We start from the raw sequence: 57,388 nt of genomic DNA on the forward strand, positions 1-57,388 counted from the left end.
CCCGACCCACCCGCCCCGCCCCGCTCCCGCCCGCCCCAGCCCGCCCCGCTCCCGCCGCCCCAGCCCGGTTGATCATGAAGTTGACGGCACTTCCCGTCCGGTTTGTCCAGGCCAACTTCATGATCGAGCCCGTCAACCTCATGATCGTGCGGGGAGGGCGGGAGGGGCGGGGAGGGGTCGTCGCGCCTCCCTCGCCGGCGTGCCTGTGACGGCCCGGTTGGCCCGGCGCGGTGATCAAGGGGTTTGCGTCACCGGAGGGGCCGTGGGGTGACGTCAACTCCTTGATCGTGTGGGCAGGTGGCGGGCGGCGTCGATGGGGGAGGCGGCCTGAGCAGGTCGGGAGCGGCGAGCAGTGGCGCTGAGGGGCGGGGTTTGTCCTGGCCTGTCCGGCATCCGATAACCAGTGAGTGACGCCGTAACTTCTCTCCGTCCGGGTGGTTTGATCATGACTCCTTGACCGAACGGCCCCTCGCGACCTAGCCTCGCCATACAGGCTCACTTTGCCCGACCAGCGCAGGCTAAGCGCACAACATAGATCTCGTAACAGAACAGCATCACTTTGGCCAGCTACACCGGCCCTTGACGGAAGCTCCGGAACCTTTCGGAGCCTCCGACAACTGCAACCGGCCGCCAGCGGTGCCCCACGCGGGACACCGCCGACGGAAAGCTGCCCACAGCCAGCCGCTCCGGTCGGGCGTCCAGAGCCGCAGGCGCGTGTCCTTCGCGCGTGTCCTGCGGCGCCGACGTTCAGGGGGAGGCGGCCATGGCAGGGCGGCACAGGTTCACCGGCGGTCTGCCACACGGCCCCGACCCCGCATCGGCGGGCGACAGCCCGGCCACCGGGTATCGACGAGCCGGCGACGCCGGCCGGGCCGGCGGAGCGACTCGATGAGCGCCTTCGACGTCGTCCTCCTCCTGGTCGTGCTGCTGCTGGTCGTGGTGGTGGTCGGCGCCGTGCTGTTCGGCGTGCGTACCCTCAAGCGGCTCAGCCTGGCACCCGCGCCGGAGGATCCGGCCTTCATCGCGGAGAAGGACCGGCAGGAACAGTCCCTCGCGGCGTTGCGGACGGCCGCCGACGAGGTGAACAGCACCATCGACGTGGCCAAGTCCGCGGCGGCGGCGGCGCGCGCCGAGGCGGCCGCCGCCAAGGCGGAGGCGAAGGCGGCCCGGGCCGAGGCGCGGCGGGTGCTCGACGACGCCCGCGCCGAGGCCGACACGGTGCTGGAGCGGGCGCACAAGCAGGCCGAGGCGGACGCCGAGCAGTTGCGCGCCACCGCACGGCGCAGCGGCGAGCGGGAGGTGGCGGTGCTGGCCGCGACCACCCGGGAACAGGCGGCCGAGGTGGAACGCCGCGCCGCCCGGATGGACGAGCGGGAGCGGCTGCACACCGAGGAGGTGGAGCGGCTGGCCGAGCGGGAACGGCAGCTCACCGCCGCCACCGCGGCGCTCGCCGCCCGGGAGGCCGCCCTGACCGAACGCGAGCGGACGCTGACCGAGGTGGAGGAGCAGCGCCGCCGGGAGCTGGAGCGGGTGGCCGGCCTGACCGCCGACGCGGCCCGCGCCGAGCTTGTCGAGTCGATCGAGGGGCAGGCGAAGCGGGAGGCCGCGCTGCTGGTCCGGGAGATCGAGGCGGACGCCCGGGGCAGCGCCGAGCAGCGCGCCCGCAACATCGTCGTGGACGCCATCCAGCGGGTCGCCAGCGAGCAGACCGCGGAGAGCGTGGTCAGCGTGCTGCACCTGCCCGGCGACGAGATGAAGGGGCGCATCATCGGCCGGGAGGGCCGCAACATCCGCGCCTTCGAGTCGGTCACCGGCGTCAACCTGATCATCGACGACACGCCCGAGGCGGTGCTGCTGTCCTGCTTCGACCCGGTACGCCGCGAGGTCGGCCGGGTCACGCTGGAGAAGCTGGTCCTCGACGGCCGGATCCACCCGCACCGGATCGAGGAGGTCTACGACCTGGCCCGGCAGGAGGTCGAGGAGCTGTGCCTCCGGGCCGCCGAGGACGCGCTGGTCGAGGTCGGCATCACCGAGATCCACCCGGAGCTGGTCACCCTGCTGGGCCGGTTGCGCTACCGGACCTCGTACGGGCAGAACGTGCTCAAGCACCTGGTGGAGACCGCGCACATCGCCGGCGTCATGGCCGCGGAGCTGCGGCTGGACGTGCCGACGATCAAGCGGTGCGCGTTCCTGCACGACATCGGCAAGGCGCTCACCCACGAGGTGGAGGGCAGCCACGCGATCATCGGCGCGGACGTGGCCCGCAAGTACGGCGAGAGCGAGGACGTGGTGCACGCCATCGAGGCGCACCACAACGAGGTGCCGCCGCAGACCATCGAGGCGGTGCTGACCCAGGCGTCTGATGCCTGCTCGGGCGGGCGGCCGGGCGCGCGGCGGGAGAGCCTCGAGGCGTACGTCAAGCGGCTGGAGCGGATCGAGGAGATCGCGGCCGGGAAGCTGGGCGTGGAGAAGGTCTTCGCCATGCAGGCGGGCCGGGAGATCCGGGTGATGGTCAAGCCGGACGACGTGGACGACATCGGCGCGGCGGTGCTGGCCCGGGACGTGGCCAAGCAGATCGAGGAGGAGCTGACCTATCCGGGTCAGATCCGGGTGACAGTGGTGCGCGAGTCCCGGGTCACCGAGATCGCCCGCTAGACCGGCAAGACCGAGAACGGGCGGGTGGGGGAGAACCCCACCCGCCCGTTCCGTGTCCGTCGGACGACGTCAGCTCACAGCGGCGTGGCGCCGGTGCCACCGTCGGTCTGCGTGGCCGCCACCGGCTTGGCCGCGGTGCGCGGCAGCCGGGTCAGCCGCTTCTGCAGCCACCAGGCCAGCACCGACAGCAGGCCGCAGATGCTGATGTAGATGGCCGCGACGATCAGGTACGTCGGCACGTACGGCAGGCCGAACGCCAGCCGGCCGCCGATCTGCTTGCCCACGAAGAGCAACTCCGGGTACGTGATGATGAAGCCGAGCGCGGTGTCCTTGAGCAGGACGACGAGCTGGCTCACGATCGCCGGGAGCATCGACCGGAACGCCTGCGGCAGCAGGATCAGCCGCAGCACCTGGTTCTTGCGCATGCCGATCGCGTACGCGCCCTCGGACTGCCCGTACGGCACGGCGTTGATGCCGGCGCGGAAGATCTCCGCCAGCACCGAGCCGTTGTAGAGCGTCAACCCGATGACCAGCGCCCAGAACTTGTCGATCGGCCAGCCGTACTGGAGCGGCACGTAGTAGCCGAAGAAGATCAGGATCAGCAGCGGGATGGCCCGGAACAGCTCCACCACGAACGTGGCGGGAGCGCGGAACAACACCTTGTCGCTGAGCCGGGCACTGGCGAAGAACGCGCCGAACAGCAGTGCCAGCACGGTGGCGACGGCGGCGACCTTCAGCGTGGCCCAGAGGCCGTTCAGCAGCTCCCGCTGCACGGCCGTGTACTGGAACTGCTCCCACTTGCGGGCCTCGAACTGGCCGGTCTGGTTGAACTTGTAGACCACGAACGCGATCAGCGCGACGATCGCCGCGATCGAGACGATGCCGAGGATCCGGTTGCGCCTGCGGGCCTTCGGGCCGGGGATGTCGTAGAGGACGCTGCTGCTGCTCACCGGGCCACCGCCCACTTGCGCTCGAGGATCCGCTGGAGCACCACCAGCGGGATGATCAGGATCAGGAAGCCGATCACGATCCAGGTGAGCACGATGAACTGCGGCTCACCCCGTTCCGACATGTACGCCGGGATGGCGCCCGCTTCCAGCACGGAGAAGCCGGCGGCGATCGTGGTGTTCTTCAGCATGGCGATGAGCACGCTCATCATGGGCGGGACCATGGCCCGCAGCGCCTGTGGCAGCACGATCAGCGTCAGCACCTGGGCGAACGTCATGCCCAGCGCGCGGGCCGCCTCGGCCTGGCCGGTGGCGACCGTGTTCACGCCGGAGCGGACCACCTCGCAGATGAACGCCGAGGTGTAGGCGATCAGCGCGATGCAGGCGCTGTTGAAGTAGTCGATGTTGACGTCCAGCTTCGGCACCGCGAAGACGAGGAACGCGAACACCAGCGTCAGGGGAGTGTTGCGGACCAGGTTGACGTAGGTGGCGCCGAACGCCCGCAACGCGGGGACCGGTGACACCCGCATCGCGCCGAGCAGCATGCCGAGGACGAGACTGCCGACGCCGGCGATCAGGAACAGCTTGACGGTGTTGTAGAACCCCTCGCGGAACAGGCTCGCGTTGTCCGTCAGGACGCGGAAGAACTCGCCCATACCTCGCTCTCACTCTCTCCAGACGGGACCGGGCGGGGAGGAGGACCTCCCCGCCCGGTCCGACGTCGGTGCGGACCGTCAGTACCGCTCGAGCTGCGGCGGGGTGGCCGGCGAGCCGGACTTGCCGAGCGTGCCGTCGTAGATCTTCTTCCAGGTGCCGTCGGTGAACGCCGCCTCGATCTGGTCGTTCACGTAGTCACGCAGCGCCTTGTCGTCCTTGGGCAGGCCGATGCCGTACTTCTCGGTGCTGAACGGCTGGCCGACGACCTTGAGCTCGTCCGGGTTCTGCGCGGCGTAGCCCTTGAGGATGGCGTCGTCGGTGGTGACCGCGTCGACCTTCTTGTCGAGCAGCTGCGAGACGCACTCGGAGTAGGTCTTGAACTCGACGATGTTCTCGCCCTCGGTCAGGCCCTCGTCGCGGATCTTCTGGATCGGCGTGGAGCCGGTGGCCGAGCAGACCTTCTTGCCCTTGAGCGTGTCCTTGCCGGTGATCGACGACTCGTCCTTGCGGACCAGCAGGTCCTGGCCGGCGACGAAGTACGGGCCGGCGAAGGAGACGTCGTTCTTGCGCTTGTCGGTGATCGAGTAGGTGCCGACGTAGTAGTCGATCTCGCCGCCCTTGATCGCGGTCTCCCGGTTGGCGGACGCGATCTCCTTGTACTCGATCTTCGCCGGGTCGACGCCGAGCGTGCTGGCGACGTACTGGGCGATCTCGATGTCGAAGCCGCAGCGCTTGCCCTGGGCGTCCTTGTAGCCGAGGTTCGGCTGGTCGAACTTGACGCCGATGACGACCTTGCCGGCCGACTTGATCTTCTCGAAGGCCGGGCTGCCGGCGACGTTGGCGTCCGTCTTGGGGGTGAAGGTGACGCCCGAGCTGCTGCAGTTGTCGCCCTGCGCACCACCGCTGGCGTTGCCGCCGCCGCTGGGAGCGGGGTTCCCCTCCTTGCCGCAGGCGGCCGCGGACAGGGCGAGCGAGGCCATCATGGCCACCGCCGCCACGCGCTTGTAACGCATACTCATCTCCTTCTTCGACGGAGTCGACGGGACGACTCCACTACGGACGCTCAGTGGGTGAGGATCTTGGAGAGGAAGTCCTTGGCCCGCTCGCTGCGCGGGTTCGCGAAGAACTCGGCCGGCGGCGCGTCCTCGACCAGCTTGCCGTCGGCCATGAAGATGACCCGGTTGGCCGCGTGCCGGGCGAAGCCCATCTCGTGGGTCACCACGACCATGGTCATGCCCTCGCTCGCCAGCGACGTCATCACGTCCAGCACCTCGCCGACCATCTCCGGGTCCAGCGCGCTCGTCGGCTCGTCGAACAGCATCGCCTTGGGCTGCATGGCCAGCGCGCGGGCGATCGCCGCCCGCTGCTGCTGACCGCCGGAGAGCTGCGCCGGGTACTTGTCCGCCTGGTTGGCGATGCCGACGCGGTCCAGCAGGGCCAGGCCGCGCTCACGGGCCGCGGCCGGCTTCTCCTTGCGGACCTTGACCGGCCCCAGCGTGACGTTCTCCAGGATGGTCTTGTGCGCGAAGAGGTTGAACGACTGGAACACCATGCCGACCTCGCTGCGCAGCTTGGCCAGGGGCTTGCCCTCGGCCGGCAGCGCCTGCCCGTCGAACGTGATGGTGCCGTTGTCGATCGGCTCCAGCCGGTTGATGGTGCGGCAGAGCGTCGACTTGCCGGAGCCGGACGGGCCGATGACCACGACCACCTCGCCCCGGCCGACGGACAGGGACACGTCGTCGAGCACGTGCAGCGGCCCGAACCACTTGTTCACCCCGTCGAGCACGATCAGCGGGTCGCCCGTCGTCACGTCGTCCACCGTCCCTGTCGTCCATGGCGGAATTCGGGGGTCGGTCGACCCCCGGTTGGGCAACTGTAGGCGGGGTGATGTGGCAGATCGCAACTCAGATGGTCACGGAGCGGTAACACCGGTCACCGGCGTACCGGCCCGTCCGAATTTCGTCACCCGCCGGTGGGGCCGGGTGGCGCCGCCGGGGCAGGCCGGAGATCATAAGGCGGTGACCGACGCGATCCGGCTGACCGACTACGCACGTGGTGGCGGTTGCGCCTGCAAGATCCCACCCGGCGAGCTGGAGGCGATGGTCGCCGGTCTCGGTGCCACCGGCGGCTCGGCCGACCTGCTGGTCGGCCTGGAGAACGGCGACGACGCCGCGGTGGTCCGGCTGGACGAGCGTACGGGCCTGGTCAGCACCGCCGACTTCTTCACCCCGGTGGTCGACGACGCCTACGACTGGGGGCGGATCGCCGCCGCCAACGCGCTCTCCGACGTGTACGCGATGGGCGGCACCCCGCTCGTCGCGCTCAACCTGCTCTGCTGGCCGCGCGGCGTGCTGCCGCCGGAGATGGCCCGCGAGGTGCTGCGCGGCGGTCTGGACGTGGCCCGGGAGGCGAACTGCCACCTGGCCGGCGGGCACAGCGTGGACGACGACGGCCCGAAGTACGGCCTGGCGGTCACCGGCGTGGTCCGGCCGGAGGAGCTGATCACGCTCGACGCCGGGCGGGCCGGGCTGCCGCTGTCGCTGACCAAGCCGCTCGGCGTGGGCGTGCTCAACACCCGGCACAAGCAGACCGGGCAGCGCTTCCCGGAGGCGGTCGAGTCGATGGCCCGGCTCAACCGGGACGCCGCCCGCGCGGCGATCGCCGCGGGCATCCGCTGCGGCACCGACGTGACCGGCTTCGGCCTGCTCGGGCACGCCTCGAAGCTGGCCCGCGCGAGCCGCCTGACGGTGGCGATCGACGCGGCGGCGGTGCCGTACCTGCCCGGTGCGCGGGAGGCGCTGCGCGACGGGTACGTCAGCGGCGGCACCCGGCGCAACCTGGAATGGGTCACCCCGTGGACCGACTTCGGCGGCGCGGACGAGGGGGAGCAGCTGCTGCTGGCCGACGCGCAGACCTCCGGTGGCCTGCTGGTCGCCGGTGAGGTGCCGGGCGGCACTGTGATCGGCGAGCTGCTGCCGGCTTCGGAGCACCTGATCCGGGTGCGCTGAACCGCCGGATCCACGGCGCGGCTGGACCGTCGCCGCGGCACCGTACCCGATAAACTGTCATCTTCCAGCTACTCCGGGCAACGTCGCCCGAGGGAATTTTGCCCGGAATGGTCACAGACCGGTAACTTGCGCCCGGCTGAGGTCAAATGCACCCCACCATCGTCATTAAGGCCCGATCCGGAGGCCGGTGGAACGAGCGCAGCGAGGAGGCGGCATGACCGAGCTGTGGAACTGGAGAATCGACGGCGGCGAGCCGGTGGAGGTCTACCCGGCACTGGCCGAGGCGCTCGGCCGGGTGGTGATGCCCATGGCCGTCGCCGACCCGATGCGGCTCCCCGCGTACGCGGTGGTCTGCGACGTGTGGGAGGCGCCCGGGCTGTACGGCACCGTGGTCGACTGTTACGGGGTGCCCGAGAGCCTGTCCGAGCTGCCCGCGATCGCGGCGCTGGCCCGGCTGCTGGGCCGCAACTGCCTGATGCGCGACGACACGCTCGACGCCGGCCGGCACCTGCTGGTCGCGCCGGACGGCACCATCCGGCCGGTGCACTTCGACGTGGCCGACACCGACGACGGCGAGGTGCTCAGCCACCACCGGCTCTGCACCGTCGCCGACGCGCGCTGCCGGGGCTGGTCGCAGTGCCACCGCTCCCGCTGGGCCCCCGACACGGTCGCCCCGGCGCTCGCCGCCGCCTGAGCGCGGACGCCGGTCGGCACCCGTGACAGGTGCTCGCCGCCGTGTCCCCTCCGGCGGCGAGCGGTGGCGGCCGCGGGCTCAGCCCCGGGCCGCCGGCTGCTGCCCCCGCACCACGAGCTGGTCGAGCAGCGTCGCGGTGGCGGCGGCCACGGCGTCCACAGCGGCGTCGAACGCGGCCGCGTTGTGCGCGGCCGGGGTACGGAATCCGGAGATCTTCCGGACGTACTGCAACGCGGCGGCGCGGATGTCCTCCTCGGTCACCACCGGGACGTACGGCTCACGCAGGGTCTTGATGCTCCGGCACACGGCTACTCCTCGTTCGATCCGATCGGCTCCACCCGGATACGCTGTCCGGGTCATGACTACCGCAGCCGCGGGCAGCCCGCGCACCTACCAGGTGCGTACGTACGGCTGCCAGATGAACGTGCACGACTCCGAGCGCATCTCCGGCCTCCTCGAGGACGCCGGGTACGTGCGCGCCGCGGAGGCCGACGAGCAGCCCGACGTGGTGGTGTTCAACACCTGCGCGGTCCGGGAGAACGCCGACAACCGGCTCTACGGCAACCTGGGTCATCTGCGCCCCGTGAAGGCGAAACATCCCGGGATGCAGATCGCTGTCGGCGGCTGCCTGGCCCAGAAGGACCGCGGTGACATCGTCCGCAAGGCGCCCTGGGTGGACGTCGTCTTCGGTACGCACAACATCGGCTCGCTGCCGGCGCTGCTGGACCGGGCGCGGCACAACGCCGCGGCCGAGGTCGAGATCCTGGAGTCGCTGGAGGTCTTCCCCTCCACGCTGCCGACCCGGCGCGAGTCGACGTACGCCGGGTGGGTCTCGATCTCCGTCGGCTGCAACAACACGTGCACGTTCTGCATCGTGCCCTCCCTGCGCGGCAAGGAGAAGGACCGCCGCCCCGGCGACATCCTCTCCGAGGTCCGCGCGCTGGCCGACTCCGGCGTGCTGGAGGTGACGCTGCTCGGGCAGAACGTCAACTCGTACGGCGTCGAGTTCGGCGACCGGTACGCGTTCGGCAAGCTGCTGCGCGCCTGCGGCGACATCGACGGGCTGGAGCGGGTGCGGTTCACCAGCCCGCACCCGAAGGACTTCACCGACGACGTGATCGCCGCGATGGCCGAGACGCCCAACGTCTGCCACTCGCTGCACATGCCGTTGCAGTCCGGCTCGGACGACGTGCTGCGCGCGATGCGCCGCTCGTACCGGTCGGAGCGTTACCTGGGGATCATCTCCAAGGTCCGGGCGGCGATGCCGGACGCGGCGATCACCACCGACATCATCGTCGGCTTCCCCGGCGAGACCGAGGCCGACTTCGCCCGCACGCTCGACGTGGTACGGGAGGCGCGGTTCTCCTCGGCGTTCACGTTCCAGTACTCCAAGCGTCCCGGCACCCCGGCCGCCACGATGGACGGGCAGCTGCCCAAGCAGGTCGTGCAGGAGCGCTACGAGCGGCTGATCGCCTGCGTCGAGGAGATCACCTGGGCGGAGAACAAGAAGCTCGTCGGCGAGACCGTCGAGGTGCTGGTGGCGGTCGGCGAGGGCCGCAAGGACGAGCGCACCGGCCGGATGTCCGGCCGGGCCCGCGACGGCCGGCTCGTGCACTTCGCCACCGGTGAGCTGGCCGGGCGGATCCGCCCCGGCGACATCGTGCACACAGTCGTCACGTACGCCGCCCCGCACCACCTCAACGCCGACGGCGCGCCGCTGGCGCACCGGCGCACCCGGGCCGGGGACGCGGCCGAGGCGGGACAGGTTCCGCGTACCCCAGGGGTGCTGCTCGGCCTGCCGACGATCGGCGCACCGGCCGTCCCGCCCGCCCCGGTAGGCGGCTGCGCCGCCCACTGACCCGATGTAAGGAAGGGCCCCCTTTTAACACTCGGTGGGCGGTTTCAAGGGGTCGTTGCAACACGTTGGCTAGTCGGTGACGGCTAGGAGCTTAGCGAGGCGCTCGGCTGGGGTGTCCCAGCCGAGCGTTTTGCGTGGGCGGCCGTTGAGTTCGGCGGCGACGGTGGCGAGGTGGTCGGGGCTGTGGACGGCCCGGTGCGCGCCGCGGACACCGTGCCCCGACGACCCCCTACCGGCGGCGTGACCAGCGGCGCGATCAACGCCCATTGCGCATCGGTCAGATCACCGGGATACCGCCGCCGCGCCGCCCGTTCCCGCTCCCGCCGAACCCGCTGCGGCGGATAACGGCGGGGCGAAGCGGACTGCGCATCGACGATCGGGTACAACGACATCAGAAGGCCCTCGGCACGGAAACGGTTGGCTCGACACCACCGGACCTACCGAGGGCCTTCCCTCACCTCCAACACGACACGCCGCCCAACCCCACCACTTCTCAAACGCTCACTTAACAGACGTCTGTTAAGAAGGGGCCCTTCCTTGCATCTCAGGCGGGCTGGACCAGCTCGATCAGCACGCCGCCGGCGTCCTTGGGGTGCACGAAGTTGACCCGGGAGTCCGACGTGCCACGCCGGGGTGCGTCGTAGAGCAGCCGGACGCCGCGCTCACGCAGCGCCGCGCAGGCCACGTCGATGTCCGCCACCGTGTACGCCACCTGCTGGATGCCGGGACCGCGCTTGTCCAGGAACTTGCCGATCGTGGTGTCCGGGGACAGCGGCGCGAGCAGCTGCACCATGCCGCCGGAGGCGTCCGGGCCGACCGTGAGCATCGCCTCACGTACGCCCTGCTCGTCGTTTGTCTCGGTGTGCACGCAGCGCATCCCGAACGTGCGCTGGTAGAAGTCGATCGCGGCGTCCAGGTCGGCCACGGCGATCCCGACGTGGTCGATGCGGCGCAGGCCGATGTCTGTGACAAACTCGGCAGCGGGCTCGATGGGGGAGTTCTCAGCCATGACGCTAGTCTGACCGAACAATCGTTAAGGCGTACAGGTCGGCACCCCCTCGGAGGCAGGCAATGGCTTCGGTGATCGTCAGCGGCGCGCGGACCCCCATGGGGCGCCTGCTGGGCAACCTCAAGGACCTCCCCGCGACCAGGCTCGGTGGCATCGCGATCAAGGCGGCCCTGGAGCGCGCCGGCGTCGCGCCCGAGCAGGTCCAGTACGTGATCATGGGTCAGGTGCTCCAGGCCGGCGCCGGGCAGATCCCGGCCCGGCAGGCGGCCGTCGAGGCCGGCATCCCGATGTCCACCCCGGCGCTGACCATCAACAAGGTCTGCCTCTCCGGGCTGGACGCGATCGCGCTCGCCGACCAGCTCATCCGGGCCGGTGAGTTCGACGTCGTGGTGGCCGGCGGCATGGAGTCCATGACCAACGCCCCGCATCTGCTGCTCGGGCAGCGCTCCGGCTACAAGTACGGCGACGTGACGGTCAAGGACCACATGGCCCTCGACGGCCTCACCGACGCCTGGGACTGCTGCTCGATGGGCGAGTCCACCGAGCGGCACGGCGCGAAGCACGGCATCACCCGCGAGGAGCAGGACGCGTTCTCCGCGGCCAGCCACCAGCGCGCCGCCGCCGCGCAGAAGAACGGCCACTTCGGCGACGAGATCACCCCGGTGGTCATCCCGCAGCGCAAGGGCGACCCGCTGGTGATCAGCGAGGACGAGGGCATCCGCCCGGACACCACCGCCGAGTCGCTCGGCAAGCTGCGTCCCGCCTTCACCAAGGACGGCACCATCACCGCCGGCAGCTCCTCGCCGATCTCCGACGGCGCGGCCGCCGTGGTCGTGATGAGCAAGGCCAAGGCCAAGGAGCTGGGCCTGACCTGGCTGGCCGAGATCGGCGCCCACGGCAACGTGGCCGGCCCGGACAACTCCCTGCACTCGCAGCCCTCTAACGCGATCAACCATGCCCTGAAGAAGGGCGGCCTGAGCATCGAGGACCTCGACCTCATCGAGATCAACGAGGCGTTCGCCGCAGTGGGCATCCAGTCCACCCGTGACCTGGGCATCAGCCCCGACAAGGTCAACGTCAACGGCGGCGCGATCGCGCTCGGCCACCCGATCGGCATGTCCGGCGCCCGCCTCGTACTCACGCTCGCGATGGAGCTGAAGCGGCGCGGCGGCGGCACCGGCGCGGCGGCGCTCTGCGGCGGTGGCGGGCAGGGCGACGCGCTGATCATCCACGTGCCGAACGGCGCCGAGAGCTGATTGCTGATACCTGTGAACGATGCACAGAACGCCCCGGCGGCGGCCACCGGCCCGGTGCGCCGCAGCCGGGACGTACCCATGCTGGTGGAGCGGGCCCGCGCGGGTGACCCCCGCGCGGTGGCCCGCCTGATCACCCTGGTCGAGTCCGGCGACGAGGTGCTGCCGCAGGTGGCGGCGGCGCTCGCGCCGTACGCCGGGCACGCCCAGGTGGTCGGCCTGACCGGCTCGCCCGGCGTGGGCAAGTCGACCACCACGAACGAGCTGGTCCGGGCACTGCGGGCGCGCGGGCACCGGGTCGGCGTGCTGGCGATCGACCCGTCCAGCCCGTTCACCGGTGGTGCGATCCTCGGTGACCGGGTCCGGATGCAGGACCACGCGACCGACCCGGGCGTCTACATCCGCTCGATGTCCAGCCGGGGCCACCTGGGCGGGCTCTCGGCGGCGACGCCGCAGGCGGTGCGGGTGCTGGAGGGTGCCGGCTGCGACGTGGTGCTGGTCGAGACCGTCGGCGTCGGGCAGGCCGAGGTGGAGGTGGCCTCGCTGGCCGACACCACGCTCGTGCTGCTCGCGCCGGGCATGGGCGACGCGATCCAGGCCGTGAAGGCCGGCATCCTGGAGATCGCCGACGTCTTCGTGGTCAACAAGGCCGACCGGGACGGCGCGGACGCCACCGTCCGCGACATCCAGGGCATGATCGCGCTGGGCGAGCGCGGGCCGGGGGAGTGGCGTCCGCAGGTGGTGCGCTCGATCGCCGCCCGTGCCGAGGGCATCGACGACATCGCCGCCGCGATCGACAAGCACCGCGACTGGCTGGAGCGCCACGGCGAGCTGCGCCGCCGCCGGGAGGCGCGGGCCGCCGCCGAGATAGAGGCCATCGCGCTGGGCGTGCTGCGCGCCCGGATCGGCTCACTGCGCGACGGTACGCAGCTCCCGACGCTCGCCGCGAAGGTGGCCGAGGGCGCGATCGACCCGTACGCCGCGGCGGAGGAGCTGCTCTCCCAGCTGGGCTCCTGACCCACCCTCCGCCCCCGCCTCCACCGCTCCCCGCGATCTTGCAGTTGCGGCCCCGGGCACGCCTGCTTCGCGGCTTCTGCCGGGGCCGTAACTCCATGATCGACGGTCGATGTACGCTCCCTCGGACGAGGGAGGGTGGGGCGCGTGGAGCACGACGCTACTCAGGAGCTGCCGGCGATGCCTGGGACCGTGGCGGGCGGGAGCACTTCGGTCTCGGACGAGGTGGTCGAGAAGATCGCGGTGGCCGCCGCGAAGTCGGTGCCCGGGGTTGCCGAGCTGGGTGGCGACATCGCCCGCTTCTTCAACGCCGTGCTGGACCGGGTCGGGCTGGAGCAGGTCGGGGACGCGCGGCGCGGCTGCTCGGCGCACGTCAGCGACGGGTCGGCAGTGGTCAACCTCGTCCTCGTGATCGACGCCGGGTACCCGGTGCCGCAGGTGACGGGCGAGGTCCGGGCCGCGGTGGCGTCCGCGATCGAGGCGTACGGGCTGCGAGCCGCCGAGATCAACATCAAGGTCGACGACGTGGCGATGGGTACGCCCACCGTCTGACGAGCGCCGCCCGGCTCAGTCGTGTGCCGGGCGGGTCAGCTCCACCTCATCGCCCGGCAGCAACTCCACGTCGCCCTCCGGGCCGTGGATCTCGAGCACCGGTACGCCCTCGTCCAGCAGCATGTTCCGGCGCTCGGCGCCGGTAGGCATCCGCGCGACGACTCTCGCGCCCGCGGCCAGCTCCACCTGCCTGCGCTGCGGCGTCTCCCGGACCCGCGTGCCGAGCGGACGGCTTGTGGTGACGAGCCCTTCCGATCGCAGCAGCGAAATCGCCATCCGGACCGCGTCGCGGCCGATCTGGTGCTCCTGGCTGAGCCGCGACTCGCTACCGACGCTCGCCCCGGGCGGCAGCGCGCCCGATTCGATCTGCTCTCGGATCAGGTCGGCGAGCTGGACGTAGACCGGCGTGTGCGAGCGCGGATCGATGGTCATGACGTAAGCCTTGTGCCCCGGTAGATCTGATCCATCAAGGCCTTATGGCAATGATGGATTGTAGCCATGTTGGATTCTTGCTATGGTCGGAGCGTGTTCGCGCGGTAACCGGCGGACATGACTCCTTCGAGTGCGCTCAATCTCGACTGCCCCGGTGCCGTACCGCGAAGTGACGCTGCGGTGGCGGGGCGGGCGGGTCCGCCCGCGCGCGGCGGGCGGGTGGTCCCGCCCTTCCAGTCCCTTCGACCACGAGAGGCAGGTGTTCGTGCGGTGGAACCTCCGGTGGCCCGGTCGGCGCGCGCGAGCCGGTCGCGGAACCACCCCGCCGGGTTGCTACCGGGCGGCCAACTACACGCCGTTGCGCCCCTGGCAGGTGCGGGAACGGCGGTTCCGGACGACTCGGCTGGGCCGGCGCGGGCTCGACCCGGCCGAGGTGCACGAGTTCCTCGACCGGGTGGCGCTCGACCTGGCCGACGTCTACCGGGCGCTCGGCGTCAGCCGGGAGGAGACCGCGCGGGTCCGGGACGCGCTGCGGTGCTGGCAGTCCGAGCAGGCGCAGAGGCGGATGAACGCGGGAGCGTACCGTCGATGAGTTCCCGCGAGCGGTTCGTCATCCACCTGCCGGTCGTCGCCGGTGACCTGGCCGGCGCCGTGCGCCTGGCCCGGGTCGTCGCCCGCTGGTCCGGTGTGCTCGCCCAGGCAGACCCGGGCGAGACCACCGTCTCGGCCGAGGACGAGCAGGGCGTACGCCATCGGGTCTTCTGCGATCTGCGGATGGGCGACGGCCGGCGCTGCCTGCTGCGGGCCGACCACGACGGCCCGTGCGCCCGCCGGCTGCTCCGGTGACCCGCCGCGCGGCCTGCGCACTCGTCGTGGCGGGCAGGGGCTGACCACCGCGCGGGTCGATGCACCGTACCGTTGTTCCCAGCGGCGCGAGGCCGCCGTGCGTCGGGAGGTTCGCCATGCCGAAGGGTGTCTCGTTCGCGCCAGTGCGCACCGTGAGGGCGTACGAGGGGATCGTCCGGCAGGTCGAGGAACGGATCGCCGCCGGGGATCTGCGGCCGGGGGACCGCCTGCCGAGCGAGCGCGAGCTGACCACGCAGTTCGACGTCAGCAGGTCCACGGTGCGTGAGGCGCTGCGTGTGCTGGAGAGCAGCGGCCTGGTCCGCTCGCGCCCCGGTGACCCGCTCGGGCCGCAGGTGATCGCCTCGACCGCCTCGGCGATGCGCAAGCTGTTCGCCCGGGTCGTGGACAGCCGGCGGCTCGGCGTGGCGGAGCTGCTCCAGTTCCGGATGATCATCGAGTCGGCGGCGGGATCGGTCGCCGCCCGGCTGGTGTCACCGTCCGAGTTGGACGAGCTGGAGCAGGCGCTGACGGGCATGCGCGACGCGGTCGCCGAGGGATACGAGGCGTTCAGCGCGGCGGACCTCCGCTTCCACGAGCACGTCGCCCGGCTGTCCGGGAACGAGCTGCTCGTGCTCTGCCTCGACGCGGTCCGGAGCATGGTGCTGGACCTGATCTCGACCAAGCTCGCCCAGGCTCCGGACCCGGAGGCCCTGATGGAGCGCACGCTCGCGCACCATCGGCGCGTCATCGACGCGATGCGGGCGGGCGAGGCCGACGAGGTGGCCCGGTTGACCCGCAAGGAGCTGCACCACTACTACGCCGAGTACGTGCCGGAGGCGCGGCGCTCGATGGTGGACGTATTGCTCTGAATCCGCCTGATGTGGCCTGACCTCGGATTATCCGAGGCGGTCATCAGCTGAGCTGGCTCTTCCCTTCAACTGGTCTGACCAGTAGCCTCCCCCACATCTCGTCGTGTACCACGGGGGACCACCAGTTGCCCAATGCATCGACCGCCCCGGATCGGGGCGGAGGTCGCACCGCTTCACATGGGAGAAGCTGCATGAAGTCGTCCAGATTCGCCGCGTTCGCCGCGGCAGCCCTGGTCTGTCCGGGACTCGTGCTCGTCGGGTCGCCCGCGTCGGCCAACCCCGCCGCCGGTGCCCCGGGCGCCCACAACGCCATCACCGACGTCCCCGGCATCCAGGTCGGCCAGGTCCAGTCCGACACCGCTCCGTACCTGACCGGCACCTCGGTCGTCTACATGCCGCAGATGTCCGTGGCGAGTGTGGACCAGCGTGGTGGCGCCCCCGCCACCAAGGAGACCGACCTGCTCAGCCCGCTGAACTCGAACCCGGGCGTCAACGCGATCCAGCTCGGCGGCAGCAGCATGTACGGGCTGTCGGCCACCAACGGCATCATCCGCTGGCTGGAGGACCGCGGTGAGGGCGTACGCGTCGGCGCCGGCGGCGTCGCCCCGATCGTGCCGGCCGCGGACATCTTCGACCTCGGCCGGGGCGGTGACCCGAAGGCCCGCACCTCCGCCGAGTGGGGTTACCTCGCGGCACAGGCCACCTCGGACGGTCCCGTTCGCCAGGGCGGCGTCGGCGGTGGCACCGGTGCCCGTGGCGGCGGCATGCGCGGCGGCGTCGGCACCGCGAGCGTCCACCTCGGCGACGGCATCTACGTCGGCGCGATGGTGATCGTCAACCCGGCCGGCTCCCCGGTCGACCCGGCCGACTGCACCCTGTACGGCGTCAAGTACGGCATCGGCAACGAGTTCGCCGGGTACAAGGCTCCCAAGAAGAAGGAGTGCAACCCGCCGACCCCGCCGGCCGCCGCCGCCGAGCAGCCGGCGAACACCACTATCGCCGTGGTCGCCACCAACGCCCCGCTGGAGAAGGCCGCCGCGCAGCGCATGTCCGGCAACGCGCACGACGGCATGGCCCGCGCGATCAGCCCGATCCACACGCTCGGCGACGGTGACACCGTGTTCGCGGTGTCCACCGGCAAGGGCGAGGCGCTCCAGATCAACGACCCGGCCGACAGCCGCCAGCTCAACGCCATCTTCAACGCCGGCGCCAGCACACTCGCCCGTGCCATCGCCAAGGCGGTCCTGTCGTCCGAGAGCATCGGCAACACCACCAGCTACTGCGACCGCTACCCCTCGGCCTGCAAGGGCATGAAGCAGCTCAAGCAGTGGCGTACGCAGGGCAACGCCCCGGACGTGACGCCGGAGACCTTCGCCGCGGCGACCCAGGCGCTGGCCCAGACCCCGGTCCCCGCGCCGGCCGGTGCCGACAACGGCAAGGGCAAGGACAAGCCCAAGCCCAAGGCCGCCCCGGCGGGCAACACCACTGAGCAGGAGTCGCAGAACGGCATGGTTCTCGCCTCCGGTAACACCGGTGGCCCCACGCTCTCCACGGGTGTGACCACGGGCCTGCTGGCCGCCGCCATCCTCGGTGTCGGCCTGCTGGGGATGCACCTGCGGGGACGCCGCCGGACGCCCTCCACCCGGCTCAGCTGACACGCACGCTGTCTCACCTCGCGCCGGCACCGTAGGCGCGTGACGATCGAGGCGGGTTCCGTCCACCCGGACGGAGCCCGCCTCGCGTCGTTCCAGCCCGCCGGCCGGTGGCTCGTCCGCGCTCGGTGCAGCCCCGCCGATCTTGGACTTGTGGCACCTCACACAGCTCGCTTACAGGACATCCCAGGCGCCACAACTCCAAGATCGACGCACCGGGGCGTTCAAGGCCGACCCACTTGGCAGCACGTCAGCCCTTCGGCTTGCCGAGGGGAGCCGGAATGAGCTGCCCTCGGCGGCTCGCTGCGTCGCGCCGGGGCGAACGCAGAGGCCGCACTCTGGGCCTGGACGTGGTCGTCGGCGGGGCGGTAGGCGTCCGCCCGCAGGTCAGCCCTCGCTCGGCAGTGCGTTGTGTCGACGCCCCGCGGTCTCGGCCACGCAGGCAGCTCGCCTCGACTGTGTCCGTCCCCTGTGTGCAGATCAGGACTCCCGGGCATCCCCGGCTCTCCTAACCCGGCGATCTTGCACTTGGTGCCCCGGCGAAAGGTGTCAAATTCCCCGCGCCAGGGGCCGCAAGTGCAAGATCGCGGGAGCGGGGAGCGGGGAGCGGGGAGCGGGGAGCGGGGAGCGGGGAGCGGGGAGCGGGGAGCGGGGGGATGAGCAGAAGGACCTGGAGGGCGGAAGCCCACCAGGTCCTTCTGTGTTCGTGGAGCTGATTACTTCTTGGACACCTTGGTGACGTCGAAGGACTGGGTCACCGCGTCCTTCGGGTAGCCCTCGACGCCGTCGCGGATCACCGCGAGGTTCGGCAGCAGGAACAGCCAGTCGCTGGCGGCCTCCTGCGAGATGACCTTCGCGGCCTCGGCGAACTTCTTGTCCCGGGTCGCCGCGTCCAGAGCCGTGTCGGCCTCGTTCATGAGCTGCGTGACGGCCGGGTTCTTGTAGCGGTAGTAGTAGTCCGGCTGGCCGTAGCGGACCAGGTCACGCGGCTCGACGTGGGCGATGATCGACAGGTCGTAGTTGGCCTTGCCGAGCACCTTGTCGAGCCACTGCGGCATCTCGACGTTGTTCTGGGTCACCTTGATGCCGACCTCCGCGAGCTGCGAGGCGACGAACTGCGCGGAGGCGCGGGCGTAGCCGGGCGGCGGGACGTCCATGGTCAGGGTGAGCCCGCCCGCGTGACCGGCCTCGGCGAGCAGCTGCTTGGCCTTGGCGGGGTCGTGCGGGAAGTCGCCGGTGCGGTCCTCGTACCACGGGTCGCTCGGCGGCACCATGCTGCCGATCTTCGTGCCGTAGCCGGACCAGACGGTCTTGATGAGCGCGTCGTGGTCGATCGCGTGGCGGATGGCCTGGCGCACCCGGGCGTCGGCCAGCGGGCCCTTGGCGTTGTTCATCGCCAGGACGACCTCACCGGTCGTCTTGCCCTCGACCACCTCGAACTGCTTGTTGCCCTTGAACACCTCGAGCAGCTGCGGCGCCTGGATGTTCGCCACGATGTCGAGCTGACCGGAGAGCATCGCGTTGTTCAGCGCGTTGGCGTCGGTGATGTACCGGAAGACGGCGGTGCCGACCTTGGCCTTCTCACCCCAGTAGCCGTCGTTGCGCACCAGCGTGATGCTGTCGCCGCGGTTCCACTTGTCGAACTTGAACGGGCCGGTGCCGTTCGGCTTCGTGCCCAGGTCGGTGGCGTTCTCCTTGAGGACCACGCCGACGCGGCCGGCGACGTCGAACAGCCAGCTCTGGCTGGGCCGGGACAGCGTCACGTCCACGGTGGAGGCATCCGGCGCCTCGACGGTCTTCACGACTGTCATCTGCGACTTGAACGGATTCGTCGAGCCCTCGGCGGTGACCCGCTTGAAGCTCCACACCACGTCCTGCGCGGTGAGCTTCTGGCCGTCGTGGAAGGTCACGCCGTCGCGCAGCTTGAACGAGTACTTGGTGCCGTCGTCGGACACCTTCCACTCGCTGGCCAGTAGCGGCTCCACCTCGCCGGTGCCGGCGTTCTGGCGCACCAGGCCCTCGTACACGTTGTAGAGCAGGACCTGCGGGATCGCGGCGCCGGCCTCGGCGGTCAGGTCGAGGCTCACCGGCTCGAGGTAGGCACCGAGGGTGACCGTACCGTTGCCGGAACCACCGCCGGTGGCGGTCTCCGAGTCGCCGTCGCTACTGCACGCGGTCAGAGCCAGCGCCGTGGCGAGCAGCACGGCGGGCAGCGTTATCTTCAGCCGATTCATTCGTGTGTCCCATCGCGAAGAACGCCAAGGGCGCTCGTAGCCTGTGAGGCGGGACACTATGAGCGTGGTACCCGATGCAAAAGGGCCAGTTCAGCGGGGTCGGCAGGTACCAATCAGCGTCCGGCTACCGGGCCACCCGGAACCCGGTGTTGCCGGTCGACGAGTCGACGGTGGTCCGACTCCGTGCTGCCACGCGGTATCGGTTGCAGTAGGAGTCGTGGCACAGGTACGAACCACCCCTGATGACGCTCTCACCTGATGAGATGCGGCCGCGGTGGTCGCGCCAGGGTTCGGCCGTGAGTTCCCAAACGTTGCCCGCGACGTCGTAGAGGCCGTAGCCGTTCGGCGGAAACGTGGTCACCGGAGAGGTGCCGGCGAACCCGTCCTCAGCGGTGTTGACAGCGGGGAAGGCGCCCTGCCAGATGTTGCAGCGGTGCCGCCCGTCCGGGGTCAGTTCGTCGCCCCAGGCGTAGCGGGCCTGGGACAGGCCGCCGCGCGCCGCGTACTCCCACTCGGCCTCGGTCGCCAGCCGGGTGCCGGACCAGCGGCAGTACGCCTCGGCGTCCCGGTGCGAGACGTGCACGACGGGATGCTGCTCGCGCCCGCGTACGTCCGACCCGGGTCCGTCCGGAGCGGCCCAGTACGCCCCCTCGACGGCCAGCCACCACGGCGCCTGCGGCACCGACGCGTCGAGCACGTACGGGTGCGCGGACGGCACCAGGAGCAGGTGGAAGACGAACGACCAGCCGTACCGTTCCGCATCCGTGCGGTAGCCGGTGGCGTCGACGAAGCGGGCGAACTGCCGGTTCGTCACCGGCGTCGCGGCGATCTCGAACGGGCCCACCGTCACCGGGCGGACCGGTCCCTCCAGATCCTCCGGGAAGCCCTCCGGGTCGTCGGTGCCCATGAGGAAGGTGCCGCCGGGCAGCGCGATCAGGTCGTCCGTACCCCCGTGTGGTGAGCGGACGGTGCTCGCCCCCGCCGCGGCGCCGGTGCCGGCGGCGGGCGGGCGTCTCGGCGCGCAACACGGCGACGGCGGGGGAGTGCCCCCGCCGTCGTCCGGATCGACCGGTCCGGTGCTCACATCCGTGTCACGCCGGCAGGGCGTCCGCCTGGTACGCGCCCTCGCCGATGACGGCGGCGACGGCGTCGCCGAAGTCCTCGGTCGACATGCCCATCTCCGGCCCGCGCATGGCGCCCAGGCGCGGCAGCACCGCCTTCACCCCGTCCTCCAGGCTGCGGGCCGCCTCCGGGTGACCCAGGTGCTCCAGCATCAGCGCGGCGCTGAGGATCGACCCGGCGGGGTTCGCCCAGCCGCGGCCCGCGATGTCCGGTGCGGAACCGTGCACCGGCTCGAACATGCTCGGCGCCGACCCGGTCGGGTTGAGGTTGCCGCTGGCGGCCAGGCCGAGACCGCCCTGCACGGCGGCGCCCAGGTCGGTGATGATGTCGCCGAACAGGTTGTCGGTGACCACCACGTCGAACCGCTCCGGCTGCGTCACCAGGTAGAGGCACATCGCGTCGACGTGTACGTAGTCCACAGCGATGTCCGGATACTCCGCCGAGACCTCCTCGAAGGTCCGCTGCCACAGGTCGCCGGCATAGGTGAGGATGTTCGCCTTGTGCACCAGCGTGACGTGCTTACGGCGGCCCAGGGCCAGCCGGAAACCGTGCCGGATGAGGCGCTCGACGCCCTTGCGGGTGTTCACCGACTCCTGGGTGGCGATCTCGTCCGGCCCGCCGCGGTGGATGAAGCCTCCGGCGCCGACGTACGCGCCCTCGGTGTTCTCCCGCAGGATCACCAGGTCGCACTGCTCGGGGCGCAGCCCGCCGATGGGCGTGGGCACGCCTGGCAGCAGCTTGACCGGCCGCAGGTTCACGTACTGGTCGAACGCGGTCCGCAGGTGGATGACCAGGCCGCGTTCCAGCACGCCGGGCGGCACCGACGGGTCGCCGACGGCGCCGAAGAGAATGGCGTCCGCCTTCGCCAGTTCCTGTTCCACGTCCGGCGGCACGACCTGGCCGGTTATCCGCCAGTAGTCCGCGCCGAGTTCGTAGTCCTCCCAGACCAGGTCGATCCCGAACCGTCGGGCGGCGGCGTCGCACGCCTTGACCGCCTGCGCGGTGACCTCCGGTCCGATGCCGTCGCCGGGCACCAGCGCGATTCGCTGGGCGCTCATGAGTCCACCCCTGTCCGCGTGCAGGAGACCGTCACCTGCCATCGCCCGGCCAAGCGTGGCGGGAACGGGCCCTCCGCAACAGGTCCAGGTCTCCGGCTAGGCTAGTACCAGCGGGACGCACAGGGCGTGTGCAGGGCGTACGACGACGGGACGAGGCGAGACCCCCGCGGGGTGGGAGGTCGAGGTGGCGGATTTCCTGCTGCCGGTCAACCCGCAGAGCACGGTTCCGCTCTACGAGCAGATCATCACCGGGCTCGAGGACGCCATCCTCGCGGGGCAGTACGACGACGGCCCGCTGCCGAGCACGCGCCGCCTGGCCGAGGCGCTCGGCGTCTCCCGGAACACCGTGCTGACCGCGTACGACCGGCTCATGGAGCAGGGTCTGATCGTGACCGTCCCGCGGCGCGGTCTCTACGTCTCCCCCGACGCGGTGGTGCGGATGCGGGCCGCGCGGCGGACCGCCCGCTCGCCGATGCAGCCGATCGACTGGGCGGCGCGGCTGCCGGAACCGCCGCCGACGCCGGTGCACCGGGATCCGGCCTGGGCGCGGGCACCGTTCCCGTTCGTGGTCGGCCAGCCCGACCCGTCCATGTTCCCGATCGGCGCGTGGGAACGGGCGCAGCGTGAGGCGCTGCGGCAGGACGGGCTGTCCCGGGTCATCGGCGACGCCGGCCAGGCCGACGACCCGGAGCTGGTGCGTCAGCTCTGCGAGCACGTGCTGCCCGCGCGCGGCATCTCCGCCCACCCGGACCAGGTGATGATCACGCTGGGTTCGACGCACGCGTTGCACCTGCTGGCGAGCGTCCTCGTCCGGCCGGGCAGCGTGGTGCTCGTCGAGGATCCCGGCTACCCGGACGCGCGGACGATCATGCAGATGGCCGGCGCCGACGTGGTGCCCGGCCGGGTCGACGAGGACGGCCTCGTCGTCGAGGATCTGCCGGCCGACCTGCACGGCGCCCAGCTCGTGTACGTCACGCCGAGCCACCAGTACCCGACCGGCGCGACCATGTCGGCGTCCCGCCGTGAGGAGCTGCTGCGCCGGGCCGGCGCGGCGGACGCGGTCGTGATCGAGGACGACTACGACCCGGAGATGACGTTCCGGGGGATGCCCGCGGTGGCGGTGCGGGCGCTCGACGACGAGGACCGCGTGGTCTACCTCGGCAGCTTCAGCAAGCTGCTGGCGCCGGGCCTGCGGCTCGGTTACGTGGTGGCGTCCCCGGCGCTCGTGGACGCCATGCGGGCCCGCTCCCGCTACGTGCTGCGCCACCCGCCCGGCCCGATGCAGCGTGCCCTCGCCCAGATGATCGCCAGCCGCGACCTGGCCCGCCACGTGCGCCGCGTCCGCGCCCACTACCTGGGGCTGTACGAGGAGATGGTGCGGGCGGTCGAGCGGCACGTGCGCTGGGGGCCGCAGCCGGTGCCGCGCGGCGGGCTGGCCCGGTGGATCACCGGCCCGCCGGGGCTGGACGCCGGCGAACTCGCCCGCGAGCTGCGCCGGCAGGGTGTCCTGCTGGACCCGGGCGCGCCGTACTGGGCCACCCGGCCGGCACCGCGTCACCACCTGCGCCTGGGGTACCAGGTGATGCCGCTGGACCGCATCGAGGAGGGCGTGCGGCGGGTCGTCGAGGCCGTAGAAGACCAGGTCCGGCCAGGGCTGGTACCCCCACCGGCCCGGAAACTGGACGTTCCCCTCCGGGGGCGGAGTTCGTAACCTCCGACGCCATGACGTCGGACACCCACGCCTCCCTCCGCGCCGGCCATCTCGTGGACGAACAAGCCGTCGTGTCGCTCACCCAGGACCTGGTCCGCATCCCCTCGACCTGGGACGCGGGCCGAGGGCGTAGCGAGCAGCCAGTGGCGGAACTCGTCGCGCAGGTCATGCGGGGATTCGGCTGGCGGCCGGAGGTCACCAAGGTCGTCCCCGGGCGCCCCAACGTCGTCGCGGTGGTGGACGGCGGCCTGCCCGGCCCGACGCTGATGTTCGAGGGGCACACCGACGTCGTCACCGAGGGCGCTCCCGAGGAGTGGACCGTCGACCCGTTCGGCGGCGACATCGTCGACGGGCGGCTGTACGGTCGCGGCTCCGCCGACATGAAGGCCGGTGTCGCCGCGATGATCCACGCGACCCGGGCGGTCGAGCTGGCCGGGCCGTTCCCGGGCCGGATCGTGGTGGCGGCCCTGGTGGACGAGGAGGGCCAGATGCTCGGGGCGAAGCACTTCACCACCACCGCGCTGGCCCGCGAGGTGGACGCCGCGATCATCTGCGAGCCGGAGGCGGAGGAGATCTGCGCGGTCGCCAAGGGCGCGGTCCGGCTGCTTGTCACCTGCACCGGCAAGATGGCGCACGGCGCGATGCCGCAGCACGGCCGCAACCCCGTACCGGCGGTGGCCGAGCTGGTCGCCGCGCTCGGCCGGTACCAGAGGGAGCTGCAGGCCGCCCCGGGTGAGCACGAGCACCTCGGCCTGACGTACCTGACCCCCACGGTCCTGGACGCCGGCTCCGCCGACCAGCTCAACGTCATCCCCGGCCGCGCCGTCCTCGGCGTGGACTGCCGGACCGTACCCGCTGTCGACCACGCCGCGCTCGCCGCGCGGGTCCGCGCCGACGCCGACGCCATCGGCGCCCGGCACGGTGTCATCTTCGCCGTCGAGGTCGTCGACGACCGGCCGTGCGCGGTGACCCCGGAGGACCACCCGATCTCGCTCGCCGTGGCCGACGCGCACCGCACCGTCACCGGCGCCGAGCCCGTCTTCGGCGGCGTGCCCGGCGCGACCGACGGCACCATCCTGTGGCGCGACAGCGGCATCCCCAACGTGGTGTACGGCCCCGGCCCGAAGTGGATCGCCCACCAGCCCGACGAGTACGTCGAGGTCGACGACATCGTCCGCAAGACGAAGGTCTACGCCGAGGCGGCGCTGGCCTTCCTCACCGGTGCCACCGGCGCCCGGACGGGTGCGGCGTCGTGACCGCGCAGGAGCTGCTGACCGCGCTGCCCGCCGGCCTGCCGATCGGCGCGGGCTGGACCAGCACCGCACAGACCGCGCCGGTCCGCTTCCCGTACGACGGCAGCACCGTCACCCAGGCGCCGTGGGGGGACCCCGGTGACGCGGAGGCCGCTGTCGAGGCCGCGCAGGGGGTCGCCGCGGAGATGGCCGGGCTGCCCGGCCACCGGCGGCGCGCGATCCTGACGGCAGTCGCCGCCGAGGTGCGCGCCCGCGCCGGCGCGCTGGCCGAGCTGCTGGTACTGGAGACCGGCAAGCCGCTCGTGGACTGCCGGGTCGAGGTCGCCCGCACGCAGGTCACGCTGGAGACGGCCGCCGAGGAGGTCGGGCACCTGACCGGCGAGACGGTGGCGCTGGACATGCAGCCGGCCGGCGAGGGCATGCTCGGTTTCTGGGTACGCCGCCCGGTCGGTGTCGTCGTCGGCATCACCGGGTTCAACTACCCGCTGCTCCTGGCCGCCCACAAGGTCGCGCCGTCGGTCGCGGCGGGCTGCCCGGTCATCGTCAAGCCGGCGCCGAACACGCCGCTGGCCACGCTGGTGCTGGTCGACCTGTTCCGCAGGGCGGGCTGCCCGGCCGCCGGGGTCCAGCTCGTCACCGGCGGCGTCGAGGTCGGCAAGCTCCTGACCACGCACCCCGGCGTCGCCGCCGTGTCGTTCACCGGGTCCGCGCACGTCGGCCACCAGATCGCCCGCGCCGCGGCCCCGCGCAAGGTGCTGCTCGAACTCGGGTCCAACGCGGCGCTCGTCGTCGGCCGCGACGCCGACCTGGACCGGGCCGCCGAAGCAGTGGTACGCGGCGGGTTCTACGCCTCCGGCCAGGCGTGCATCAGCGTGCAGCGGGTGATCGTCGAGGAGCCGGTCCGCGAGGCGCTGCTGGACCGCCTCCGGCCGCTGCTGGCCTCGGTCACCACCGGCGACCCCCGGTCCGCCGGCACCCGCGTGTCCGCCCTGGTGGACGAGGTGTCCACCGAGCGGGTCCACTCGTGGGTGGACCGCGCGGTCGCCGCCGGGGCGCGCTGCCTGGCCGGCGGTACGGCACAGGGCCGGGTGCTGCAACCGACGGTGCTCGTCGACGTCCCCGAGGACGCCGAGTGCTGGGCGGAGGAGATCTTCGGGCCGGTGGTCTGCGTCCGGTCGGTGCCCGACATGGACGCCGCCGTCGAGCTCGTCAACAGATCCCGGTACGGGCTCCAGGCCGCCGTCTTCACCCGCGACCTGGCGGTGGCCCTCGATGTCGTACGCCGTCTCGACGTCGGCGGGGTGCTCGTCAACGAGGTGCCCGGCTTCCGCGCCGACAACATGCCGTACGGCGGCGTCAAGGACTCCGGCATCGGCCGGGAGGGACCGCGCTTCGCCATGGAGGAGCTGACCGTGACCAAGATGGTGATGATCAGGCCATGACTCGGAGTGGGAGCACACACGCATGGTGATCTACTTCGTCCGGCGGCTGGCCATCCTCGCGGTATCGCTGTTCGCCGCGTCCATCCTCGTCTTCACGATGCTGGCGCTGCTGCCGGGCGACCAGGCGCAGGCGATGCTCGGCGTCAACGCGACCCCGGAGGCGCTGGAGGCGCTGCGGGAGCAGTTCGGGACGAACCGGCCGTTCACCGAGCGGTACCTCGAATGGGCCGGCGGCCTGATCCGCGGCGACTTCGGCATCTCGCCGCTCAGCGGGGTGTCGGTCGGTTCGGAGATCGCCGACAAGCTCGGCGTGACGGTGCCGCTCATCCTGGCCGGGATGACGCTGGCGCTGCTCATCGCCGTACCGCTGGGCATCCTCGCCGCGGTGAAGAGCCGTACCGCGATCGGGACGGCGCTGTCCGCGCTGAGCCAGGTCGGCATCGCCGTTCCCTCGTTCTGGCTGGGCATCCTGCTCATCACCGTGTTCGCGGTGAAGTTGCAGTGGCTGCCCGCCGGCGGGTTCACCGGCTGGGACGACGTCGGCGGCGCCGTGCAGGCCCTGCTGATGCCGGCGCTCGTCCTCGGCGTGGCCCAGGGCGCGATCCTGATGCGCTACGTCCGGTCCGCGGTGGTCGAGGTCATGCAGGAGGACTTCATCCAGACCGCGCGGGCCAAGGGGCTGAGCCGCTCGCAGGCGCTGACCCGGCACGCGCTGCGCAACGCGGCCATCCCGGTCATCACGGTCCTCGGTCTGCAGCTCGCGACGCTGCTCATCGGCACCGTCGTGATCGAGAACGTCTTCGGCCTGCCCGGCCTCGGCCGGATGCTGCTGCAGGACGTGGGCAACCGCGACCTGCTGAAGGTGCAGGGCACCGTGATGGTGCTGACCGCCGCGGTGCTTCTGATCAACTTCGTCGTCGACGTGGTGTACCACGCGGTCGACCCCAGGCTGAGGAGCAAGGCATGACATCAGTCGCCGACGCCCCACCGGACGCCACCGCCGACGTCGTCGCGGCCGGCCCCGTCAAGCCGCGCCGCCGCTGGAACCTCACCCTGGTGATCGGCGCCGGCCTGGTGGGCCTGGTCGTCCTCACCGCGCTGGTGTCGTTCCTCTGGACGCCGTACGACCCCACCCGGGTCGACCCGTCGCAGACGCTGCTGTCCCCGGGCGGGGACCACTGGCTCGGCACCGACCACTTCGGCCGGGACATCGTCAGCCAGCTCCTCGTCGGCGCGCGGACCACACTGTTCGTCGGTGTGGTCGCCGTCGCGATCGCCGCCGCCGTCGGCGTACCCCTGGGTCTGCTCGCCGCCACCGGGCACCGCTGGCTCAGCGAGCCGGTGATGCGGGCACTGGACATCGTGTTCGCCTTCCCGGCCATCCTGCTGGCGATCATCCTGGCCGCCGGCTTCGGCGCCTCCACGCTCACCGGCATGATCGCGATCGGCGTCGCCAACGTGCCGGTGTTCGGCCGTCTCACCCGGGCCGGCGCGATGCAGGTGCTGCAGAGCGACTTCGTGCTGGCCGCGCGCAGCTACGGCCGCCGGGGCGTGGTGCTCATGGTCCGGTACGTGCTGCCCAACATCGCGGCCCTGCTCATCGTGCAGGCGTCGGTGTCGTTCGCGCACGCGGTGCTCGCCGAGGCGGCGCTGTCCTACCTCGGGTACGGCACCCCGCCGCCGACCCCCACCTGGGGCCGGATGCTCCAGGAGGCCCAGAACTACTTCGTCGTGCAGCCGATGCTCGCCGTCTGGCCCGGTCTGGCGATCGCCCTGTCGGTGCTCGGCTTCAACCTCATGGGCGACGGGTTGCGCGACGCCCTCGACCCGCGGCTGAGAGGACGGTGAGCGGCGTGAGCGGGCTCGTGGTGGAGGACCTCGTCGTCGAGGTCCACGACATCCAGGCCGTCAAGGGCGTCTCGTTCGAGATCGGGCCGGGCCGCCGGATGGGACTCATCGGCGAGTCCGGCTGCGGCAAGTCCCTGACCGCGCTCGCGCTGATGGGCCTGCTGCCGCACGGCGTGACAGCGTCCGGCCGGGTGCTGCTGAACGGCCGGAACCTGCTCGACCTGTCCGACAAGCAGATGTGCGCGGTCCGCGGCAACGACATCGCCATGGTGTTCCAGGAGCCGATGACGGCGCTCAACCCGCTGATGCGGGTCGGCAACCAGGTCGCCGAGTCGCTGCGGCTGCACAAGGGGATGAGCCGCGCGGCGGCCTCGGCCCGGGCCGTCGAACTGCTCGAACGGGTCCAGCTGCCCGAGCCCGACCGCACCGCGCGCAAGTACCCGCACCAGCTCTCCGGCGGCCAGCGCCAGCGCGTCGTGCTGGCCATCGCGCTGGCGTGCGACCCGGCCGTGCTGGTCGCGGACGAGCCCACCACGGCGCTGGACGTCACGGTGCAGGCGGAGATGCTGCGGCTGATGGACACGCTGGTGCGCGAGGAGGGCGCGTCGCTGCTGCTCATCACGCACGACCTGCCGGTCGTCGCCAGCATCTGCGAGGAACTGCTCGTCATGTACGGCGGCTCGATCGTCGAGCACGGCGACGTGGCGACGGTGTTCGACTCGCCTCGGCACCCGTACACGGCGGGCCTGCGGGCGTCCACGGTGCTGGAGAGCACCGACGGAAGCGGCCGGCTGTCCACCATCCCGGGCCGCGTCCCGTCGCTCGGGTCGTTCCCCACCGGCTGCGTCTACCGCAACCGCTGCCCGCGCGCCGACGACGTCTGCGGCACGGTGCCGCTGCTGACGGCACCACCCGGCAGCACCCAGCGGGCGGCCTGCCACCACCCGATCGAGAGCGACCAGCCCCTAGGAAGCGGGAAGGCCAGCGCATGACCACCACCCCGTTGCTGGAAGCCGTCGACGTGGTGCGCGAGTACCGTGCCCCGCGGCGGTCGCTGCGTACGCCCGGGCAGCCGATCCGCGCGCTCGACGGCGTGAGCGTGCAGGTCCACGAGGGCGAGGCGTTCGGCATCGTGGGGGAGAGCGGCTCCGGCAAGTCCACGCTGTCGCGCATCCTCATGGCCCTCGACCAGCCGACCTCCGGCACCGCGTTCTACAACGGGCAGCGGATCAGTGGCGTACCGGAGCGGCGGCTCGGATTCCTGCGCCGCGACGTGCAGATGGTGCTCCAGGATCCGATGTCGTCGCTGAACCCGCGCATGCGCGTCGCGGACATCATCGCGGAGCCGATGCGCGCGCTGCGCCTGCCCGGCGACCACCGGGCCCGCGTCGCCGAGCTGATGCACTCGGTGGGCCTGCCCGAGGAGGCGGTGACCCGCTACCCGCACCAGTTCTCCGGCGGCCAGCGGCAACGCATCGCCATCGCCCGCGCCCTCGCGGCCGGGCCGAAGGTCATCGTCGGCGACGAGCCGGTCAGCGCGCTCGACGTCTCGGTGCGCGCGCAGATCCTCAACCTGCTCACCGACCTGGCCGAGCAGTTCAAGCTGACCCTGATCCTGGTCTCCCACGACCTGTCCGTGGTCCGGTACCTCTGCGACCGGATCGCGGTGATGAACCAGGGCCGGATCGTCGAGACGGGTGACACCGAATCGATCTACTCCGACCCTCGGCACCCCTACACCCAGAGGCTGCTGTCCGCGGTGCCCACGCTGAGCGGCGACCTCCTGGACCGATTCAACAGGAGCAGCACATGAGGTTGGTTGACCGCGTCGCCGTCGTCACCGGAGGCGCCAGCGGCATCGGACTGGCCACCGTCGGCCGGCTCGTCGAGGAGGGCGCCCGCGTCGTCATCGCCGACCTCGACGGCGATCGCGCCGCCGAGGCCGCCGCCGGCTTCGGGTCCGCCGTCGTCGGCGTGGCCTGCGACGTCACCCGGGCCGCCGACTGCCGCGCCGCCGTCGAGACCGCCGTCGAGCGGTTCGGCCGGCTCGACCTCATGCACGCGAACGCCGGTACGCCGTTCACCGGCCCGCTGGACGAGGTGGACGAGGCGACGCTGGACCGCGTGGTCGACGTGAACCTCAAGGGTGCGTTCTGGACCGCGCAGGCCGCCGCGCCCGCGCTGATCGAGGCCGGTGGCGGCGCGATCGTGTTCACCGCGTCGCTCCAGGCCGTCATCGCCCGCCCCCGGTACGCGCCGTACACCGCCGCCAAGCACGGCGTCATCGGCCTGATGAAGGCGCTGGCGCTGGAACTCGCGCCGCACGGCGTCCGGGTCAACGCGATCGCCCCGGCGGCGACCGAGACGCCGATGCTGTCGGCGTTCCTGGGCGGGATGGGTGACGTGCCGGACAGCGCCCGGGAGAACTTCCGGGCGTCGATCCCGCTGGGCCGCATGGCGACGCCGCGCGACTCCGCCGACGCGGTGGTGTTCCTCGCCGGCGACGAGGCGCGGATGATCACGGGCCACACGCTCGTCCTCGACGGCGGCACGACGGCCGGCTGAGGCGTACCGTGACCGGACCTCTGGCGGACCCTCCGTACGAGGGGACCATCGGACGCACCTACGACGAGTCGACGGAGCACTGGAGTGCGCCGCCGTCGGCCGCCGCGGGTACGCCGAACGTGGTGTACGTGCTGCTGGACGACGTCGGGTTCGCCGACTTCGGCTGCTTCGGCGCCGAGATCGACACCCCGACGATCGACCGGCTGGCCGCCTCCGGGCTGCGGTACACCAACTTCCACACCTCGCCGCTGTGCTCGCCGACCCGGGCCAGCGTGCTCACCGGCCGCAACCACCACAGCGTCGGCATGCGCATGCTGTCCAACTTCGACAGTGGCTTCCCGAGCGGGCGGGGGCGGATCACCCACGCCGCCGCCACCGTCGCGGAGATGCTCGCCGACGCCGGGTTCAACACGATGGCGGTCGGCAAGTGGCACGTCGCGCCGCTGGAGCAGACCACGCCGTCCGGGCCGTACGACCAGTGGCCGCTGGGCCGCGGTTTCGAGCGGTACTACGGCTTCCTGGAGGCCGAGACCGACAACTTCTATCCGGAGCTGGTCTACGACAACCACCAGGTGGACCCGCCGGCCACCCCGGAGGAGGGCTACCACCTCACCGAGGACCTGACCGACCGGGCCATCGGGTTCGTCCGGGACCAGACGTCGTTCACCCCGGAGAAGCCGTTCTTCCTCTATCTGGCGTACGCCGCCGCGCACGCGCCGCACCAGGCGCCGCCGGAGTACCTGGCGAAGTACCGGGGCCGCTACGACGCCGGCTGGGACGTCGTCCGCGCGGACCGGCACCGGCGGCAGATCGGGCTGGGCATCATCCCGCCGGACGCGCCGCTGCCACCGCACAACCCCGGCGTCGTGCCGTGGGACGACGTGCCGCCGGAGCAGCGGCGCCTGTTCGCCCGCATGCAGGAGGCGTACGCGGCGATGGTCGACCACACCGACGCCCAGCTCGGGCGCCTGGTCGACTTCCTGGAACGGATCGGCCGGCTGGACGACACCATCTTCGTGGTCATGTCGGACAACGGCGCGAGCCCCGAGGGCACGCCGCTCGGCACGCTCAACCCCACCGCGTTCCAGAACCGGGTGCCGGAGAACCTCCAGGACAGCCTGGACCGGATCGACGAGATCGGCGGCCCGCGGGCGCAGAGCAACTATCCGCTGGGCTGGGCGCAGGTCAGCAACACCCCGTTCCGCCGCTACAAGCAGCACACCCACGAGGGCGGGGTCCGGGTGCCGTTCGTGCTGAGCTGGCCGGCCGGTGACGTACCCGGCGGGGGAGTGCGGACGCAGTTCCAGCACAGCATCGACGTCACCGCGACGGTGCTGGACCTGGTCGGGGTCCAGCCGCCGGCGGTGCGCCGGGGCGTCCCGCAGATGCCGCTGCACGGCCGCAGCTTCCGCGACGGGCTGCGCGACCCGGCGGCGCCGCCGTCGCGGGACCGCCAGTACTTCGAGATGTTCGGCCACCGCGGCATCTACCACCAGGGCTGGAAGGCGGTCGCGTTCCACGAGCGGGGCACCTCCTGGGACGAGGACCGCTGGGAGCTGTACCGGATCGACGAGGACCCGACCGAGAGCCGCGACCTGGCCGCCGAGCATCCGGAGGTGTTGCGGCGTCTCATCGAGGAGTTCTGGATCGAGGCGGCCCGCTACGACGTGCTGCCGCTGGACGACAGGGGATTCGCGATCCGGGCCCGGGTGCCGCGCCCCGGCTCGGTGCGGGACCGGCTGGACTTCACCTACCTGTCCGGCGTGCCGACGATCTCCGGCGCGGCGGTGCCGCCGACGATGAACCGCTCGCACGCCATCACCGCGCGGGTGCACCGCACCGACGCCACCCAGGGCGGCGTGATCGTGGTGCTCGGCAACGTCAGCGGCGGCTACGTGCTGCACATCAAGGACAACCACCTGGTGTACGAGTACAACCACCTCGGCACCCGTTACGTGCTGCGGTCCGAGGGCGAGTTGCCGCTGGGTCCGGTGGAGCTGACCTTCGAGCTGACGAAGACCGCCGACTGCCAGGGCACCGGCCGCCTGTACGTGGACGGCGAGGCGGCGGGCGAGGCGCTGTTCCCGCGCCTGCTGCCGTTCTTCCACGGCTTCGCCGGCATGGACGTCGGCCGCAGCATCCACTCACCGGTGTCGCCGAGCTACCCGGCCCGGCACGAGTTCTCCGGCGAGCTGGAGTACGTGCGGTTCCGCCTCGCCGCGTCCGAGGAGGTCGGCGAGCCCATCGCACCGGCGGGGGGCGGCGCGCCGCGTCCGTCGGCCGGCGTCGGGTTCGAGGTGGTGGACTGACGCGCGCCCCGCGTACGGCGACGGCGCGTGGACGGACCTCCTCGTCTGTCCACGCGCCGTCCGTCTACCGGGGTCTCAGCGCAGGGCCAGGCCCCACAGCGGGCCCTCCAGGAACCGCCCGACGTGGGCGAGCACCCGGCTGCCCAGTTCCCCGTCCACCAGCCGGTGGTCGAACGACAGCGACAACTGCACCGTCCACCGGGGGACGACCTGCTCGTCGACCACCCACGGCATCCGGCGCAGCGCGCCGAGGCAGAGGATCGCCGCCTCACCGGGGTTGAGGATCGGGGTGCCGGCGTCCACCCCGAACACGCCGATGTTGGTGATGGTGATGGTGCCGCCGGACAGGTCGGCGGGACGGGTGCGGCCCTCCCGCGCGGTGGCCGCCAGCTCGTTCAGCGCGACCGCGAGATCCCGTACCGGAAGGTTCTGCGCGGCCTTGACGTTCGGCACCAGCAGGCCGCGCGGCGTCGCGGCGGCGATGCCCAGGTTGACGTCGGCGAACCGGACGATCTCCTGGTTCTCCTCGTCCCACCGGGAGTTCACGTCCGGGTACCGGCGGACCGCGTCCAGCAGCGCCAGCGACGCCACGAGCAGCGGGCTGACCTTCACCCCCTGGAAGGCCGGATCCTGCTTGAGCCGGTCCACGAACTCGACGGTGCCGGTCATGTCGACGGTGAGGAACTCGGTGACGTGCGGCGCGGTGAACGCGCTGGCGACCATCGCGGCGGCGGTCGCCTTGCGGACCCCGCGCACGGGCAGGCGCTCGTCCCGCCGGTGGTCGGCCACGGGTGCCGGGCCTGTGGTGTGGTCGAGCAGGTCCTGGCGGGTGATCCGGCCGCCGGGGCCGCTGCCGCGCACGTCCGCCAGCTCCACGCCGAGGTCCTTGGCGAGCTTGCGCAGCGGCGGCTTGGTGAGCACCGGCGGCCGGGACGTGTGCGCCGGCCGGGCCGGCCCGGCCGGGCGCACGGACGGCGTGGCGCGGCGCGGGCGGCGCGTCCGGGCCTGGGCGGACACCCCGTAGCCCACGAGCACCGCGGTACGCTCCGCCGCCGGTTCCTCGGCGGCCGGTTCGTCGCCGGTCGGCGGTTCGTCGGCGGACGACGCCGCCGGGCCGTCACCCGACACCCGGATCGCGATGATCGGCGCGCCGACCTCGACTGTCTGCCCCTCCTCGGCGAGCAGGCGGTCCACCACACCGGCGTACGGGCTGGGCAGCTCGACCACGGCCTTGGCGGTCTCGATGTCCACGATGACGTCGTTGAGGCCGACCGGATCGCCCGGTGCGACCCGCCAGGTGACGATCTCGGCCTCGGTGAGGCCCTCGCCGACGTCGGGCAGACGGAACTGCTGAACGTTCACGGGTACCTCTCCCTTCAGGCGGCCAGGACGCGGTCGACGGCGTCGAGGATCCGGTCCAGGTCGGGCAGGTACTCCTCCTCGACCTTCGCCGGCGGGTACGGCAGGTTGAAGCCGCCGACCCGCTCGACCGGCGCCTCCAGCGAGTAGAAGCACCGGCTCGTCACCTGCGCGACGACCTCGGCGCCGAACCCGGCGAACGTGGGGGCTTCGTGGACCACCACCGCCCGGCCGGTACGGCGCACCGACTCCTCGACTGTGGCCACGTCCAGCGGGGAGATGGACCGCAGGTCGATCACCTCGATGTCGCGGCCCTCCTGCGCCGCGGCCTCGGCGGCGGCGACGCAGGTGGCGACGGTGCCGCCGTACGTCAGCAGCGTCACGTCGCTGCCCGGCCGCACGGTCCGGGCGCGGTCCAGCGGCAGCGGCGGCCCGGCGGTTGTCACCTCGCCCTTGACCCAGTAGCGGCGCTTCGGCTCGTAGAAGATGACCGGGTCGTCACCGGCGACGGCCTGGCGGATCATCCAGTGCGCGTCGTCCGGGCTGGCGCAGTAGACGACCCGCAGCCCGGCGGTGTGCGCGAAGTACGCCTCGTTCGACTCGCTGTGGTGCTCCACCGCGCCGATGCCGCCACCGACCGGGATGCGCACCACCACCGGCAGGGCGGTACGGCCTCCGGTGCGGGCCCGCATCTTGGCGAGCTGGGAGACGATCTGGTTGAACGCCGGGTAGACGAAGCCGTCGAACTGGATCTCGCAGACCGGGCGGTAGCCGCGCAGCGCCAGACCGATGGCGGTACCGACGATCCCGGACTCGGCGAGGGTGGTGTCCACCACCCGGGCCTCGCCGAAGTCCTTCTGAAGACCGTCGGTGACCCGGAAGACGCCGCCGAGACGGCCGACGTCCTCGCCCATCAGGAGGACCTTGTCGTCGTCCTCCATGGCGCGGCGCAGGCCTGAGTTCAGTGCCTGAGAGAGGGTGAGCATGAAACGGGTTCTCCGATCGCAGGCGGGCGTCAGTCGAGGAAGGAGGCGCGGTAGGCGACGAACGCGTCGCGTTCCTCCCGCAGAAGCGGGGGCACGTCGGCCAGCACCGTGGCGAAGGCGTCCGCGAGGTCCGGCGCCGTCAGCGCCAGGCACTCCCGGCGGGTCCGGTCGGCCAGCTCGTCCGCCTCGGCCTGGATCCCGTCGAGGAACGCCTCGTCGCTCCACCCCTCGGCGCGCATCAGCGCCTCGACCCGGGCCAGCGGATCCCGCGCCCGCCAGGCCGCCAGCTCGTCGTCGGTGCGGTACCGGGTCGGGTCGTCCGACGTGCTGTGCCCGCCCATCCGGTACGTGATGGCCTCGACGATCGCGGGGCCGGCGCCGGACCGGGCGTGCGCGGTCACCGCGGACGTCACCGCGTACACCGCCAGCACGTCGTTGCCGTCGACCCACTCGCTGCGCAGGCCGAACCCGGCACCGCGCCGGTGGATCGGGGTACGCGTCTGCGACGCCGTCGGGGTCGAGATGGCCCACTGGTTGTTCTGGCAGAAGAACACCATCGGGGCGGCGTTGACGGCGGCGATGTTCATCGCCTCGCTCGCGTCGCCCTCGCTCGCGGCCCCGTCACCGAAGTACGTCACGACGACCGTGTCGCTGCCGTCGCGCTGCACCCCGAGGGCGTACCCGGTGGCGTGCAGCAGTTGGGCGGCCAGGACCAGCGTGTAGATGTGGAACGCGTACGGCTCCGGATCCCAGCCGCTGTGCGCGACGCCGCGCCACTGGCGCAGCAGGTCGGCCGGGCCGATGCCGCGCCACAGCGCCGCGGCGTGCTCCCGGTAGCTCGGGAAGACGTAGTCGTCGGCGCGTACCGCCGCGACGGAACCGACCTGGGCGGCCTCCTGGCCGCGGCACTGCAGCCACAGGCCCAGCTCGCCCTGCCGCTGCAACGCGAACGCCTCGTCGTCGAGGCGGCGCGCGAGCCGCATCCCCCGGTACAGGTCGCGGGTGAGGCGGCCGAGGGCGTCGCGGTCGGCGTCGACCTCGGGGTGCAGGCGGCCGTCCGGGGTGACGAGCTGGGTCCAGCCCTCGGACGTACGCGGAAGTCCGGTGGTGCCGGTGAAGGGGTTGGTGACCGGTGGGTCGGCGAGATCTACGGTAGTCATTCGTCACCTTCTGGGTGCGTCGGTCTCCGCGTCACCGGGGTCGCCGGCCGTCTCGCGGATCTCGGATACGGGACCGCCCGCCGGGGTGGACCCGGCGGGCGGTGGTGGGCATTGCTCAGACCGTGTGGCGGTCGGCGAGTGTCAGCGCCTCGTCGAGGATCGCCAGCCCCGCCTTGGCCTCCGTCTCCGACACGGTGCACGGCGGCACCACGTGGATCCGGTTGAAGTTCGCGAACGCGACCAGACCGCCGCGCTTGCACGCGGCCAGCACCTCGTTCATCTCCGGCGACGACGCCCCGTACGGCGCCAGCGGTTCCTTCGTCGCGCGGTCGCGCACCAGTTCCAGCGCCCAGAACACGCCGAGCCCGCGTACGTCACCGACGCTCGGGTGCCGGTCGGCCAGCTCGCGCAGCCCCGGTCCCAGCACGTCGGCGCCGATCGTGGCGGCGTTCTCGACGATCCGCTCGTCCCGCATCACGTTGATGGTCGCGACGGCGGCGGCGGTGGCCAGCGGGTGACCGGAGTAGGTCAGGCCGCCGGGGTAGGCGCGGGTGGCGAACGTCTCGGCGACGTGGTCGGCGATCACCACACCTCCGAGCGGGACGTAACCGGAGTTCACGCCCTTGGCGAAGGTGATCAGGTCGGGCGCCACGCCGTAGTGGTCCAGCGCGAACCAGGCGCCGGTACGCCCGAAGCCCGCCATCACCTCGTCGGCGACGTAGAGGATGCCGTGCCTGTCGCACAGCTCCCGTACGCCCGCGAGGAAGCCCGGCGGCGGCGGCATGATGCCGGCGGTGCCCGGCACCGTCTCCAGCACGATCGCGGCGATGGTGGACGGGCCCTCCATCTCCACCACGCGTTCGAGGTGGCGCAGCGCGAGCGCGCACTCCTCCTCCTCGGTGGTGGCGCCGAACTCCGACCGGTACAGGAACGGGCCGAAGAAGTGCACCACCCCGGCGGTGCCGTTGTCGCTGGGCCAGCGGCGCGGGTCGCCGGTGAGGTTCACCGCGGTCTGGGTGCCGCCGTGGTAGCTGCGGTACTGCGACAGCACCTTCGGCCGCCCGGTGTGCAGCCGGGCCATCCGGACGGCGTGCTCGATCGCGTCCGCGCCGCCGTTGGTGAAGAAGACCTTGGAAAGACCGGCCGGGGTCAGCTCGGTGATCAGCCGGGCCGCCTCGCCGCGGACGTCGTTGGCGTACGACGGCGCGATGGTGCACAGCTTGGCGGCCTGCTCCTGGATCGCCGCGACCACCACCGGGTGCTGGTGGCCGATGTTGGTGTTGACGAGCTGCGACGAGAAGTCCAGGTAGCGGTTCCCGTCGCCGTCCCAGAAGTACGAGCCCTCGGCGCGCTCGACCACCATCGGGTCGAGCAGCGACTGGGCGGACCAGGAGTGGAAGACGTGGGCGCGGTCGAGTTCGTAGGTGCGCTGTGCGCTGCTGCTCATCGGCGTTCTCTCTCCGCTGCTCAGACGTTCTCGGGGAAGCCGAGGTTGATCCCGCCGTGGCTGGGGTCGAGCCACCGGGAGGTGACGACCTTGCCGCGGGTGAAGAAGTGCACGCCCTCGGCCCCGTGTGCGTGCGAGTCGCCGAAGAGGCTGTCCTTCCAGCCGCCGAAGGAGTAGTAGGCCATCGGCACCGGGATCGGCACGTTGACGCCGACCATGCCGACCTCGACCTCGTTCTGGTAGCGGCGCGCGGCGCCGCCGTCGTTGGTGAAGATGGCCGTCCCGTTGCCGTACCGGTTGGCGTTGACCAGCGCGAGCGCCTCGTCGTAGCTGCCCACGCGCACGACCGACAGCACCGGCCCGAAGATCTCGTCGGTGTAGACGCTCATCTCCGGCGACACCCGGTCCAGCAGGCTCGGCCCGAGCCAGAACCCGGACTCGTCGCCGTCGACACGCACCTCGCGGCCGTCCACCACCAGCTCGGCGCCGGCCTCGACGCCCGCGTCGAGGTACGACGCGACGCGGTCGCGGTGCTCCTTGGTGACCAGCGGACCCATGTCGCAGGAGCGCCGCCCGTCGCCGACCTTCAGCGTGGCGATGCGCTCGCGGATCCGGGCCACCAGATCGTCGGCGACGGGCTCGACGACCACCAGGGCCGAGATCGCCATGCACCGCTCGCCGGCCGAGCCGAACCCGGCGTTCACCGCCGCGTCGGCGGCCAGGTCCAGGTCGGCGTCCGGCAGCACCACCATGTGGTTCTTCGCGCCGCCGAGGGCCTGGACGCGCTTGCCGTTGCGGGTGCCGGTCTCGTACACGTACCGGGCGATCGGCGTGGAGCCGACGAACGACACCGCCTTGACCTCGGGGTGCTCCAGCAGCCGGTCCACGGCGACCTTGTCGCCGTGCACGACGTTGAACACACCGGCGGGCAGCCCGGCCTGCTCCCACAGCCGGGCCACGAGCAGCGACGCGGACGGGTCCTTCTCGCTGGGCTTGAGCACGACGGTGTTGCCGGCCGCGACGGCGATGGGCACGAACCACATCGGGACCATCACCGGGAAGTTGAACGGCGAGATGACGGCGCAGACGCCGACCGGCTGGCGGATCGAGTAGACGTCCACGTTCGTGGACACGCCCTCGGAGTAGCCGCCCTTGAGCAGGTGCGGGATCCCGCAGGCGAACTCGACGACCTCCAGGCCGCGGGTGACCTCGCCGAGGGCGTCGGAGACGACCTTGCCGTGCTCGGCCGTGATCAGCTCGGCCAGCTCCTGCTTGTGCTGGTTGACCAGCTCGCGGAACGCGAACAGCACCTGGGTGCGCTTGGTCAGCGACGAGGTCCGCCAGGAGACGAACGCGGCGGCGGCGGACGCGACGGCCTGGTCCACCTCGTCGACGGAGGCCAGCGGCACCTCCGTCCGGACCGCGCCCAGCGCCGGATCGTAGACTGGGGCCGCACGCTCGGTGACGCCGGCGAACGGCTTGCCGTCGATCCAGTGGGTCACCCGCTCCAGCGGGACGGGAGCGGGCACGGTGCCGGGTGCTGTCTGGGTCATGCCCGGGATCATCTGCGCTTCCCCAGGTCCGGGCAATGGGCACTGTGTCGTTCCCGTCCGCGGGAAGCGCACATACTGTGCGCCGGAGGGAAGGGGGAGGCGCTCCGATGCCCATGACGGTCCGCGACGTGCTCGAACTGCCGGCGTTGCAGCAGGCCGGGCCGCGCGTCCTGGCGGGCCGGGACCGGCTGGACGCGCCGGTGCGCTGGGTGCACGTCGCCGAGATCCCCGAGATCGCCGACCTGCTCCGCGGCGGCGAGCTGGTCCTGACCACCGGCATCGGCCTGCCCCCCGACGACGACGGGCTGCGCCGGTGGATCGACGGCCTCGCGGCCGTCGGGGTGGCGGGTGTGGTGGTCGAGCTGGGCCGCCGGTTCGGCGGCACCCTGCCGGCCGGGCTGGTCGAGCACGCCCGCAGCCGGAACCTGCCCCTCATCGCGCTCCGGCGCGAGATGCGGTTCGTCGCCGTCACCGAGGTTGTCCACTCGGTGATCGTCGAGGAGCAGACGGCCGAACTGCTCGCGAAGGACGAGATCCACCGCGTCTTCACCGAGCTGTCGGTGGAGGGCGCCGAGCCCCGGCAGGTTCTCCGCGAGGTCACCCGCCTGTCCCGGCGTCCCGCCGTGCTGGAGAACCTCGCGCACCAGGTGCTGGCGTACGAGACCGGCCCGCTGACCGCCGAGGAGCTGCTCGACCGCTGGGAGACCCGCTCCCGCGCGGTCGAGGTCCCGTCCGGCACCGGCTACGAGCCGCGCTCGGGCTGGCTGGTGACAGGTGTCGAGGCGCGGGGCAACCGGTGGGGACGGCTCGTGCTGCTGTGCGACCAGGAGCCACCGGCCCGGACCCGGGTGCTGCTGGAGCGCGCCGCGTCCACCATCGCGCTGAACCAGCTCGTCGCCCGGGACTCGTCGTCGGTCGAGCGGCAGGCGCGCAGCAGCCTGCTGCTGAGCCTCGTCAACCACTCGGCCCCCACCCGGGACGTGGCGCTGCGGGCGCGCGGGCTCGGTGTCGTCCTGGAACAGCGACTGCTGCTCGGCGTCGTGGTCCGGCGGCGCCGCCCGGTCCCGGCCACCGGCGGCGAGGCGAACGCGCGGCGGCGGGAACTGCTCGACGCGGTCGAGACGGCGGTACGCGAGTGCGGGCTCGCCGCGCTCGTCGGCGACGTGGACGAGGCGGCCGGCGGTACCGGCGTCACCCTCCTCGTCGCGCTCGACGGGACCGGCTCCGACGAGGCAGCGCTGGGGAGCCTGTCCGCCGCGCTCACCCGGGCGGGCCACCGGGCCGGATCGGACGTCGTGGTCGCCGCCGGATCGGTGGTCCGGACGCTCGACCTGGCCCGGCGCTCACTGGTCGAGGCGGCGCAGGTGGCCGACGCGACAGTGCACACCGCCGAGCCGCGCCCGTTCTACCGGCTGCACGACGTCCGCCTCCGGGGCCTGCTGTACCTGCTGCGCGACGACGTGCGCCTGCAGACGTTCGTCGAGCGCGAGCTGGGCCCGCTGCTCTCCTACGACCAGCGCCACGGCACGAACCATGTCGGCCTGCTGGAGACGTACCTCGTGGAGGGGCGCAACAAGCGGCGCGCGGCGGACGCGATGTCCCTGTCGCGGTCAGCGCTGTACCAGCGGTTGGAACTGATCGAGCGGGTGCTCGGCGTCGACCTGGACTCGAGCGAGCGGGGCCTGTCGCTGCACGTGGCGCTCACCGCCCGGGACGTCATGCGCGCCGGCGGCCCGGAGGTCACCGGCTGACCGGTCACCGATGGGTGCCGCGGCCCGACCGGAGGCGCCGGACGCCGTCGCGGCCCGGCGCGCTGTGCACGCTGACGCTGACGACCGGTACGGCGTTCGCGACGCTCTTGCGGACCGTCTCCATCGGCGCCGTGGCGGGGGAGCACTCCACGATCATCACCGCGGACCGGTCCGGGCACTGCACGTACTGGACGTGTGACACGGCGACCCGACGGGAGTGCAGCACGGACAGCACCTTGAGCAGGCCGGTCGTGGAGTGACCCACGCCGAGGTGGACCACCATCGTGCACGGCGTGCCGTGCTCACCGGCGGGCTCGTCGTGCGGGCGGCGGCCGGGGTCGGCCCGGGGAGGATCGACGGTTGCGGGGGTGGATGCGGACACGCTCACGGGGGCCTCACAGGGACGAGCCGACAGGTTGGCTTGGCCGGCGACGCACGCGGAGGCGTACGCCGCCTAGGTAATCAGCCGGGTCGCGATTCGATTGCCCACGGCGGGAGTGTGGCACGGGAACCGGCTCGCCGGGAGGCTGCGCCGGGCAGCCGTCCGCCACGTGAGACAGGGCCCTGAGCTGCGGATCGACGGTGATGGGTCGCCCCGGTGGGGCCGATCGCCGGGTTACCGGCCGGTACGCGAGCCCTTAAGGATCGTTCAGGATCTCGCTCTACACTCGGAACCGGGACGACGACTTGAGAAGGAGCTCCGCGCATGGACGCTGACGAGATCGCCGCCGGTCGGGCCCGCTGGCAGGCCCGCTACGACGCCGCCCGCAAGCGCGACGCGGACTTCACCACGCTGTCCGGACTGCCGGTCGAGCCGGTGTACGGCCCGCCGGAGGACACCGCGTACCCCGGGTTCGAGCGGATCGGCTGGCCGGGCGAGTTCCCGTACACCAGGGGTCTGTACCCGACCGGCTACCGCGGGCGGACCTGGACCATCAGGCAGTTCGCCGGCTTCGGCAACGCCCGGCAGACCAACGAGCGCTACAAGATGATCCTCGGCGCGGGCGGCGGCGGTCTCTCCGTCGCGTTCGACATGCCGACGCTGATGGGCCGCGACTCGGACGACCCGCAGTCGCTCGGCGAGGTCGGCCACTGCGGCGTCGCTGTCGACTCGGCGGCCGACATGGAGGTGCTGTTCGACGGCATCGACCTGGCCGGCGTGACCACCTCGATGACCATCTCCGGCCCGGCCGTGCCGGTCTTCTGCATGTACCTGGTCGCCGCCGAACGGCAGGGCGCCGACCTGTCCACGCTGGACGGGACGCTCCAGACGGACATCTTCAAGGAGTACATCGCGCAGAAGGAGTGGCTGTTCGACCCCGAGCCGCACCTGCGCCTCATCGGTGACCTGATGGAGTACTGCGCGCGGGAGATCCCCCGGTACAAGCCGCTGTCCGTCTCCGGCTACCACATCCGCGAGGCCGGCTCGACCGCCGCGCAGGAGCTGGCGTACACGCTGGCCGACGGCTTCGGGTACGTCGAGCTGGGCCTGTCGCGCGGGCTGGACGTGAACACCTTCGCCCCCGGCCTGAGCTTCTTCTTCGACTCCCACGTGGACTTCTTCGAGGAGATCGCGAAGTTCCGCGCCGCCCGCCGGATCTGGGCCCGCTGGCTGCGCGACGTGTACGGCGCCACCAGCGAGAAGGCGCAGTGGCTGCGGTTCCACACGCAGACCGCCGGGGTGTCGCTGACCGCGCAGCAGCCGGTCAACAACGTGGTGCGTACGGCCGTGGAGGCCCTGGCCGCGGTGCTCGGCGGCACCAACTCGCTGCACACCAACGCGCTCGACGAGACGCTCGCCCTGCCCACCGACGAGTCGGCCGAGATCGCCCTGCGTACCCAGCAGGTGCTGATGGAGGAGACCGGGGTGACCAACGTGGCCGACCCGCTCGGCGGCTCCTGGTACGTCGAGGCGCTCACCGACCGGATCGAGGCCGAGGCGGAGGAGATCTTCGCCCGGATCAAGCAGCTCGGCGGCGAGGGCCCGCACACCATCGGCCCGATGACCTCCGGCATCCTGCGCGGCATCGAGGACGGCTGGTTCACCGGGCACATCGCCGAGTCGGCCTTCGTCTACCAGCAGGCGCTGGAGAAGGGCGACAAGAAGATCGTCGGCGTCAACTGCCACACCGGGACCGTCGCCAAGGACCTGGAGATCCTGCGCATCTCGCACGAGGTGGAGCTGGAGCAGCGCCGGGTGCTGACCGAGCGCAAGTCGGCCCGCGACGACGCCGCCGTCACCGCCGCCGTCAAGCGGATGGTCGAGGTCTCCCGGACCGGCGAGAACATGATCCCCGCCATGCTCGACGCGGTCCGCGCCGAGGCCACCCTCGGCGAGATCTGCGACGCCCTCCGCACCGAGTGGGGCGTCTACCGAGAGCCCGCCCGCTTCTGACCCCCCCGGTTCTGTAAGGAAGGGCCCCTTGTTAACAACGGCGGTTTCAAGGGGTCGTTGCAACACGTTGGCTAGTCGGTGACGGCTAGGAGCTTAGCGAGGCGCTCGGCTGGGGTGTCCCAGCCGAGCGTTTTGCGTGGGCGGCCGTTGAGTTCGGCGGCGACGGTGGCGAGGTGGTCGGGGCTGTGGACGGCCAGGTCGGTGCTTTTGGGGAAGTACTGGCGCAGCAGTCCGTTGGTGTTCTCGTTGGTGCCGCGTTGCCAGGGTGAGTGCGGGTCGCAGAAGTAGACCGGCATCTGTGCGGTGATGCTGAACTGGTGGTGCATCGCCATCTCGATGCCTTGGTCCCAGGTCAGAGAGCGTTTCAGGTGTTGCGGCAGGGTGGCCATGGCGGTGAGCAGGCCGTCGCGGACCTGGTCGGCGCTGCGGCCGGCGCCCAGGTGCACGAGCAGGATGTAGCGGGTGGAGCGTTCGACAAGTGTGCCGATCGCGGAGCCGTTGTCCTTGCCGATGATCAGGTCGCCTTCCCAATGGCCGGGCACGGCACGGTCGTCGGCCTCAGCGGGCCGTTCGCTGATCATCACCATTGGATGAGTGAAGCGGGGCTGGCGCCGCCCCGGCTGACGGCGGGTGCGCCGCACCGCGCGGCCGGTGCGCAGCGCGGCGGTCAGCTCTCGGCGCAGTTCGCCACGGCCCTGGACGTAGAGCGCCTGGTAGATCGTCTCGTGTGACACGTGCAGCTCGTTCCGCTCGGGAAAGTCACGGCGCAGCCGACGGCTGATCTGTTCCGGGCTGTGCTTGCGATCCAGCATGGCCTGGACGTGCTCCCGCAGCGCCGGACACGCAGCGATTTTGCCGATCTTCGGGCGAGGTCGCCTGCTGTCGGCGCGTTGCTGGGCTGCGTAGGGCCGGTAGTCACCGCTGCCCGGGTGCCGATTGCGGCGGATCTCCCGGCTGACCGTGCCCGGCGAACGCCGCAGCTCAGCGGCGATCGCCGCCTGCGAGGCACCCTCCCGCAGCCGATCAGCGATCACGATCCGCTCGGCCTGGGACAGAAACCGGTCCGACACGGCAAAAGGCCGGGCAGCGGGAGGTACTCCCTGCTGCCCGGCCTTCATCTGACTCGTGCGGCCGTACCGCCAGCGGTGACCAGTCCTGCGATTGATCCCGACCAGCCGGCACGCTTCACTCGTACTCACACCCCGCGCCACAAGATCCAAATATGCCTGACGCTCCGCCCGAAGCTTCTTCGGTCCCTGCGGCCGGCGATCCCCACGGATCTCGAACACTGCAACCCCTGATCAGGTCAGGCGTTGCAACGATCCCTAGAACCCAAGCAACTGCTGTTAACAAGGGGCCCTTCCTCTACCGCAGGCGTTAATAAGGGGCCCTTCCTTCGTCAGCAGGCGGTGCCGTTGAGCTTGACCGTGGCGGGGGTCGCGGCGGTGCCGTTGGCGGTGAAGCCGACGGTGACCGACGCGCCCGCCGCCAGCGACGACGCCCAGGCCGGCGCGGCCGCAGTCACAGTGGTGCCGGACTGCGTGACGGTGGCGTTCCAGCCGCTGGCCAGCGTCACCCCGGACGGCCACGTCCAGGTGGCCGACCACGGGTTCACCGCGGCGGTGCCGGTGTTCTTGACGGTCAGCTCACCCTGGAAGCCACCCGACCAGGAGTTGATCTGCTTGTACGTGGCGGTGCAGCCGCCGGTCACCGGAGGCGGCGGGGTGGTCGGCGCCGGCGACGTGTTCGGCGTGCCGGTCGGGGACGGGCTGGTGGTGCCGCCACCGCCGGTCGGCGGGATCAGGTACGGCGTGAGGATGTCCTGCTTCGCCTGGTTGATCGTGGTCCAGTCGTCGTTGGCGATGCCGCCGGTGTCACCCGAGTTCGGGTTCCACGACCAGTACGTGAACGACATGCCGTTCACACCGGTGCCGGTGTACGCCATCAGATTCTGCAGCCAGATCTTGTCCTTGGGATCCTGGAGCGTGGTGCCGAACTCGCCCATCATGATCGGCGCGATGTTCTGCTTGTAGAGGTAGCCCCAGTACTTGTCCCAGATGGCCGGCATGTTCGCCGGGTACGTCGGGTCGTCGAACCAGGCCTGCCGGTACACCGAGGTGGCGTACTCGTGCGGCGAGTAGACCAGCCGGTTCGCCACGTTCAGCCGCACCGGGAACTGCCCGGCCTTGGACAGGTTGCCGCCCCACCAGCCGCAGTCCTCGTCGTTGCTGGGGTCGTTGTCCCAGACGTTCGACAGGCCGCCGCTCGGGCAGCTCACCCCCTCCACGAAGATCAGCCAGTTCGGCTGCACGCCGAGGATCGCGTTGCCGGCCCGCTCGGCGGCCAGCCGCCAGTCCCGGGCGGTGTCGCCGCAACCCCAGCAGGCGCCGGTGGCGGCCGGGTTGGTGCCCTCGGCGTGCGGCTCGTTGTGCAGGTCCGCGCCGATCACCGTGGTGTTGCCGGCGTACCGCTGGGCCAGCATCTTCCAGTCGTTGATCCAGGTCGCCTCGGAGACCGTCGAGGTGTACCAGAGCGGCGACTGCCCGGCCGACGTCGGCCGGTGCCGGTCCAGGATGACCCGCATCCCCTTGCTGCCCGCGTAGTCGATGACCTTGTCGAGGATCTGCAGCGGGGAGAGCCCGATCAGGTCCGGGTTGACGAAGTCGTTGATGCCGGTGGCGGTCGCGCCGGCCTTGAGGGCGTCGTTCGAGTACGGGATCCGCAGCGTGTTGTAACCCAGCCGGGCCATGGTGTCGAGCTGGGAGCGCCACGGGTTGCTCGACCACAGGCCGTGGAACGTCTTGTTGTCGGTCTCCATCCCGAACCAGTTGATGCCGGTCAGCCGGACCGTCGCGCCCGTACTGTCGACGATCTTGCTGCCGCTGGTGTGCAGGTAACCGGTGCCGGTGCCACCGGCCGCCGCGGCGGCCGGTGCGGTGGAGACGGCGGCGGCGACGAGAACGCCGGCCGCTGCGGTGGCGAGCGCCGTCAGGGCGCCGCCGAGGGCGGTGCGTCGGTGCATGGAAGCTCCACTTCGGATGCCCGCGCCGCGCAGGCGCCGCGGGCGGCAGGACCAGGAGGCACGTCCCGCTCGTCATCGAGTACGCGCACAGCGCGCGCCGGGCCGTGTCGTGTGGACGGCCACCCGCGAGATGTCGCACCGGCGACCGTCGACGGCGAGATCAGCCGTCGGTGCCCTCGTGCCGGTGCCTGAACCTGGCTCCGCCGCTCATTCTGATCAGCCCGCCTCGATGCGTCAACCCGCCCTCGGACGCAGGTGAGCCCCCGGCCGACCCGGCCGGGGGCTCACCCGATGTGTCCGTCCGCCGGCCTGCCCGGCCGGGGTGCTCGCGTCAGCCGGCCTGCTCGGCGAGCTGGAGGAACTGCCGCTTCGAGGCGAGCGCCTGCTCGGCCTCCTTGATCCGGCGGGTGTCACCGGCGGCCTGGGCCCGGGCCAGCCGGTCCTCGGCCTCGGCGACCTGAGCGCGCATCTGCGCCAGCAGCGGGTTGTCCTCCTTGGTGGTGCGCCGCCACGCCGAGTCCATCACCTCACGGACCTTGTCGTCCACGGCCCGCAGCCGGCGCTCCAGCCCGGCGGCGGCCTCGCGCGGCACCCGGCCGGCCTCGTGCCACTGCGCCTGGATCTCCCGCAGCTTCGCCTGGGCGCCCTTCGGGTCGCCGTCGACGTCCAGCGCCTCGGCCTCGGCCAGCAGCGCCTGCTTGCGCTCCAGGTTGGCGCGCTGCTCGTTGTCGCGGGCCGAGAAGACCTCGCTGCGGCGGGTGAAGAACTCGTCCTGCGCGGCGCGGAACCGTTCCCAGAGCTTCTGCTCGGCCTCCTTGGCGGCGCGCGGCGCGGCCTTCCACTGGGCCATCAGATCCTTGAGCTGACCGGCGGTGACGCCCCAGTCGCTGGAGTCCTTGAGCTTCTCCGCCTCGGCGACCAGCTCCTCCTTGACCGTCTGCGCCTGCTTGCGCTGCTGGTCGAGGGAGGCGAAGTGGGCGCCCCGGCGGCGGGTGAAGCCGTCCCGCGCGGCGGCGAACCGCTTCCACAGCTCACCGTCGGTCTTCTTGTCGACGCCGCGGATGGTCTTCCACTCGTCGAGGATCTCCTTGAGCCGGTCACCGGCGGTCTTCCAGCCGGTCGACTCGGCGGCCAGCTTCTCGGCCTCCTCGACCAGGGCGGTCTTGCGCGCCAGCGCCTCGCCCCGGGCGGCCTCGCGGGCGGCCTTGGCCTCGCCGGCCTTCTCCTCGGCGACGGTGGCCAGCTTGTCCAGGCGGGCGGCGAGGGCGTCGATGTCACCGACGACGTGCGCCTCGGCCAGCGACCCACGGATCCGGCGGATCGTGGTCAGGGAGTGGCCGGCGTCAGCCGCGCCCGAGTTGAGCCGGGCCTCGGTCAGATCGACCTCGGTCACCAGGTCGGCGTAGCGCCGGGCGAAGTGGGCGAGCCCTTCCTCCGGTGCCCCTGCCTGCCAGGATCCGACCACCCGCTCGCCCTCGGCGGTCTTGACGTAGACGGTGCCGTCCTCGTCGACCCGTCCGAAGGCAGTCCAGTCGCTCATGTGCCCATCCTCGTTCTCCCGGCGCCGAGGGGACAGCCCCCTCGTTCGCCGCCACGGCGCAGCAAACTTTCTCCCGGCATTGTCACAGGTCCGCCCCCGTCCGTGTCGAGCGCCTGTCGCCGACCGTGACCATACGGTGTTGTACGCCCTCGATGACCGGATCGGCGCGGGGACGCACCGGGGGATCGGCGATAGGTTTGGGGGCGTGCCACTGGTCGCCGCCGCCGTCTGCCCCCACCCGCCGCTGATCGTGCCCGAGCTGGCCGGCGCCGCCGCGTCCGAGCTGGACGACCTGCGCGCCGCCGCCGACGCCGCTGTCGCCCGGCTGCTCGCCGCCGGAGCGCGCACCGTCGTGGTGGTCGGTGGTGGTGATCGCACCGCAGAACTGCCCTTCCCGTATCGCGGGAGCTTCGCGCCCTGGGGCGCGCCGCTGGAGGTGCGGCTGGGCCGGCACCCCGCCGGGACTGTCGGCACCGACGGACTGCCGCTGAGCCTCCTCGTCGGTGCCTGGCTGCTGAATCGCGGGCCGCGGCCGCAGGTCCCGACGACCTGGCGGATGATCTCCCTGGCCGCCGACGAGCCGGTCGAGCGGTGTGCCGCCGGTGGCGGCCGGCTGGGTTCCCGGACGCAGCCGTGGGCGCTGCTGGCGATGGGAGACGGGTCGGCGTGCCGCGGCGTCAAGGCGCCGGGGTACGACGACCCGCGCGCCGAGGCGTACGACGAGGGGGTCGCCCTGGCCCTGGCCGGCGCGGACGCCGACGCTCTGCTCGGCCTGGACCCGGTGCTGTCGGCGGAGCTGCGGGTCGCCGGGCGGGCGCCGTGGCAGGTGCTGGCCGGCGCGGCCCGGGCGGCGGGCGGCGACTGGCGCGGCGACGTCAGCTACCAGGGCGCGCCCTACGGCGTTTCCTACTTCGTGGCGAACTGGGAGCGGGCATGACCGTCGTGGCGGTGGTCGGGCCGACCGCGGCCGGGAAGTCGGCGCTGAGCATCGCGCTGGCGCACGCGCTCGGCGGCGAGGTGGTGAACGCCGACTCGATGCAGCTCTACCGGGGCATGGACGTCGGCACCGCGAAGCTGACCCCGGCCGAGCGCGAGGGCGTGCCGCACCACCTGCTGGACATCTGGCCGGTGACCGAGCCGGCGAGCGTCGCCGAGTACCAGACGCTGGCCCGCGCGGCCGTCGACGACATCCTGGCCCGGGGCCGGGTGCCGCTGCTGGTGGGCGGCTCCGGGCTGTACGTGCGGGCGGTGCTGGAACGGTTCGAGTTCCCCGGCACCGACCCGGCGCTGCGGGAGCGGCTGGAGGCGGAACTCGCGGCGGTGGGCCCCCTGCCGCTGCACGCGCGGCTGACCGAGGCCGACCCGGGCGCGGCGGCGAGCATCCTGCCCACGAACGGCCGGCGGATCGTCCGGGCTCTGGAGGTGATCGAGCTGACCGGCGCGCCGTTCACCGCGTCGCTGCCGTCGCCGACGCCGTACTACCCGTCCGTGCAGCTCGGCGTCGACCTGGACACCGCGCGCCTCGACGAGCGGATCGCGCTGCGGGTGGACCGGATGTGGGCCGACGGCCTGGTCGACGAGGTGCGGGCGCTGGTCGGTGAAGGGCTGCCCGAGGGGCGGACGGCGAGCCGGGCGCTCGGCTACCAGCAGGTGCTGCGGTTCCTGGCCGGGGAGCTGACCGAGGCACAGGCGCACGAGGAGACGATCCGCGCCACCCGCCGGTTCGTCCGGCGGCAACGCTCCTGGTTCCGGCGTGACCCGCGCGTCCACTGGCTGGACGCGGCGTCGCCCGCGTTTCTCGACACTGCCCTGCGGGTGGTCGCCGAGCATCGGCCATGATGGGGGCGTGGAGTTCACAAAGGGTCACGGCACCGGCAACGACTTCGTCATCCTGCCCGACCCGGACGGCACCCTCGACCTGACACCCGGCCTGGTCGCGGCGCTCTGCGACAGGCGGCGCGGGCTGGGCGGCGACGGCGTGCTGCGTGTCGTACGCGCCGCCAAGCACCCGGAGGGCGTCGCGCTCGCGGGCGAGGCCGAGTGGTTCATGGACTACTGGAACTCCGACGGCTCGTTCGCCGAGATGTGCGGCAACGGGGCCCGCGTGTTCGTCCGCTACCTGCTGGACCGTTCGCTCGCAGCCCCGTCGGGCGGGACGCTGCCGATCGCGACCCGCGCCGGCCTGGTGCGGGCCCGGGTCGAGGGTGCCGACGTGGCGGTCGAGATGCGCCGTCCCCGGTTGTACGACACGGCGACGGCCACGCTCGGCGGGCTGACGTTGCCCGGCGTCGCCGTGGACGTCGGCAACCCGCACCTGGTGTGCGCGCTGCCCGCCGCGCTGGAGCTGACGGCGCTCGACCTGACCCGCGCGCCCGAGGTGGACGCCTCGGCTTTCCCGTCCGGGGTGAACGTCGAGTTCACCACGCCGGGTGAGCCGGTCGACGGCACCGACGGGCACGTGCTGATGCGGGTCTACGAGCGCGGCTCGGCCGAGACGCTGTCCTGCGGCACCGGCGCGTGCGCGGTGGCGGCGGTGGCGTTGCGCGACGCCGGCCTGGACACCGGCACGGTGACAGTGGACGTCCCCGGCGGGCGTCTGACGGTCACCGTGACAGCCGACTCGTGCTGGCTCTCCGGCCCCGCCGTCCTGGTGGCGACAGGCACCCTGACCCCCTCCACCCTTCACCCGTAGCCCCGCCCGCGTTGCTTCTGCCAGTCGATCAAGGAGTTTGTGGCGGAATCCCGGTGCTCCGGTGACGCGAACTCCTTGGTCGACACGGTGCTGAGTGGTGACGGCGGTCCGGCTGCCCGGCATGATCAACACCAGTTCGGCGAAGTGGTGCTGTCGCGGGGCCTCCGATGCCACCATCTCGCCGAAGTGGTGTTGATCAAGGGTGCTGATGCCGCTACTTCGGGGAAGCGGAGTCGATCAACGTGTGACGATGGGGCGTTCTGTCTGAATTGTCCGCCTCGGCTGAGGCGCTGCCCCGTGAGAACGCTGCCCCGCGGGAAGGTGCTTCTCTGCGAGGAGATGCCGCCTTACGAGGAGGTGCTGCCCTACGAGGTGCCGCCCTGCGAGGTGCTGCCCTGCGAGGTTCCGCCCTGCGAGGTGCTGCCCTGCGAGGTGCCGCCCTGTGAGGTGCCGCGCGGCGAGGAGGTGCCCCGTGAGGAGGTGCCCCGCGAGAGGTCGCTCGCCTGTGCGGAGGCGCCGCGAGAGGCAGGGGCGTGCCCGGTCAGGGGGTGGCGCTGGCGTTGGCGGCGATCTCGGGCAGGTCGGCCGGGCCCGGGTCGGCCGCCGGAGCCGGCGTCGCGGCCGGGTTCTGGGCGGCGGCCCGTACCGCGGCGGCCACCGCCGGGGCGACCCGGGAGTCGAAGACGCTCGGCACGATCACCGTCGGGTTGATCTTGTCCTCGCCGACCACGTCCGCGATGGCCCGCGCGGCGGCGAGCGCCATCTCCTCGGTGAACTCCTCGGCGTGCGCGTCGAGCATGCCGCGGAACACGCCGGGGAAGGCGAGCACGTTGTTGATCTGGTTCGGCTGGTCCGAGCGGCCGGTGGCGACCACAGCGGCGTACTTGCGCGCCTCCCGCGGGTCCACCTCCGGGTCGGGGTTGGCGAGGGCGAAGACGATCGAGTCCTTCGCCATCTGGGCGACGTCCTCGCCGGTGAGCAGGTTCGGCGCGCTCACGCCGATGAACACGTCGGCGCCGCGTACCGCCCCGGCCAGGTCACCGGAGTAGTTCTCCTTGTTGGTGTTCTCGGCCAGCCACTGCCAGGCCGGGTTGAGATCCGGCAGTCCGCGGTGCAGGGCGCCCTGGCGGTCGTACGCGATGATGTCGCCCACGCCCTGGCGCAGCAGCAGCTTCATGATCGCGGTGCCGGCCGCGCCGGCGCCGGAGACCACGACCCGGACGTCCGCGAGCTGCTTGCCCACGACGCGCAGCGCGTTGGTGAGCGCGGCCAGCACGCAGATCGCGGTGCCGTGCTGGTCGTCGTGGAAGACCGGGATGTCCAGCGCCTCGCGCAGCCGGGCCTCGATCTCGAAGCAGCGCGGCGCAGCGATGTCCTCCAGGTTGATGCCCCCGTACGCGGGCGCGATCGCCTTGACGATCGCCACGATCTCGTCGGTGTCCTGGGTGTCCAGCACCACCGGCCAGGCGTCCACCCCGCCGAAGCGCTTGAACAGGGCGGCCTTGCCCTCCATCACCGGCAGCGACGCGGCCGGCCCGAGGTTGCCCAGGCCGAGCACCGCGGTGCCGTCGCTGACCACGGCGACGGTGTTGCGCTTGATGGTGAGCCGGCGGGCGTCGGCCGGGTTCTCCGCGATCGCCATGCAGACCCGGGCCACACCCGGGGTGTACGCGCGGGACAGCTCGTCACGGGTGCGCAGCGCGACCTTCGGCGTGACCTCGATCTTGCCGCCGAGGTGCAGCAGGAACGTGCGGTCGGAGACCTTGCGGACGTCCACCCCGTCGAGCGCGGTGAGCGCGTCGACGACCTGGTCGGCGTGGCCGGCGTCGGCGGTGTCGCAGGTGAGGTCGACGATCACGTGCGCGGGGTCGGAGTCGACCACGTCCAGCGCGGTGACGATGGCCCCGGCCTCGCCGGCGGCGGTGGTGAGGCGGCCGATGGAGGAGGCGTCGGCGGGTACCGCGATCCGGATGGTGATGGAGAATCCGGCACTCGGCAGTCGGGTGTTGGCCACGAGAAACTCCTCCGTCGGCGCTGAGCGGCTCGACTGGCATTTGTACTCGCCCGCCCAGGTCGCCTGGCATCCGCCCCCGCTACCCGTCGGTAGCGTCACGGGCATAACACAGGTGCGTCCGGCGTTGTCACATGTCAGGATTGCTGTCACGCGCCGAAAATTCTCGGCGTTGCCCAAAACGGACAGGAGACGCATTTGCGCGAGCAGGAGACCTTCCATCCCCACACCGACGACGAGTTCGACGCCACCACCGGCGAGTACGAGCTGTCGGAGCGGCAGGCGCTGCGGCGGGTCCCCGGCCTCTCCACCGAACTCACAGACATCACCGAGGTCGAGTACCGCCAGCTCCGGCTGGAGCGGGTCGTCCTGGTGGGGGTCTGGACCGAGGGCACCCAGACCGACGCCGACAACAGCCTCACCGAGCTGGCGGCGCTGGCCGAGACGGCCGGCTCGCAGGTGCTCGAAGGGCTGATCCAGCGTCGCCAGCGGCCCGACCCGGCCACGTACATCGGCCGCGGCAAGGTCGACGACCTGGGCGCGGTGGCGCTGTCCACCGGCGCCGACACGATCATCTGCGACGGTGAGCTGTCGCCGTCGCAGCTGCGCAACCTGGAGCAGCGCACCAAGGTCAAGGTGGTCGACCGGACCGCCTTGATCCTCGACATCTTCGCCCAGCACGCCAAGAGCAAGGAGGGCAAGGCGCAGGTCGAGCTGGCCCAGCTCGAATACCTGCTGCCGCGCCTGCGCGGCTGGGGCGAGACGCTGTCCCGGCAGACCGGTGGTAGCGGCCGCGGCGGTGGCGCCGGCGGCGGCGTGGGTCTGCGTGGTCCCGGTGAGACCAAGCTGGAGACCGACCGGCGGCGCATCCGCCACCGCATCGCGCGGCTGCGCCGCGAGATCAAGAGCATGGCGACGGTACGCCAGACCAAGCGCGCCCGGCGTACCCGTAACGCGGTGCCCGCGGTGGCCATCGCCGGCTACACCAACGCCGGCAAGTCCAGCCTGCTCAACCGCCTGACCGGTGCGGGCGTGCTGGTGGAGAACGCGCTGTTCGCCACGCTGGACCCGACCACCCGCCGGGCCACCACGTCCGACGGCCGGCTCTACACGCTGTCCGACACCGTCGGGTTCGTCCGGCACCTGCCGCACCAGATCGTCGAGGCGTTCCGCTCGACGCTGGAGGAGGTCGCTGACGCCGACCTGGTCGTGCACGTGGTCGACGGCACCCACCCGGACCCGGAGGAGCAGGTCCGGGCGGTACGCGAGGTGCTCGCCGAGGTGGGCGCCGACCGGCTGCCGGAACTCCTGGTGGTGAACAAGACCGACGCCACCGACGAGGAGACGATGCTGCGCCTCAAGCGGCTCTGGCCGGAAGCGGTCTTCGTCTCCGCCCACAGCGGGCGCGGGATCGACGAACTGCGCGAGGCCGTCGAGCACCGGCTGCCCCGGCCTGCCGTCGAGGTGCGCGCGGTGCTCCCGTACGACCGGGGTGACCTGGTCTCCCGGGTGCACCGGCAGGGTGAGGTGCTCAGCACCGCGCACCTGCCCGAGGGCACGCTGGTGCACGTGCGGGTCAGCGAGGGTCTGGCCGCGGAGCTCGCGCCGTACCGGGCGGGTGACCGGCTGACCAGCGACGAGCGGGTGGGCGCCGGGCGGTGAGCCGTCCGGCGTCACCCGCCGGAAACCCGCGCCGTGCGACACTGAGCGTCATGCGGCACGTTGTCTCCTCGGTCACGCTCGCGCTCGGCCTGGTCGGCGCGGTCGTGGCGCCGGCCGGGCCGGCCCCGGCGGCTCCCGCCGCGGCCCCCGTGCTGGCCGCGGCTCCCAAGAAGAAGTGCACCGTCGAGGACAGCCGCCTCCGCGAGCTGTCCGGGCTGGTGGCCACCAGCAACGGGTACGTCGTGATCAACGACGGCTCGGACGACCCCAGCCGCAAGCGGGTCTTCTACCTGGACACCAAGTGCAAGGTCGACAAGGAGGTCCGTTACTCCGGTGACGGGCCGCTCGACACCGAGGACCTCGCGCTCAGCCCGGACCGCAAGACCCTCTGGATCGCCGACACCGGCGACAACGTGGAGAAGAAGACGCGCCGGGAGCGGGTGGCGGTCTGGACGATGCCGCTGAGCGGCTCGAAGCAGCCGGTGCTGCACCGGCTCAGCTACCCGGGCAAGGAGCCGCACGACGCGGAGGCCCTGCTCGTCGGCGACGACAACATGCCGCTGGTGATCACCAAGGATCTCTCCGGCAAGTCGGAGATCTTCACCCCGACGGTGAAGCTGAAGGCGAGCGGTGACACCGAGCCGATCCCGATGAAGAAGGTCGGCGAGGTCACGCTCCCCCCGACCAGTACCGAGAACAGGTACGGTCGGCCAGGGCGTTTGCTGGTCACCGGCGCCGCCCGCTCGCCCGACGGCAGCAAGGTCGTACTGCGCACGTACGCCGACGCGTTCGAGTTCGACGTGGCCGGCGGCGACATCGTCAAGGCGATCACCACCGGCAAGCCCCGGGTCACCCCGCTCGCCGACCCGTTCGGCGAGGCGATCTCCTACACGCCGGACGGCAAGTTGTTCGTCACCGTCTCCGACGGCGGCACGCTCGACGAGTCGGATCCGATCGACATCCTCAGCTACACCCCGTCGACCACCGGCGCGGAGGCGCTGCCGAACGGCGGCAAGGCCGAGACCAAGGCGGCCGCCGAGAAGTCCTGGCTCGAAGGGCTCTCGCTCGACGAGATCACGTACCTGATCGCGGCGGTCGGGGTGCTCGGCGCGCTCCTGGTCGGCGCGGGCGTGTTCGGCATCCTGCGGGCGCGGCGCAAACCGGCGCCCCGGGCGCCGGCCGACGAGCCCGAGCACAGCGGTGAGTTCCCGGTGAACAACGGCTTCCCGTCCGCGGAACGGCCGGAGGCCCCGCGCGGCGGGGTCTACGGCGGCGGCGGTCAGGGCGGCGTCTACGGTGGCGCGCCGAACGGTGACCGCCCGGCGTCCGGCGGTGTCTACGGCGGTGGCCGGCCGGGCGGCGGCGTGTACGGCGGCGGCCCCCAGGACGGCGGTCGCGGCCAGGGTGGTGGCCGTCCTCCGGGCGCGGGCCGTCCGCAGGGCGGCGGCGTCTACGGCGGGGGCGGTGCCCCGGCCGGCGGCGGAGGGCGCGGTGGCGGCGTCTACGGCGGCGGCCAGGGGGGACCGGGCGCGGGTCAGGGCGGTCCCGGTCGGGGCGGCCCGGGTGGCGGCGGCCAGGGCAGTCCGGGCCGTGGTGGCCCGGGTGGCGGCTACGGCGGCGGACCGGGCGGGGCCGGATATCGCGGGCAGCCGAACGGCGGCGGGCCGCGGGCGGAGGGCGGCCGGGCCGAGCCGCCGCGCCGCGGTCAGGAGCCGCGTGGCGGGCGCCGCGACGGTTACGACGATCAGGGCCGGTACGGCCCGGTGTCCGGCGGCGGCCGGGAGTACCGCGGCGACCGCTACTGAGACGACACGACGAAGGGGTGACCGGCGACCGGTCACCCCTTCTCGTTGCCGTCGTCAGATGCGGCGCAGGACCGCCACCACGCGGCCCATGATGGTGGCGTCGTCGCCGGGGATCGGATCGAAGGCCGGGTTCTGCGGCATCAGCCAGACGTGCCCGTCGCGCCGCCGGTAGGTCTTCACCGTCGCCTCACCGTCGAGCATGGCGGCCACGATGTCGCCGACCTCGGCGTTCGGCTGCTGCCGGACGACCACCCAGTCGCCGTCGCAGATCGCCGCGTCGAGCATCGAGTCGCCCTTGACCTGGAGCATGAAGACCTCGCCCTCGCCGACCAGCTCGCGGGGGAGGGGGAAGATGTCCTCCACCGCCTGCTCGGCCAGGATCGGCCCACCGGCGGCGATGCGGCCCAGCATCGGCACGTACGCCGGGGCGGGCCGCTGCGCGCGGGCCGCCTCGTCGTCCGCCTCGCCCGGCGCGCGGACGTCGACGGCGCGCGGACGGTTCGGGTCACGGCGCAGGAAGCCCTTCTTCTCCAGCTCCTTGAGCTGGTAGGCGACGCTGGACGGGGACACCAGCCCGACCGCCTCGCCGATCTCGCGCACGCTCGGCGGGTAGCCGTGGCGCTCGACCCAGTTGCGGATGAACTCCAGGATCCGCCGCTGCCGGGCGGTCAGGTCGACGGTCGCCGGGTCGGGGAAGCTGCTCACCACCGGGGTGACCGGACGCACCGCCGCGGGGGCGGTGCGGCTGCGGGCGGTGCGGGGGCGACGGGTCGCCGGAGGACCCGCCCCGTCGTTCGGCTGCGGGTTCTTCTGCCGGCTGGCCCGGTCCTCGGTCACGTCCGTCCCTCCCTGGTCGGCGCTGGGGTGCCTCGTCGGCTCGTGGTGCGTGTGGTCTGACCGTATAGGTGAGATCGGCCATTTTCAAACATCTGTACGACCTGCTGTCGGCGTGTCGCGCCGAATTCCTGGATTTCCGAACTGGTGTTCTGATAGAAGGGTACGCCGCTCGAACGGATG

49 protein-coding genes are annotated in these 57,388 nt (G+C 71.9%); 28 read left to right on the plus strand and 21 right to left on the minus strand.

Annotated features, from left to right (window positions below):
• Positions 1-888 precede the first annotated feature (888 nt).
• Positions 889-2,655: a ribonuclease Y gene (gene rny, locus NMK34_RS08990; protein WP_282313438.1), complete on the plus strand. Its 1,767-nt coding sequence runs from the start codon at positions 889-891 to the stop codon at positions 2,653-2,655.
• 74 nt (positions 2,656-2,729) lie between these two features.
• Here rny and NMK34_RS08995 read toward each other — a convergent pair whose 3' ends face one another.
• The 4 genes from NMK34_RS08995 to NMK34_RS09010 form a co-directional block, all read right to left on the minus strand.
• Positions 2,730-3,605 (minus strand): amino acid ABC transporter permease, encoded by an 876-nt coding sequence (locus NMK34_RS08995; protein ID WP_318333003.1) that lies wholly within the window; start codon positions 3,603-3,605, stop codon positions 2,730-2,732.
• Positions 3,602-4,258 (minus strand): amino acid ABC transporter permease, encoded by a 657-nt coding sequence (locus tag NMK34_RS09000; protein ID WP_013284735.1) that lies wholly within the window; start codon positions 4,256-4,258, stop codon positions 3,602-3,604. The genes NMK34_RS08995 and NMK34_RS09000 overlap by 4 nt, the downstream gene beginning before the upstream one ends.
• Positions 4,259-4,336: 78 nt before the next feature.
• Positions 4,337-5,272, minus strand: a complete 936-nt coding sequence (locus NMK34_RS09005) for a glutamate ABC transporter substrate-binding protein (protein ID WP_013284736.1) — start codon at positions 5,270-5,272, stop codon at positions 4,337-4,339.
• Positions 5,273-5,322: 50 nt separating this feature from the next.
• Positions 5,323-6,078 (minus strand): amino acid ABC transporter ATP-binding protein, encoded by a 756-nt coding sequence (locus NMK34_RS09010; RefSeq protein ID WP_030269781.1) that lies wholly within the window; start codon positions 6,076-6,078, stop codon positions 5,323-5,325.
• Between the two features lie 199 nt (positions 6,079-6,277).
• Between NMK34_RS09010 and selD the strand changes: the two genes are divergently transcribed.
• Complete coding sequence (selD, locus tag NMK34_RS09015; RefSeq protein ID WP_071096278.1) at positions 6,278-7,267, plus strand: selenide, water dikinase SelD; 990 nt, start codon at positions 6,278-6,280, stop codon at positions 7,265-7,267.
• Between the two features lie 214 nt (positions 7,268-7,481).
• Complete coding sequence (locus tag NMK34_RS09020) at positions 7,482-7,961, plus strand: hypothetical protein (RefSeq protein ID WP_013284739.1); 480 nt, start codon at positions 7,482-7,484, stop codon at positions 7,959-7,961.
• A 78-nt stretch (positions 7,962-8,039) separates the two neighbouring features.
• Here NMK34_RS09020 and NMK34_RS09025 read toward each other — a convergent pair whose 3' ends face one another.
• Positions 8,040-8,267 (minus strand): DUF2277 family protein, encoded by a 228-nt coding sequence (locus NMK34_RS09025; protein ID WP_013284740.1) that lies wholly within the window; start codon positions 8,265-8,267, stop codon positions 8,040-8,042.
• A 52-nt stretch (positions 8,268-8,319) separates the two neighbouring features.
• On the opposite strand from NMK34_RS09025, the gene miaB reads away from it, so the two are divergent.
• Positions 8,320-9,819: a tRNA (N6-isopentenyl adenosine(37)-C2)-methylthiotransferase MiaB gene (gene miaB, locus NMK34_RS09030; RefSeq protein WP_318333004.1), complete on the plus strand. Its 1,500-nt coding sequence runs from the start codon at positions 8,320-8,322 to the stop codon at positions 9,817-9,819.
• A 544-nt stretch (positions 9,820-10,363) separates the two neighbouring features.
• On the opposite strand, the gene mce is transcribed toward miaB, so the two are convergent.
• On the minus strand, positions 10,364-10,828 hold the full coding sequence (gene mce / locus NMK34_RS09035) for a methylmalonyl-CoA epimerase (protein WP_318333005.1): 465 nt from the start codon (positions 10,826-10,828) through the stop codon (positions 10,364-10,366).
• A 62-nt stretch (positions 10,829-10,890) separates the two neighbouring features.
• On the opposite strand from mce, the gene NMK34_RS09040 reads away from it, so the two are divergent.
• From NMK34_RS09040 to NMK34_RS09050, 3 genes are all read left to right on the plus strand, one after another.
• Positions 10,891-12,084, plus strand: a complete 1,194-nt coding sequence (locus NMK34_RS09040; protein WP_120573447.1) for an acetyl-CoA C-acetyltransferase — start codon at positions 10,891-10,893, stop codon at positions 12,082-12,084.
• A 12-nt stretch (positions 12,085-12,096) separates the two neighbouring features.
• A complete protein-coding gene (meaB, locus tag NMK34_RS09045) occupies positions 12,097-13,098 on the plus strand; it encodes a methylmalonyl Co-A mutase-associated GTPase MeaB (protein ID WP_412098862.1) in 1,002 nt (333 codons plus the stop codon).
• 177 nt (positions 13,099-13,275) lie between these two features.
• Positions 13,276-13,647, plus strand: a complete 372-nt coding sequence (locus NMK34_RS09050) for an Asp23/Gls24 family envelope stress response protein (RefSeq protein WP_412098863.1) — start codon at positions 13,276-13,278, stop codon at positions 13,645-13,647.
• A gap of 15 nt (positions 13,648-13,662) precedes the next feature.
• Here NMK34_RS09050 and NMK34_RS09055 read toward each other — a convergent pair whose 3' ends face one another.
• A complete protein-coding gene (locus tag NMK34_RS09055) occupies positions 13,663-14,079 on the minus strand; it encodes a winged helix-turn-helix domain-containing protein (protein ID WP_030503874.1) in 417 nt (138 codons plus the stop codon).
• A gap of 265 nt (positions 14,080-14,344) precedes the next feature.
• On the opposite strand from NMK34_RS09055, the gene NMK34_RS09060 reads away from it, so the two are divergent.
• From NMK34_RS09060 to NMK34_RS09075, 4 genes are all read left to right on the plus strand, one after another.
• The gene (locus NMK34_RS09060) at positions 14,345-14,671 is read left to right on the plus strand and encodes a DivIVA domain-containing protein (RefSeq protein WP_318336301.1); all 327 of its coding nucleotides are present in this window, start codon (positions 14,345-14,347) and stop codon (positions 14,669-14,671) included.
• On the plus strand, positions 14,668-14,925 hold the full coding sequence (locus tag NMK34_RS09065) for a hypothetical protein (protein WP_194800618.1): 258 nt from the start codon (positions 14,668-14,670) through the stop codon (positions 14,923-14,925). The genes NMK34_RS09060 and NMK34_RS09065 overlap by 4 nt, the downstream gene beginning before the upstream one ends.
• Before the next feature lie 143 nt (positions 14,926-15,068).
• Positions 15,069-15,794, plus strand: coding sequence for a FadR/GntR family transcriptional regulator (locus tag NMK34_RS09070; RefSeq protein WP_318333007.1), 726 nt, complete (start codon positions 15,069-15,071; stop codon positions 15,792-15,794).
• A gap of 191 nt (positions 15,795-15,985) precedes the next feature.
• Positions 15,986-17,449, plus strand: coding sequence for a P1 family peptidase (locus NMK34_RS09075; protein ID WP_318333008.1), 1,464 nt, complete (start codon positions 15,986-15,988; stop codon positions 17,447-17,449).
• A gap of 713 nt (positions 17,450-18,162) precedes the next feature.
• Here the strand turns inward: NMK34_RS09075 and NMK34_RS09080 are convergent.
• The 3 genes from NMK34_RS09080 to NMK34_RS09090 all read right to left on the minus strand — a co-directional run bounded on the left by NMK34_RS09080 (position 18,163) and on the right by NMK34_RS09090 (position 21,860).
• Positions 18,163-19,680: an ABC transporter substrate-binding protein gene (locus NMK34_RS09080; RefSeq protein WP_114918645.1), complete on the minus strand. Its 1,518-nt coding sequence runs from the start codon at positions 19,678-19,680 to the stop codon at positions 18,163-18,165.
• A 124-nt stretch (positions 19,681-19,804) separates the two neighbouring features.
• Positions 19,805-20,764, minus strand: coding sequence for a formylglycine-generating enzyme family protein (locus NMK34_RS09085; protein WP_318333009.1), 960 nt, complete (start codon positions 20,762-20,764; stop codon positions 19,805-19,807).
• 7 nt (positions 20,765-20,771) lie between these two features.
• Positions 20,772-21,860: a 3-isopropylmalate dehydrogenase gene (locus tag NMK34_RS09090; protein ID WP_013475383.1), complete on the minus strand. Its 1,089-nt coding sequence runs from the start codon at positions 21,858-21,860 to the stop codon at positions 20,772-20,774.
• A gap of 184 nt (positions 21,861-22,044) precedes the next feature.
• On the opposite strand from NMK34_RS09090, the gene NMK34_RS09095 reads away from it, so the two are divergent.
• Genes NMK34_RS09095 through NMK34_RS09135 form a run of 9 tightly spaced genes read left to right on the plus strand, consistent with a single transcriptional unit; the run spans position 22,045 to position 32,988 of the window.
• Positions 22,045-23,571 (plus strand): PLP-dependent aminotransferase family protein, encoded by a 1,527-nt coding sequence (locus tag NMK34_RS09095; RefSeq protein WP_318333010.1) that lies wholly within the window; start codon positions 22,045-22,047, stop codon positions 23,569-23,571.
• Between the two features lie 11 nt (positions 23,572-23,582).
• The gene (locus tag NMK34_RS09100) at positions 23,583-24,827 is read left to right on the plus strand and encodes a M20 family metallopeptidase (protein WP_318333011.1); all 1,245 of its coding nucleotides are present in this window, start codon (positions 23,583-23,585) and stop codon (positions 24,825-24,827) included.
• Complete coding sequence (locus NMK34_RS09105; protein WP_318333012.1) at positions 24,824-26,266, plus strand: aldehyde dehydrogenase family protein; 1,443 nt, start codon at positions 24,824-24,826, stop codon at positions 26,264-26,266. The genes NMK34_RS09100 and NMK34_RS09105 overlap by 4 nt, the downstream gene beginning before the upstream one ends.
• 22 nt (positions 26,267-26,288) lie before the next feature.
• Entirely contained in the window at positions 26,289-27,233 is a 945-nt protein-coding gene (locus NMK34_RS09110; protein WP_013288208.1) for an ABC transporter permease, read from the plus strand.
• Entirely contained in the window at positions 27,230-28,114 is an 885-nt protein-coding gene (locus NMK34_RS09115; protein ID WP_013288207.1) for an ABC transporter permease, read from the plus strand. The genes NMK34_RS09110 and NMK34_RS09115 overlap by 4 nt, the downstream gene beginning before the upstream one ends.
• Positions 28,115-28,119: 5 nt before the next feature.
• Positions 28,120-29,106, plus strand: a complete 987-nt coding sequence (locus NMK34_RS09120) for an ABC transporter ATP-binding protein (protein ID WP_318333013.1) — start codon at positions 28,120-28,122, stop codon at positions 29,104-29,106.
• Positions 29,103-29,927 carry an ATP-binding cassette domain-containing protein gene (locus tag NMK34_RS09125; RefSeq protein ID WP_318333014.1) on the plus strand — a complete coding sequence of 275 codons (825 nt, stop codon included), beginning with the start codon at positions 29,103-29,105 and terminating at the stop codon, positions 29,925-29,927. Before NMK34_RS09120 ends, NMK34_RS09125 begins: the two co-directional genes overlap by 4 nt.
• Positions 29,924-30,679: an SDR family oxidoreductase gene (locus NMK34_RS09130; RefSeq protein ID WP_318333015.1), complete on the plus strand. Its 756-nt coding sequence runs from the start codon at positions 29,924-29,926 to the stop codon at positions 30,677-30,679. The genes NMK34_RS09125 and NMK34_RS09130 overlap by 4 nt, the downstream gene beginning before the upstream one ends.
• Before the next feature lie 8 nt (positions 30,680-30,687).
• On the plus strand, positions 30,688-32,988 hold the full coding sequence (locus tag NMK34_RS09135) for an arylsulfatase (protein ID WP_318333016.1): 2,301 nt from the start codon (positions 30,688-30,690) through the stop codon (positions 32,986-32,988).
• Between the two features lie 75 nt (positions 32,989-33,063).
• On the opposite strand, the gene NMK34_RS09140 is transcribed toward NMK34_RS09135, so the two are convergent.
• From NMK34_RS09140 to NMK34_RS09160, 5 genes are all read right to left on the minus strand, one after another.
• Positions 33,064-34,350, minus strand: a complete 1,287-nt coding sequence (locus NMK34_RS09140) for a dihydrolipoamide acetyltransferase family protein (protein ID WP_318333017.1) — start codon at positions 34,348-34,350, stop codon at positions 33,064-33,066.
• A gap of 14 nt (positions 34,351-34,364) precedes the next feature.
• On the minus strand, positions 34,365-35,333 hold the full coding sequence (locus NMK34_RS09145; RefSeq protein ID WP_318333018.1) for an alpha-ketoacid dehydrogenase subunit beta: 969 nt from the start codon (positions 35,331-35,333) through the stop codon (positions 34,365-34,367).
• A 29-nt stretch (positions 35,334-35,362) separates the two neighbouring features.
• Positions 35,363-36,493: a thiamine pyrophosphate-dependent dehydrogenase E1 component subunit alpha gene (locus NMK34_RS09150; RefSeq protein WP_318333019.1), complete on the minus strand. Its 1,131-nt coding sequence runs from the start codon at positions 36,491-36,493 to the stop codon at positions 35,363-35,365.
• A gap of 115 nt (positions 36,494-36,608) precedes the next feature.
• Positions 36,609-37,940, minus strand: a complete 1,332-nt coding sequence (locus NMK34_RS09155) for an aspartate aminotransferase family protein (protein WP_318333020.1) — start codon at positions 37,938-37,940, stop codon at positions 36,609-36,611.
• 20 nt (positions 37,941-37,960) lie between these two features.
• Positions 37,961-39,493 carry a CoA-acylating methylmalonate-semialdehyde dehydrogenase gene (locus tag NMK34_RS09160; protein WP_412098864.1) on the minus strand — a complete coding sequence of 511 codons (1,533 nt, stop codon included), beginning with the start codon at positions 39,491-39,493 and terminating at the stop codon, positions 37,961-37,963.
• 107 nt (positions 39,494-39,600) lie between these two features.
• Between NMK34_RS09160 and NMK34_RS09165 the strand changes: the two genes are divergently transcribed.
• On the plus strand, positions 39,601-41,244 hold the full coding sequence (locus NMK34_RS09165; RefSeq protein WP_318333021.1) for a PucR family transcriptional regulator: 1,644 nt from the start codon (positions 39,601-39,603) through the stop codon (positions 41,242-41,244).
• Between the two features lie 4 nt (positions 41,245-41,248).
• Here the strand turns inward: NMK34_RS09165 and NMK34_RS09170 are convergent, their stop codons facing one another.
• Entirely contained in the window at positions 41,249-41,632 is a 384-nt protein-coding gene (locus tag NMK34_RS09170; protein WP_318333022.1) for a hypothetical protein, read from the minus strand.
• Between the two features lie 318 nt (positions 41,633-41,950).
• Between NMK34_RS09170 and NMK34_RS09175 the strand changes: the two genes are divergently transcribed.
• Positions 41,951-43,639 (plus strand): methylmalonyl-CoA mutase, encoded by a 1,689-nt coding sequence (locus NMK34_RS09175; RefSeq protein ID WP_128137603.1) that lies wholly within the window; start codon positions 41,951-41,953, stop codon positions 43,637-43,639.
• A gap of 71 nt (positions 43,640-43,710) precedes the next feature.
• Here NMK34_RS09175 and NMK34_RS09180 read toward each other — a convergent pair whose 3' ends face one another.
• The 3 genes from NMK34_RS09180 to NMK34_RS09190 all read right to left on the minus strand — a co-directional run bounded on the left by NMK34_RS09180 (position 43,711) and on the right by NMK34_RS09190 (position 48,201).
• Positions 43,711-44,928, minus strand: a complete 1,218-nt coding sequence (locus tag NMK34_RS09180) for an IS30 family transposase (RefSeq protein WP_412098865.1) — start codon at positions 44,926-44,928, stop codon at positions 43,711-43,713.
• A 110-nt stretch (positions 44,929-45,038) separates the two neighbouring features.
• Entirely contained in the window at positions 45,039-46,661 is a 1,623-nt protein-coding gene (locus NMK34_RS09185) for a cellulase family glycosylhydrolase (protein WP_318333023.1), read from the minus strand.
• 331 nt (positions 46,662-46,992) lie between these two features.
• A complete protein-coding gene (locus NMK34_RS09190; RefSeq protein ID WP_318333024.1) occupies positions 46,993-48,201 on the minus strand; it encodes a DUF349 domain-containing protein in 1,209 nt (402 codons plus the stop codon).
• A 205-nt stretch (positions 48,202-48,406) separates the two neighbouring features.
• On the opposite strand from NMK34_RS09190, the gene NMK34_RS09195 reads away from it, so the two are divergent.
• The 4 genes from NMK34_RS09195 (at position 48,407) to NMK34_RS30895 (ending at position 51,339) form a co-directional block, all read left to right on the plus strand.
• Positions 48,407-49,138, plus strand: coding sequence for a hypothetical protein (locus NMK34_RS09195; RefSeq protein WP_318333025.1), 732 nt, complete (start codon positions 48,407-48,409; stop codon positions 49,136-49,138).
• Entirely contained in the window at positions 49,135-50,040 is a 906-nt protein-coding gene (gene miaA, locus NMK34_RS09200) for a tRNA (adenosine(37)-N6)-dimethylallyltransferase MiaA (protein WP_318333026.1), read from the plus strand. Before NMK34_RS09195 ends, miaA begins: the two co-directional genes overlap by 4 nt.
• A gap of 7 nt (positions 50,041-50,047) precedes the next feature.
• Positions 50,048-50,893, plus strand: a complete 846-nt coding sequence (gene dapF / locus NMK34_RS09205) for a diaminopimelate epimerase (RefSeq protein ID WP_318333027.1) — start codon at positions 50,048-50,050, stop codon at positions 50,891-50,893.
• Between the two features lie 269 nt (positions 50,894-51,162).
• Entirely contained in the window at positions 51,163-51,339 is a 177-nt protein-coding gene (locus NMK34_RS30895; RefSeq protein WP_412098866.1) for a pentapeptide repeat-containing protein, read from the plus strand.
• 95 nt (positions 51,340-51,434) lie between these two features.
• Here NMK34_RS30895 and NMK34_RS09210 read toward each other — a convergent pair whose 3' ends face one another.
• Positions 51,435-52,907, minus strand: coding sequence for an NAD-dependent malic enzyme (locus tag NMK34_RS09210; RefSeq protein ID WP_262013573.1), 1,473 nt, complete (start codon positions 52,905-52,907; stop codon positions 51,435-51,437).
• Between the two features lie 195 nt (positions 52,908-53,102).
• On the opposite strand from NMK34_RS09210, the gene hflX reads away from it, so the two are divergent.
• Complete coding sequence (gene hflX / locus NMK34_RS09215) at positions 53,103-54,566, plus strand: GTPase HflX (RefSeq protein ID WP_318333028.1); 1,464 nt, start codon at positions 53,103-53,105, stop codon at positions 54,564-54,566.
• A 50-nt stretch (positions 54,567-54,616) separates the two neighbouring features.
• The gene (locus NMK34_RS09220; protein WP_318333029.1) at positions 54,617-56,371 is read left to right on the plus strand and encodes a hypothetical protein; all 1,755 of its coding nucleotides are present in this window, start codon (positions 54,617-54,619) and stop codon (positions 56,369-56,371) included.
• A 54-nt stretch (positions 56,372-56,425) separates the two neighbouring features.
• Here the strand turns inward: NMK34_RS09220 and lexA are convergent, their stop codons facing one another.
• Positions 56,426-57,208, minus strand: coding sequence for a transcriptional repressor LexA (gene lexA, locus NMK34_RS09225; protein ID WP_013284750.1), 783 nt, complete (start codon positions 57,206-57,208; stop codon positions 56,426-56,428).
• Positions 57,209-57,388: the final 180 nt, after the last annotated feature.

Origin of the sequence: Micromonospora sp. BRA006-A, from assembly GCF_033433935.1 — a bacterium.
In the GTDB taxonomy this organism is placed as follows: Bacteria; Actinomycetota; Actinomycetes; order Mycobacteriales; family Micromonosporaceae; genus Micromonospora; species Micromonospora aurantiaca.

Excerpts from the sequence above, each read along its gene's own strand:
- rny (WP_282313438.1), top strand. The coding sequence starts at position 889 with ATGAGCGCCTTCGACGTCGTCCTCCTCCTGGTCGTGCTGCTGCTGGTC.
- NMK34_RS09000 (WP_013284735.1), bottom strand. The coding sequence starts at position 4,258 with ATGGGCGAGTTCTTCCGCGTCCTGACGGACAACGCGAGCCTGTTCCGC.
- NMK34_RS09005 (WP_013284736.1), bottom strand. The coding sequence starts at position 5,272 with ATGCGTTACAAGCGCGTGGCGGCGGTGGCCATGATGGCCTCGCTCGCC.
- NMK34_RS09020 (WP_013284739.1), top strand. The coding sequence starts at position 7,482 with ATGACCGAGCTGTGGAACTGGAGAATCGACGGCGGCGAGCCGGTGGAG.
- miaB (WP_318333004.1), top strand. The coding sequence starts at position 8,320 with ATGACTACCGCAGCCGCGGGCAGCCCGCGCACCTACCAGGTGCGTACG.
- mce (WP_318333005.1), bottom strand. The coding sequence starts at position 10,828 with ATGGCTGAGAACTCCCCCATCGAGCCCGCTGCCGAGTTTGTCACAGAC.
- NMK34_RS09040 (WP_120573447.1), top strand. The coding sequence starts at position 10,891 with ATGGCTTCGGTGATCGTCAGCGGCGCGCGGACCCCCATGGGGCGCCTG.
- NMK34_RS09050 (WP_412098863.1), top strand. The coding sequence starts at position 13,276 with ATGCCTGGGACCGTGGCGGGCGGGAGCACTTCGGTCTCGGACGAGGTG.
- NMK34_RS09055 (WP_030503874.1), bottom strand. The coding sequence starts at position 14,079 with ATGACCATCGATCCGCGCTCGCACACGCCGGTCTACGTCCAGCTCGCC.
- NMK34_RS09065 (WP_194800618.1), top strand. The coding sequence starts at position 14,668 with ATGAGTTCCCGCGAGCGGTTCGTCATCCACCTGCCGGTCGTCGCCGGT.
- NMK34_RS09075 (WP_318333008.1), top strand. The coding sequence starts at position 15,986 with ATGAAGTCGTCCAGATTCGCCGCGTTCGCCGCGGCAGCCCTGGTCTGT.
- NMK34_RS09080 (WP_114918645.1), bottom strand. The coding sequence starts at position 19,680 with ATGAATCGGCTGAAGATAACGCTGCCCGCCGTGCTGCTCGCCACGGCG.
- NMK34_RS09090 (WP_013475383.1), bottom strand. The coding sequence starts at position 21,860 with ATGAGCGCCCAGCGAATCGCGCTGGTGCCCGGCGACGGCATCGGACCG.
- NMK34_RS09100 (WP_318333011.1), top strand. The coding sequence starts at position 23,583 with ATGACGTCGGACACCCACGCCTCCCTCCGCGCCGGCCATCTCGTGGAC.
- NMK34_RS09110 (WP_013288208.1), top strand. The coding sequence starts at position 26,289 with ATGGTGATCTACTTCGTCCGGCGGCTGGCCATCCTCGCGGTATCGCTG.
- NMK34_RS09115 (WP_013288207.1), top strand. The coding sequence starts at position 27,230 with ATGACATCAGTCGCCGACGCCCCACCGGACGCCACCGCCGACGTCGTC.
- NMK34_RS09125 (WP_318333014.1), top strand. The coding sequence starts at position 29,103 with ATGACCACCACCCCGTTGCTGGAAGCCGTCGACGTGGTGCGCGAGTAC.
- NMK34_RS09130 (WP_318333015.1), top strand. The coding sequence starts at position 29,924 with ATGAGGTTGGTTGACCGCGTCGCCGTCGTCACCGGAGGCGCCAGCGGC.
- NMK34_RS09145 (WP_318333018.1), bottom strand. The coding sequence starts at position 35,333 with ATGCTCACCCTCTCTCAGGCACTGAACTCAGGCCTGCGCCGCGCCATG.
- NMK34_RS09150 (WP_318333019.1), bottom strand. The coding sequence starts at position 36,493 with ATGACTACCGTAGATCTCGCCGACCCACCGGTCACCAACCCCTTCACC.
- NMK34_RS09155 (WP_318333020.1), bottom strand. The coding sequence starts at position 37,940 with ATGAGCAGCAGCGCACAGCGCACCTACGAACTCGACCGCGCCCACGTC.
- NMK34_RS09160 (WP_412098864.1), bottom strand. The coding sequence starts at position 39,493 with ATGACCCAGACAGCACCCGGCACCGTGCCCGCTCCCGTCCCGCTGGAG.
- NMK34_RS09165 (WP_318333021.1), top strand. The coding sequence starts at position 39,601 with ATGCCCATGACGGTCCGCGACGTGCTCGAACTGCCGGCGTTGCAGCAG.
- NMK34_RS09175 (WP_128137603.1), top strand. The coding sequence starts at position 41,951 with ATGGACGCTGACGAGATCGCCGCCGGTCGGGCCCGCTGGCAGGCCCGC.
- NMK34_RS09185 (WP_318333023.1), bottom strand. The coding sequence starts at position 46,661 with ATGCACCGACGCACCGCCCTCGGCGGCGCCCTGACGGCGCTCGCCACC.
- NMK34_RS09190 (WP_318333024.1), bottom strand. The coding sequence starts at position 48,201 with ATGAGCGACTGGACTGCCTTCGGACGGGTCGACGAGGACGGCACCGTC.
- miaA (WP_318333026.1), top strand. The coding sequence starts at position 49,135 with ATGACCGTCGTGGCGGTGGTCGGGCCGACCGCGGCCGGGAAGTCGGCG.
- NMK34_RS09220 (WP_318333029.1), top strand. The coding sequence starts at position 54,617 with ATGCGGCACGTTGTCTCCTCGGTCACGCTCGCGCTCGGCCTGGTCGGC.